This is a genomic window from Streptomyces sp. NPDC047453, from assembly GCF_040643155.1.
Taxonomy (GTDB): domain Bacteria; phylum Actinomycetota; class Actinomycetes; order Streptomycetales; family Streptomycetaceae; genus Streptomyces.
Window position 1 is genome coordinate 8,807 of the sequence record NZ_JBEYTS010000003.1, and the last position, 55,853, is coordinate 64,659.

The 55,853-nt window shown below is 72.5% G+C and carries 52 protein-coding genes and 4 pseudogenes; 36 read left to right on the top strand and 20 right to left on the bottom strand.

The features are described 5' to 3' along the window. From ABZ818_RS04240 to ABZ818_RS04250, 3 genes are all read left to right on the top strand, one after another. A partial coding sequence (locus ABZ818_RS04240; RefSeq protein ID WP_361410555.1) for a HAMP domain-containing protein occupies window positions 1-3,591 on the top strand: 3,591 nt, incomplete at its 5' end. 97 nt (window positions 3,592-3,688) lie between these two features. Further along, complete coding sequence (locus ABZ818_RS04245; RefSeq protein WP_361410558.1) at window positions 3,689-6,130, top strand: SpoIIE family protein phosphatase; 2,442 nt, start codon at window positions 3,689-3,691, stop codon at window positions 6,128-6,130. Window positions 6,131-6,323: 193 nt separating this feature from the next. Then, on the top strand, window positions 6,324-6,710 hold the full coding sequence (locus ABZ818_RS04250; RefSeq protein ID WP_361410561.1) for an STAS domain-containing protein: 387 nt from the start codon (window positions 6,324-6,326) through the stop codon (window positions 6,708-6,710). Between the two features lie 6 nt (window positions 6,711-6,716). Here the strand turns inward: ABZ818_RS04250 and ABZ818_RS04255 are convergent. Further along, a pseudogene (locus ABZ818_RS04255) lies at window positions 6,717-6,886 on the bottom strand (MarR family transcriptional regulator); the annotation flags it as partial. Between the two features lie 174 nt (window positions 6,887-7,060). On the opposite strand from ABZ818_RS04255, the gene ABZ818_RS04260 reads away from it, so the two are divergent. The 7 genes from ABZ818_RS04260 to ABZ818_RS04290 all read left to right on the top strand — a co-directional run bounded on the left by ABZ818_RS04260 (window position 7,061) and on the right by ABZ818_RS04290 (window position 15,731). Then, window positions 7,061-7,960: an STAS domain-containing protein gene (locus ABZ818_RS04260; RefSeq protein WP_361410564.1), complete on the top strand. Its 900-nt coding sequence runs from the start codon at window positions 7,061-7,063 to the stop codon at window positions 7,958-7,960. Then, window positions 7,957-8,385, top strand: a complete 429-nt coding sequence (locus tag ABZ818_RS04265; RefSeq protein WP_361410566.1) for an STAS domain-containing protein — start codon at window positions 7,957-7,959, stop codon at window positions 8,383-8,385. The genes ABZ818_RS04260 and ABZ818_RS04265 overlap by 4 nt, the downstream gene beginning before the upstream one ends. Then, window positions 8,385-8,825: an anti-sigma regulatory factor gene (locus ABZ818_RS04270; protein WP_361410569.1), complete on the top strand. Its 441-nt coding sequence runs from the start codon at window positions 8,385-8,387 to the stop codon at window positions 8,823-8,825. The genes ABZ818_RS04265 and ABZ818_RS04270 overlap by 1 nt, the downstream gene beginning before the upstream one ends. Next, window positions 8,825-9,892, top strand: a complete 1,068-nt coding sequence (locus ABZ818_RS04275; protein ID WP_361410572.1) for an ATP-binding SpoIIE family protein phosphatase — start codon at window positions 8,825-8,827, stop codon at window positions 9,890-9,892. Before ABZ818_RS04270 ends, ABZ818_RS04275 begins: the two co-directional genes overlap by 1 nt. Further along, window positions 9,889-11,694: a SpoIIE family protein phosphatase gene (locus ABZ818_RS04280; RefSeq protein ID WP_361410575.1), complete on the top strand. Its 1,806-nt coding sequence runs from the start codon at window positions 9,889-9,891 to the stop codon at window positions 11,692-11,694. Before ABZ818_RS04275 ends, ABZ818_RS04280 begins: the two co-directional genes overlap by 4 nt. A gap of 307 nt (window positions 11,695-12,001) precedes the next feature. Next, window positions 12,002-13,366 (top strand): NAD(P)/FAD-dependent oxidoreductase, encoded by a 1,365-nt coding sequence (locus ABZ818_RS04285; RefSeq protein ID WP_361410578.1) that lies wholly within the window; start codon window positions 12,002-12,004, stop codon window positions 13,364-13,366. 112 nt (window positions 13,367-13,478) lie between these two features. Next, window positions 13,479-15,731 carry an FUSC family protein gene (locus tag ABZ818_RS04290; protein WP_361410581.1) on the top strand — a complete coding sequence of 751 codons (2,253 nt, stop codon included), beginning with the start codon at window positions 13,479-13,481 and terminating at the stop codon, window positions 15,729-15,731. Between the two features lie 36 nt (window positions 15,732-15,767). On the opposite strand, the gene ABZ818_RS04295 is transcribed toward ABZ818_RS04290, so the two are convergent. The 3 genes and pseudogenes from ABZ818_RS04295 to ABZ818_RS04305 all read right to left on the bottom strand — a co-directional run. Further along, a complete protein-coding gene (locus ABZ818_RS04295; RefSeq protein ID WP_361410584.1) occupies window positions 15,768-16,199 on the bottom strand; it encodes a hypothetical protein in 432 nt (143 codons plus the stop codon). 89 nt (window positions 16,200-16,288) lie between these two features. After that, window positions 16,289-17,161, bottom strand: coding sequence for a SigB/SigF/SigG family RNA polymerase sigma factor (locus ABZ818_RS04300; RefSeq protein ID WP_361410587.1), 873 nt, complete (start codon window positions 17,159-17,161; stop codon window positions 16,289-16,291). Window positions 17,162-17,365: 204 nt separating this feature from the next. After that, a pseudogene (locus ABZ818_RS04305) lies at window positions 17,366-18,125 on the bottom strand (RNA-guided endonuclease TnpB family protein); the annotation flags it as partial. A 127-nt stretch (window positions 18,126-18,252) separates the two neighbouring features. Between ABZ818_RS04305 and ABZ818_RS04310 the strand changes: the two are divergent. The 4 genes from ABZ818_RS04310 (at window position 18,253) to ABZ818_RS04325 (ending at window position 21,779) form a co-directional block, all read left to right on the top strand. Next, on the top strand, window positions 18,253-18,474 hold the full coding sequence (locus ABZ818_RS04310; protein ID WP_361410590.1) for a hypothetical protein: 222 nt from the start codon (window positions 18,253-18,255) through the stop codon (window positions 18,472-18,474). Between the two features lie 235 nt (window positions 18,475-18,709). Then, a complete protein-coding gene (locus ABZ818_RS04315; protein ID WP_361410593.1) occupies window positions 18,710-20,116 on the top strand; it encodes a cytochrome ubiquinol oxidase subunit I in 1,407 nt (468 codons plus the stop codon). Window positions 20,117-20,156: 40 nt separating this feature from the next. Further along, window positions 20,157-21,167 (top strand): cytochrome d ubiquinol oxidase subunit II, encoded by a 1,011-nt coding sequence (locus ABZ818_RS04320; RefSeq protein WP_361411168.1) that lies wholly within the window; start codon window positions 20,157-20,159, stop codon window positions 21,165-21,167. A gap of 159 nt (window positions 21,168-21,326) precedes the next feature. Next, window positions 21,327-21,779, top strand: a complete 453-nt coding sequence (locus ABZ818_RS04325; protein WP_141364455.1) for a cyclic nucleotide-binding domain-containing protein — start codon at window positions 21,327-21,329, stop codon at window positions 21,777-21,779. Window positions 21,780-21,797: 18 nt separating this feature from the next. Here the strand turns inward: ABZ818_RS04325 and ABZ818_RS04330 are convergent, their stop codons facing one another. Further along, a complete protein-coding gene (locus tag ABZ818_RS04330) occupies window positions 21,798-23,105 on the bottom strand; it encodes an MFS transporter (RefSeq protein ID WP_361410596.1) in 1,308 nt (435 codons plus the stop codon). A 39-nt stretch (window positions 23,106-23,144) separates the two neighbouring features. After that, window positions 23,145-23,900 carry a TetR/AcrR family transcriptional regulator gene (locus ABZ818_RS04335; protein ID WP_361410599.1) on the bottom strand — a complete coding sequence of 252 codons (756 nt, stop codon included), beginning with the start codon at window positions 23,898-23,900 and terminating at the stop codon, window positions 23,145-23,147. A 102-nt stretch (window positions 23,901-24,002) separates the two neighbouring features. Between ABZ818_RS04335 and ABZ818_RS04340 the strand changes: the two genes are divergently transcribed. Both ABZ818_RS04340 and ABZ818_RS04345 read left to right on the top strand, forming a co-directional pair. Continuing rightward, window positions 24,003-25,220 (top strand): saccharopine dehydrogenase C-terminal domain-containing protein, encoded by a 1,218-nt coding sequence (locus tag ABZ818_RS04340; RefSeq protein ID WP_361410602.1) that lies wholly within the window; start codon window positions 24,003-24,005, stop codon window positions 25,218-25,220. Between the two features lie 333 nt (window positions 25,221-25,553). Then, window positions 25,554-26,231: pseudogene (locus ABZ818_RS04345) on the top strand (hypothetical protein); the annotation flags it as partial. A gap of 203 nt (window positions 26,232-26,434) precedes the next feature. Here the strand turns inward: ABZ818_RS04345 and ABZ818_RS04350 are convergent. After that, window positions 26,435-26,605, bottom strand: coding sequence for a hypothetical protein (locus tag ABZ818_RS04350; RefSeq protein ID WP_361410604.1), 171 nt, complete (start codon window positions 26,603-26,605; stop codon window positions 26,435-26,437). Next, entirely contained in the window at window positions 26,602-27,129 is a 528-nt protein-coding gene (locus ABZ818_RS04355) for an SgcJ/EcaC family oxidoreductase (protein ID WP_361410607.1), read from the bottom strand. Before ABZ818_RS04355 ends, ABZ818_RS04350 begins: the two co-directional genes overlap by 4 nt. Between ABZ818_RS04355 and ABZ818_RS04360 the strand changes: the two genes are divergently transcribed. Continuing rightward, on the top strand, window positions 27,119-27,436 hold the full coding sequence (locus ABZ818_RS04360) for a hypothetical protein (protein WP_361410610.1): 318 nt from the start codon (window positions 27,119-27,121) through the stop codon (window positions 27,434-27,436). The genes ABZ818_RS04355 and ABZ818_RS04360 overlap by 11 nt on opposite strands. Before the next feature lie 330 nt (window positions 27,437-27,766). On the opposite strand, the gene ABZ818_RS04365 is transcribed toward ABZ818_RS04360, so the two are convergent. The 3 genes from ABZ818_RS04365 to ABZ818_RS04375 all read right to left on the bottom strand — a co-directional run bounded on the left by ABZ818_RS04365 (window position 27,767) and on the right by ABZ818_RS04375 (window position 30,675). After that, window positions 27,767-28,147: a hypothetical protein gene (locus ABZ818_RS04365; RefSeq protein WP_361410613.1), complete on the bottom strand. Its 381-nt coding sequence runs from the start codon at window positions 28,145-28,147 to the stop codon at window positions 27,767-27,769. Between the two features lie 174 nt (window positions 28,148-28,321). Next, entirely contained in the window at window positions 28,322-29,995 is a 1,674-nt protein-coding gene (locus tag ABZ818_RS04370) for an FAD-binding dehydrogenase (protein WP_361410616.1), read from the bottom strand. A 44-nt stretch (window positions 29,996-30,039) separates the two neighbouring features. Continuing rightward, window positions 30,040-30,675, bottom strand: a complete 636-nt coding sequence (locus ABZ818_RS04375; RefSeq protein ID WP_361410619.1) for a helix-turn-helix domain-containing protein — start codon at window positions 30,673-30,675, stop codon at window positions 30,040-30,042. A 201-nt stretch (window positions 30,676-30,876) separates the two neighbouring features. On the opposite strand from ABZ818_RS04375, the gene ABZ818_RS04380 reads away from it, so the two are divergent. From ABZ818_RS04380 to ABZ818_RS04430, 11 genes and pseudogenes are all read left to right on the top strand, one after another. After that, window positions 30,877-32,718, top strand: a complete 1,842-nt coding sequence (locus tag ABZ818_RS04380; RefSeq protein ID WP_361410622.1) for a glycoside hydrolase family 15 protein — start codon at window positions 30,877-30,879, stop codon at window positions 32,716-32,718. Then, window positions 32,708-33,772 (top strand): SDR family oxidoreductase, encoded by a 1,065-nt coding sequence (locus ABZ818_RS04385; protein ID WP_361410624.1) that lies wholly within the window; start codon window positions 32,708-32,710, stop codon window positions 33,770-33,772. The genes ABZ818_RS04380 and ABZ818_RS04385 overlap by 11 nt, the downstream gene beginning before the upstream one ends. A gap of 2 nt (window positions 33,773-33,774) precedes the next feature. Continuing rightward, entirely contained in the window at window positions 33,775-34,098 is a 324-nt protein-coding gene (locus ABZ818_RS04390) for a plasmid stabilization protein (RefSeq protein ID WP_361410627.1), read from the top strand. Window positions 34,099-34,392: 294 nt separating this feature from the next. After that, entirely contained in the window at window positions 34,393-34,848 is a 456-nt protein-coding gene (locus tag ABZ818_RS04395) for a hypothetical protein (protein WP_361410630.1), read from the top strand. Next, window positions 34,845-35,138 (top strand): monovalent cation/H+ antiporter complex subunit F, encoded by a 294-nt coding sequence (locus tag ABZ818_RS04400; RefSeq protein WP_361410632.1) that lies wholly within the window; start codon window positions 34,845-34,847, stop codon window positions 35,136-35,138. The genes ABZ818_RS04395 and ABZ818_RS04400 overlap by 4 nt, the downstream gene beginning before the upstream one ends. A gap of 54 nt (window positions 35,139-35,192) precedes the next feature. After that, entirely contained in the window at window positions 35,193-35,489 is a 297-nt protein-coding gene (locus ABZ818_RS04405) for a monovalent cation/H(+) antiporter subunit G (protein ID WP_361410635.1), read from the top strand. Beyond that, window positions 35,486-35,773 (top strand): DUF4040 domain-containing protein, encoded by a 288-nt coding sequence (locus tag ABZ818_RS04410; protein ID WP_361410638.1) that lies wholly within the window; start codon window positions 35,486-35,488, stop codon window positions 35,771-35,773. Before ABZ818_RS04405 ends, ABZ818_RS04410 begins: the two co-directional genes overlap by 4 nt. Further along, window positions 35,770-36,552 (top strand): MnhB domain-containing protein, encoded by a 783-nt coding sequence (locus ABZ818_RS04415; protein WP_361410640.1) that lies wholly within the window; start codon window positions 35,770-35,772, stop codon window positions 36,550-36,552. The genes ABZ818_RS04410 and ABZ818_RS04415 overlap by 4 nt, the downstream gene beginning before the upstream one ends. Beyond that, window positions 36,552-36,899 (top strand): sodium:proton antiporter, encoded by a 348-nt coding sequence (locus tag ABZ818_RS04420; RefSeq protein ID WP_361410643.1) that lies wholly within the window; start codon window positions 36,552-36,554, stop codon window positions 36,897-36,899. Before ABZ818_RS04415 ends, ABZ818_RS04420 begins: the two co-directional genes overlap by 1 nt. A 428-nt stretch (window positions 36,900-37,327) precedes the next feature. Then, window positions 37,328-37,639 (top strand): annotated as a pseudogene (locus ABZ818_RS04425) (proton-conducting transporter membrane subunit); the annotation flags it as partial. 31 nt (window positions 37,640-37,670) lie between these two features. After that, a complete protein-coding gene (locus ABZ818_RS04430; protein ID WP_361410646.1) occupies window positions 37,671-38,717 on the top strand; it encodes a proton-conducting transporter membrane subunit in 1,047 nt (348 codons plus the stop codon). A 22-nt stretch (window positions 38,718-38,739) separates the two neighbouring features. Here ABZ818_RS04430 and ABZ818_RS04435 read toward each other — a convergent pair whose 3' ends face one another. The 4 genes from ABZ818_RS04435 to ABZ818_RS04450 form a co-directional block, all read right to left on the bottom strand. Next, window positions 38,740-39,264 carry an isochorismatase family cysteine hydrolase gene (locus ABZ818_RS04435; protein WP_361411170.1) on the bottom strand — a complete coding sequence of 175 codons (525 nt, stop codon included), beginning with the start codon at window positions 39,262-39,264 and terminating at the stop codon, window positions 38,740-38,742. A 77-nt stretch (window positions 39,265-39,341) separates the two neighbouring features. Next, window positions 39,342-40,298: an LLM class F420-dependent oxidoreductase gene (locus ABZ818_RS04440; protein ID WP_361410649.1), complete on the bottom strand. Its 957-nt coding sequence runs from the start codon at window positions 40,296-40,298 to the stop codon at window positions 39,342-39,344. A gap of 130 nt (window positions 40,299-40,428) precedes the next feature. After that, window positions 40,429-40,983, bottom strand: coding sequence for a YciI family protein (locus ABZ818_RS04445; protein ID WP_361410652.1), 555 nt, complete (start codon window positions 40,981-40,983; stop codon window positions 40,429-40,431). Window positions 40,984-41,064: 81 nt separating this feature from the next. Further along, window positions 41,065-41,715 (bottom strand): class I SAM-dependent methyltransferase, encoded by a 651-nt coding sequence (locus tag ABZ818_RS04450; protein WP_361410654.1) that lies wholly within the window; start codon window positions 41,713-41,715, stop codon window positions 41,065-41,067. Window positions 41,716-42,030: 315 nt separating this feature from the next. Between ABZ818_RS04450 and ABZ818_RS04455 the strand changes: the two genes are divergently transcribed. Next, a complete protein-coding gene (locus tag ABZ818_RS04455; RefSeq protein WP_361410657.1) occupies window positions 42,031-42,483 on the top strand; it encodes a hypothetical protein in 453 nt (150 codons plus the stop codon). A gap of 70 nt (window positions 42,484-42,553) precedes the next feature. Here ABZ818_RS04455 and ABZ818_RS04460 read toward each other — a convergent pair whose 3' ends face one another. The 3 genes from ABZ818_RS04460 to ABZ818_RS04470 all read right to left on the bottom strand — a co-directional run bounded on the left by ABZ818_RS04460 (window position 42,554) and on the right by ABZ818_RS04470 (window position 44,882). Then, on the bottom strand, window positions 42,554-42,820 hold the full coding sequence (locus ABZ818_RS04460) for a hypothetical protein (protein ID WP_361410660.1): 267 nt from the start codon (window positions 42,818-42,820) through the stop codon (window positions 42,554-42,556). 113 nt (window positions 42,821-42,933) lie between these two features. Then, window positions 42,934-44,298: a hypothetical protein gene (locus ABZ818_RS04465; RefSeq protein WP_361410663.1), complete on the bottom strand. Its 1,365-nt coding sequence runs from the start codon at window positions 44,296-44,298 to the stop codon at window positions 42,934-42,936. 56 nt (window positions 44,299-44,354) lie between these two features. Further along, window positions 44,355-44,882 carry a LytR C-terminal domain-containing protein gene (locus tag ABZ818_RS04470; RefSeq protein WP_361410666.1) on the bottom strand — a complete coding sequence of 176 codons (528 nt, stop codon included), beginning with the start codon at window positions 44,880-44,882 and terminating at the stop codon, window positions 44,355-44,357. Between the two features lie 137 nt (window positions 44,883-45,019). Here ABZ818_RS04470 and ABZ818_RS04475 point away from each other — a divergent pair, with 137 nt between their 5' ends. Further along, window positions 45,020-45,766 carry an MBL fold metallo-hydrolase gene (locus ABZ818_RS04475; protein WP_361410669.1) on the top strand — a complete coding sequence of 249 codons (747 nt, stop codon included), beginning with the start codon at window positions 45,020-45,022 and terminating at the stop codon, window positions 45,764-45,766. 10 nt (window positions 45,767-45,776) lie between these two features. Further along, window positions 45,777-47,036: a DUF4032 domain-containing protein gene (locus ABZ818_RS04480; RefSeq protein WP_361410671.1), complete on the top strand. Its 1,260-nt coding sequence runs from the start codon at window positions 45,777-45,779 to the stop codon at window positions 47,034-47,036. Between the two features lies 1 nt (window position 47,037). Here the strand turns inward: ABZ818_RS04480 and ABZ818_RS04485 are convergent, their stop codons facing one another. Then, window positions 47,038-47,910 carry a universal stress protein gene (locus ABZ818_RS04485; protein ID WP_361410674.1) on the bottom strand — a complete coding sequence of 291 codons (873 nt, stop codon included), beginning with the start codon at window positions 47,908-47,910 and terminating at the stop codon, window positions 47,038-47,040. 201 nt (window positions 47,911-48,111) lie between these two features. Between ABZ818_RS04485 and ABZ818_RS04490 the strand changes: the two genes are divergently transcribed. The 3 genes from ABZ818_RS04490 to ABZ818_RS04500 are packed head-to-tail and all read left to right on the top strand — an operon-like array spanning window position 48,112 to window position 51,631. Further along, a complete protein-coding gene (locus tag ABZ818_RS04490) occupies window positions 48,112-49,788 on the top strand; it encodes an FAD-dependent oxidoreductase (protein ID WP_361410677.1) in 1,677 nt (558 codons plus the stop codon). Continuing rightward, window positions 49,785-51,284: an ATP-binding protein gene (locus tag ABZ818_RS04495; RefSeq protein WP_361410680.1), complete on the top strand. Its 1,500-nt coding sequence runs from the start codon at window positions 49,785-49,787 to the stop codon at window positions 51,282-51,284. The genes ABZ818_RS04490 and ABZ818_RS04495 overlap by 4 nt, the downstream gene beginning before the upstream one ends. Then, the gene (locus tag ABZ818_RS04500; protein WP_361410683.1) at window positions 51,281-51,631 is read left to right on the top strand and encodes a UBP-type zinc finger domain-containing protein; all 351 of its coding nucleotides are present in this window, start codon (window positions 51,281-51,283) and stop codon (window positions 51,629-51,631) included. Before ABZ818_RS04495 ends, ABZ818_RS04500 begins: the two co-directional genes overlap by 4 nt. A 73-nt stretch (window positions 51,632-51,704) precedes the next feature. Here the strand turns inward: ABZ818_RS04500 and ABZ818_RS04505 are convergent, their stop codons facing one another. Then, complete coding sequence (locus ABZ818_RS04505) at window positions 51,705-53,501, bottom strand: M4 family metallopeptidase (RefSeq protein ID WP_361410686.1); 1,797 nt, start codon at window positions 53,499-53,501, stop codon at window positions 51,705-51,707. 311 nt (window positions 53,502-53,812) lie between these two features. Between ABZ818_RS04505 and ABZ818_RS04510 the strand changes: the two genes are divergently transcribed. Together ABZ818_RS04510 and ABZ818_RS04515 are read left to right on the top strand one after the other, a co-directional pair. Continuing rightward, entirely contained in the window at window positions 53,813-55,045 is a 1,233-nt protein-coding gene (locus tag ABZ818_RS04510; protein WP_361410688.1) for a serine hydrolase domain-containing protein, read from the top strand. Between the two features lie 38 nt (window positions 55,046-55,083). Continuing rightward, entirely contained in the window at window positions 55,084-55,761 is a 678-nt protein-coding gene (locus ABZ818_RS04515) for an AIM24 family protein (protein WP_361410691.1), read from the top strand. Window positions 55,762-55,853 lie beyond the last annotated feature (92 nt).

Here is a 55,853-nt window from a genome sequence, read left to right on the forward strand (position 1 = left end):
ATCCTCGAACTCAAGAACACCATCAACACGATGGTCGACCAGCTCTCCGCCTTCGCCGACGAGGTCACCCGCGTCGCCCGCGAGGTCGGCACCGAAGGACGCCTCGGCGGACAGGCCGACGTCCAGGGCGTCAAGGGCACCTGGCGGGACCTGACCGACTCCGTCAACTTCATGGCGGGCAACCTCACCGCCCAGGTCCGCAATGTCGCCCAGGTGGCGACGGCGGTCGCCGAGGGCGACCTCTCCCAGAAGATCACCGTCGACGCCCGCGGCGAAATCCTCGAACTCAAGAACACCATCAACACGATGGTCGACCAGCTCTCCGCCTTCGCCGACGAGGTCACCCGCGTCGCCCGCGAGGTCGGCACCGAGGGGCGCCTCGGCGGACAGGCCGACGTCCAGGGCGTCTCCGGGACGTGGAAGGACCTCACCGACAACGTCAACGTGATGGCGTCCAACCTGACCGGGCAGGTCCGCTCGATCGCCCAGGTGGCCACCGCCGTGGCCCGCGGCGATCTGTCCCGCAAGATCACGGTCGAGGCCGAGGGCGAGGTCGCCGCCCTGGCCGACGTGATCAACACGATGGTCGACACCCTGTCCGCGTTCGCCGACGAGGTCACCCGCGTCGCCCGCGAGGTCGGAACGGAAGGACGCCTCGGCGGACAGGCCCACGTGCCCAACGTCGCGGGCACCTGGAAGGACCTGACCGACAACGTCAACTCGATGGCGAACAACCTCACCGGTCAGGTGCGCAACATCGCTCTGGTGACGACCGCGGTGGCCAGGGGCGACCTGTCGAAGAAGATCGACGTCGACGCGCGCGGCGAGATCCTGGAGCTGAAGACGACCATCAACACGATGGTCGACACCCTCTCCGCCTTCGCCGACGAGGTCACCCGCGTCGCCCGCGAGGTCGGCACCGAGGGGCGCCTCGGCGGACAGGCCGAGGTGGAGGGCGTCTCGGGCACCTGGAAGCGGCTCACGGAGAACGTCAACGAGCTGGCCGGCAACCTGACCCGGCAGGTGCGGGCGATCGGCGCGGTGGCCAGTGCCGTGGCGGAGGGCGACCTGACCCGCTCGATCACCGTGGAGGCCTCCGGCGAGGTCGCCGAACTCAAGGACAACATCAACTCCATGGTGGAGTCCCTGCGCGAGACCACCCGGGCCAACCAGGAGCAGGACTGGCTCAAGTCCAACCTGGCGCGGATCACCAGCCTGATGCAGGGGCACCGCGACCTGCCGGTCGTGGCCGAACTGATCATGGATGAGCTGACCCCGCTGGTGTCGGCCCAGTACGGCACCTTCTACCTGGCCGAGGACGGCGAGCGCGGCCCCGAACTGCGGCTCGTCGGCTCCTACGGCAGGCCGGACGACGACCGGCCCACCCGCTTCTCCTTCGGCCGCTCACTGGTCGGCCAGGCCGCGCGCAGCCGCCGTACCATCACGGTCGGCGAACTGCCGGCGGGGTACGTCACCATCTCCTCCGGTCTCGGCCAGGCGGTGCCGACCGCGCTGATCCTGCTGCCGATCCTGTTCGAGGACCAGGTCCTCGGCGTCATCGAACTGGCGTCGGTCACCGCGTTCACGCCGGTCCACCGGGACTTCCTGGAGCAGTTGCGCGAAGCCCTCGGGGTCAACGTCAACACCATCGTGGCCAACGCCCGCACCGACGAGCTGCTCGACGAGTCCCAGCGGCTGACGGCCGAACTCCAGGCCCGCTCGGCCGAGTTGCAGTCACAGCAGGACGAGCTCCAGCGCTCCAACGCCGAACTGGAGGACAAGGCCTCGCTGCTGGCGGAGCAGAACCGCGACATCGAGGCGAAGAACCTCCAGATCGAGCAGGCCCGGCAGGAACTGGAGGCCCGTGCCCAGCAGTTGTCGCTGGCCTCGAAGTACAAGTCGGAGTTCCTGGCGAACATGAGCCACGAGCTGCGCACCCCGCTCAACAGCCTGCTGATCCTCGCCCAGTTGCTCGCCCAGAACCCCTCGCGCAACCTCACGCCGAAACAGGTCGAGTACGCGGGGATCATCCACTCCGCGGGCAGTGACCTGCTCCAGCTGATCAACGACATCCTGGATCTGTCGAAGGTCGAGGCGGGCAAGATGGACGTCTCCCCGGAGCGGGTGTCGCTGCGCCAGCTCATCGACTACGTCGAGGCCACCTTCCAGCCGATGACGACGCAGAAGGGCCTCCAGTTCGCGGTCACCACCGCGGCGGGCGCGCCCGCGGACCTGCTCACCGACGACTCCCGGCTGCGCCAGATCCTGCGCAACCTGCTGTCCAACGCGGTGAAGTTCACCGAGCAGGGCGGCGTCGAGCTGTGCATCGAGCCGGCCGCGGACGACGAGGTGCCCGAGGGCGTCGTGCGGGGCGGCGCGGTCGTGGCCTTCCGGGTCAAGGACACCGGCATCGGCATCCCGGAACAGCATTTGGAGACGATCTTCGGCGCCTTCCAGCAGGCGGACGGCACCACCAGCCGCAAGTACGGCGGGACCGGCCTCGGGCTGTCCATCACGCGGGAGATCGCGCATCTGCTCGGCGGCGCCGTCGCCGTGGACAGCGTGCCCGGCCGGGGCAGCACGTTCACGCTCTTCCTGCCGGTGGCCCGCCCCGACTTCGAGCAGGTGCTCGGCGGCGGCCGGACCCCGCAGAAGGCGCCGGCCGAGCTGGTGCCGGCCGCCGCGGCGGACCGGGAGGGCGCGCGGGCGCACTCGGGCGGCGACGGGCCGCGCAGGCGGCGGCTGCTGGTCGTCGAGGAGCGTTCCCGCGGGCTGCTGACCCTGGTCGCCGAGAGCGTGGTCGCGGACGTGGTCCGGCACAGCGCCGACGACGCGGGCGCGCTGCCCACCGTGGACGTCATCACCGCCATGGGGGCACAGGAGGCGGCGGGAGCGCTGGCCGCCGAGCCGTGCCACTGCGTCGTCCTCGACCTGGACATGCCCGAGCGGGAGGCGTCCCGGTTCCTGCGGGCGCTTCAGGGCGACTCGGCGCTGGCGGGCGTACCAGTGCTCGTGCACAGCGGTCGGCGTCCGGACGTGGCCCGGGCGGAGGCGCTGCGCTCGCGCGGGGACGACGGATCGCTGGAGTTCCTCTCCAGCCTCGACGAGTTGCGCGAGCGCATCGCCCTGCACCTGTCGGCCGAGGAGCCGGGGGACGTGCTGTCCCTGGTGCGGGCCGAGGAGCCGCAGGACCTCGCGCCGCCCGTCGACGGCGCCTTCGCGGGCCGTACCGTCCTCGTCGTCGACGACGACGCGCGCAACCTGTTCGCGCTCAGCGGGATCCTGGAGCTGCACGGCTTCCGGGTGCTGCACGCGGAGAACGGGCGCAAGGGCATCGAGACACTGGTCGGCAACCCCGACATCGCGCTCGTCCTGATGGACGTGATGATGCCGGAGATGGACGGCTACACCGCGACGTCCGAGATCCGCAGGCTGCCGCAGTACGTCGAGCTGCCGATCATCGCCGTCACCGCGAAGGCGATGCCCGGGGACCGGGAGAAGTCGCTGGCGTCCGGGGCGAGCGACTACGTCACCAAGCCTGTCGACACGGACGACCTCATCGCCCGCGTCCGGCACTGGCTGTCGGCGTGAGCGCGTCGGCGCCCGCCCCGCACAGCGGCGGGGCGGGCCCGGTCCCCCGCGGCACCGCCCGCACCCCAGCGCCGTTCAGCCGAGGAGCCCGTCCATCGTGAGCACGTCCGAGCAGCAGCGCGATCCGGCCGGCGCCGGACCGGTTCCGGAGCCGTCCGAGTCCGGGGCGCGGCCGCCCGCCGGCGGCCCGGCACCGGCCGATCCCGCGGGCGCCTCCCCCACGTCCCCCGTGGGGCGGCTGGCCGCCACCGTGGAGCGGCTGCGCCGCGAAGTGCGCGCCGCGCAGGCGGAGGCCGAGGGCCGGGCCCTGATCGAACTCGCCAAGGGCATCCTGGTGGAGCGGCTGGGCTGCGGTCCGGCGCAGGCCGCCCGGCAGCTCGCCGAGCTGGCCGAGCAGGCCCGGGTGACGCCGCTGGAGTTCGCGGTGGAGGTCATCAACCAGGCGGCCCGCGACCGCGTCTCCGAGGTCACCGACGCCTTCCTGGCCACCGCCGGGGGAGCGCGGGAGCGCGACTCGGCCGTGCGGCTGCGGGCCGCGGAGAGCGGGGCACTGGCGGCGGACGACACCCAGGCCGTCGCCGACTCGCTGCTGGAGCACGCGCTGCGCCCGCTGGGCGCGGTGGCCGTGGCGGTCTGGGCGGCGGGTGCCGACGGCTCGCTGACCCTGTCGGGCAGCGCCGGTTTCTCCCCGGCGGAGGCCACCCGGTGGCGTTATGTGCCGCCGGAGGTGTCCACCGTGGCCCGCCGGGGTCTCACCGAGCGCACCGGCCAGTGGTTCACCTCGCTCGCCGCGACCGGGCTGCCCACCATCGGGCGGCACCTGCACCCGGACGGGGGCCGGGTGGCGGTGCCCGCCGGCACCGGCGGCCGTATCCACGGGGTGCTGGAGATCGCCTGGCCCGGACCGCTGGAGCCGCAGCCGCCCCAGGTCGTACGCCAGGTGGAGGCCCTCGCCGAACTGTGCGCGCACACCCTGAAGACGTCCGCGCCGGGCCAGGCCGCGGGACCGGAACCGCGGGTGCTGCCGGACGCCGCCGAGCTGATGGACCTGGCCGACGGGCTGCACGACCCGGCCCTGGTGCTGGTCCCGCACGTCGACGGCGACGGGCAGTTGGTGGACTTCCGCATCCAGCACGTCAACAGCCGCTTCCTGGATCCGGCCGGCCGGCCGCGCGCCGTGGTCAACGGCGCGCTGCTCCTGGAGGCCTTTCCCATGGCCGCCGGGAAGAGCGAGCTGTTCCAGCGGGTGGAGCGGGTGTACGCCACGGGCGAGGTGTACCGGGCGCACCGGATGCATCTGACGGCGCTGGTCGACCAGGTGCCGCTGTCGGCGGTGGCGGACATCAGCATCAGCCGGCACGGCGGCAGCGTGCTGCTGATATGGCGCATCGAGGACGAGACGGCACGGCTGGCGAGCCTGCTCCAGCACGCGCAGCGCCTCGGCCGCATCGGCGGCTTCGAGGAGAACCTGCTGACGGGCGAGATCACCTGGAACGACCAGCTGTTCGGCCTCTACGGCCGCGCCCCGTCGAACACCCCGTTGCCGCTGGAGGAGCTGCCTTCGCACGCCCACCCGGACGACGCCGTGGCCATCGGGCGGTTCCTGCGCACACTGCTGCACCACCGCCGCCCGGCCTCCGCGGCCTTCCGGCTCCAGCGGCCCGACGGGGTGACCCGGCACATCCGGGTGGTGGCCGAGCCGGTCCTGGACACCGACGGGCGGCTGTTCGTGGTGCGCGGCGCCTACCAGGACATCTCCGCGCAGCACTGGACGGAGGTAGCGCTCGCCGCCACGCGCGACCAGCTCGCGCACACCGAGCAGCAGGCGACCGAGCGCAACCGGCTGACGCTTCAGTTGCAGCACGCCATCATGCCGCCCACGCAGGCGCCGCTGCGGGTGAGCGGGCTGGACGTCGCGGTGCGCTACCGGCCGGCGGAGACCGAGCAGTTGGTGGGCGGCGACTGGTACGACGCCGTGGTGCTGCCCTCCGGGCTCGTGCTGCTGTGCGTCGGCGACGTGGCCGGCCACGGCATCGAGGCGGCCACCAGCATGGTGGTGCTGCGCAACGCGCTGCGGGGCCTGGCCGTGACCGGGGCCGGGCCGGGCCAGCTGCTGTCGTGGCTGAACATCGTGGCGCACCATCTGACCGGTGCCGTCACCGCCACCGCGGTCTGCGCCCTGTACGACCCCCGGCGGCGCACCCTGCGCTGGGCCCGGGCCGGGCATCTGCCGCCCGTGCTGGTCCGCGGCGCGGAGGCGGCGGCGCTGCCCCTGGTCCGGGGCATGCTGCTGGGCGCGGTGGCGGAGGCCACGTACGAGGAGGCCGAGCTTCGGTTCGCGCCTCAGGACACGCTGCTGATGTACACCGACGGTCTGATCGAGCGCCGGGACCGCTCCGTGGAGGAGTCGCTCAGCCATCTGCTGACCACGGCCCGTTCGGCGCCCAGGACCCTGGACCAGCAGCTGGACCGGCTGCTGACCTACAGCAGGTCGGACACGGACGACGACACGTGCATCGTGGGCATCCGGGTCGCCTGACGGCGAGCGGTCGCCGCGCCTTCCGACGCATGGCGACCACGTTCCGGGGTACGCGCGGGTGCGCAGTGCGGGGTGCCGCCCGTCGCCGTTGATGCGAAATGGATCACGTCACCGGTGCAGGACCGGTGTACGTCGAAGGCGTCGACGGGGGTAGCCGCCACTGTCCGGCCGTCAGCACTCGTTGGAGGTATCCGTGCCCCTTGCCCACAATCCGCTGTCCGTGGAGGTCACCCTGCCCCGGGAGGATGTCGCCCTGCTCACGGTCGAGGGTTACCTGGACGTCGACACCGCGACCGAGTTGCAGGCCCATCTGGCCAACCAGCTCCACCACGGCCGACGGCACTTCCTGCTGGAGCTGTCCGCCGTCCCCTTCATGGACTCCTCGGGGATGAACATCATCCTGCGGGTGTACCAGGAGGCCCGGGAGCGGGCGGGCAGTGTGCACATCATCGCCCCCGCCCCGGCGGTGCTGCGGATCCTCGATCTCACGGGGGTCAGCATCACGGTGCCGGTCTCGCAGAGCGCCGAGGAGGCGCTGGCCCTGGTGGACCGGAAGCCGGAGGAGCCGGAGGCGAAGTGAGCGCGTCGGCATCCGCTCCAGCACGGACCGCAGCTCCGTCTCCCGGCGCGCACGCACATCGGGCAGGAACGCCCGGCCGCGGCGGCTGAGGCGCAGTTCCACCTCCCGGCGGCTGGTGGCGGCCGCTGCCGCCGTACGCAGCCCACCGCCTCCAGGCGGTCGCAGAGCCTGCTCGTCAGCTCGCCCCGGTGGCCCCCTCCCGACCGGGTTCGGGGAGCGGGCCGCGGCCTTCGGACGCGGTGTCGTGCGAGGTCGGCGTGTGGTTACAGTTGTCGCCCGGCAACGGTCGCACCGCCGTGCCGCCCGGGGGCGGATTCGCAACGGTGCAACGTGGATGAGGAGTTGAGCAGGTGCCGGAGCAGGCAGCGGCAGCACAGCACGGATCGCCGGCGCGCGAGGTCGCGGACTTCCTGCGCCGCCGCAGGGAGCAGATCGCCCAGCGGTGGGCCGAGGAGCCGCTCTTCCGGACCGTGTTCACCGTGTCCCGGGACGAGGCGGTGGAGGCGGGCCGCGCCGTGGTCGACGCGCTGGCCGAGGTGGCCGCCTCCGAGCGGGTGTCCGACCCGGACGCCCACGGTTTCCTGCTGGTGCGCGAGCAGCTGGCGCGGATGGGCGCCGCGCGCGGCAGGACCGGTCTGACCGCCTCGGAGATCTCGCGGGACGTGGACGCCCTGCGGCCGCCCGCGGTGGAGCTGCTGACCGCCGAGCTCGCCGACGCCCCGGCGGAGCACCTGTGGGAGTGCGCCGGCGTCCTGACGGTCCTGACGGGCACCCTGCGCCTGGTGGTGATGCAGACGGCGCTCAGCGAGGGACAGGCCCTCATCGACCGCCAGCGGCTCCAGCTGCTGGAGGTGGCCACCCCGGTCATCAAGCTGTGGGACGGCATCGTCGCGGTCCCCCTGATCGGAACGCTCGACAGCGCCCGCAGCCAGGTGGTCATGGAGACGCTGCTGGAGGCAGTCGTCGACCAGCAGGCGCGCTACGCGATCCTCGACATCACCGGGGTGCCCACCGTCGACTCGCTGGTCGCCCAGCATCTGATGAAGACCGTGGCGGCCGCCCGGCTGATGGGCGCCGAGTGCGTGGTCTCCGGCATCCGCCCCGCCATCGCGCAGACCATCGTCCATCTCGGCCTGGACCTGGGCACGGTCGTCACCCGCGCGACCCTCGCCGACGCGCTCGCCCACGCCCTGCACCAGCTGGGCGCCGACATCGTGAACCGTGCACCGCATGGTGTGGGTGAACGGTGACCGACCGCTTCCCGACGCCCGGCACGGGACACGTGCCGGTGCTCCGACTCGACGACGTGCTCCTGGTCACGCTCCAGGGAGATCTGCACGACAGCACCGCCGAACACCTCCAGCAGGACATCGGCGAGGCCATCGCGAACAACGCGGCCACGGGGGTGGTCATCGACATCTCCGGTGTGGAGATCGTCGACTCCTTCCTCGGCCGCGTGCTGGCCGAGATCGCGGCCAACGCCAAGCTGCTGGCCGCGCAGACCGTGGTGGCGGGGATGCGTCCCGCGGTGGCGATCACCATGGTCGAGCTGGGTCTGACGCTGCCCGGACTGCGCATCGCGCTCACCACCGAGGACGCCCTGCGGCTCGTCACCGCGCACACCGAGCACACCGCTCTCCCGCGCCCCGGCGGCGCCCGGGCGGGGAGCCGGTGATGGAGACAGCAGCGGGCGTCCGGGCCTGCCTGCCGATCCGGTCGGACATGGATCTGGTGTGGGTGCGGCAGCATGTGCGCCAGGCGACCGCCCGGCTCGGCTTCGGCCTGGTCGACCAGACGAAGCTGGTCACCGCGGCCAGTGAGCTGGCACGCAACACGCTGGTGCACGGCGGGGGCGGGCAGATGGAGGCGGCCCTCGTCGTCGACGGGCACGGGCACGGGCTCCGGCTGGCGTTCAGCGACGAGGGGCCGGGCATCACCGACCTGGACCGCGCGCTCAGCGACGGCTACACCTCGGGCGACGGTCTGGGCATGGGCCTGGGCGGCGCCCGGCGCCTGGTGCACGAGTTCGCGATCGACAGCACCCCGGGCACCGGCACCACCGTCACCGTCACCTCCTGGCAGACCCGGGCGCCGCGGCCGTGCGAGGGACCCTGATGCCGCGCGTCTGGGAGGTCCCGGTGCCCGACTCGACCCGGGTGCGCGACGCGCGGGTCGCCGCCGAGGACGCGGCCGCGCTGGCCGGCCTCGGCGAGTCCCGCACCGCCACCGCGGCGCTGGTGGCGACCGAACTGGCCACCAACCTGCTCAAGTACGCCGAGGGCGGGCGGCTCCTGATCGAGGTCGTGCCCCCGCCGAGTGCTCCGGGCGGGTACGGCGATCCGGCGCCGGTGGTGCAGATAGCGGCCGTCGACCACGGTCCCGGCATGGCCGACGTCGCCGCCGCCGGGCGCGACGGGTTCTCCACCGGCGGGTCGCTCGGAGCCGGACTCGGCACCTGCCGTCGCGTGGCCGACGAGTTCCATCTGCACAGCGCTCCCGGCCGGGGCACGGTGGCGCTCGCCCGGGTGGGCGCCACCGTCCCGCGTGCCGCGGCCGAGACGCGGCACGCCGCGGTACGGGCGGGCGGTGTCACCATCCCGTTCGCGGGGGCGGAGTACTCGGGTGACGCCTGGTCCTGGGCCGGCGCCGAGGACCGGGTGACCCTCATGCTGGCGGACGGTCTCGGCCACGGCCGGGAAGCGGCCCGCGCCTCGTCGGCGGCGGTCGAGACCCTGCACCGCTCGGCCCGCCTGACACCGGCCGAGCTGCTCCGGCGGCTCGACACGGCGCTGCGCGGCACCCGGGGGGCGGCCGTCGCCGTGGCCCAACTGGACCTGCGGGCCGGGCGGCTGCGCTTCGCCGGTATCGGCAACGTCGGGGCCCGGCTGCGCGAGGACGGCACCTGGCGTCACCTGCTGTCCCGGCCGGGCATCGTCGGCGTGCACCGGCCCACGACGCTGCCCGAGACCGAGGTGCCCTGGGGGGCCGACCGCCTGCTCGTTCTGCACAGCGACGGCCTGCCCAGCCGGTGGGCGCCGCCCGGCGCGGCCGGTCCGCTCACGGCGACCGACCCCGCGGTGACGGCCGCCGTGACGGTACGTGACGCCAGCAGCTCCGCCCGCCCGGTCCGGGACGACACCGCCGTGGCCGTTCTGACTCCCACCCCGCCGGACCGCCCATGACGCACACCTTGCGGATCATCACCGTCACCGACGCCGCCCGGGCCCGTGTCGCCACGGCCCGCGCGGCGGCCGCGTACGGGGTGCCGCCGCTCGAACGCGCCCGCCTGGCCACCGCCCTCAGTGCCCACCTGCGCCAGTGCCTGGCCGAGGGCGGTGCCTGGACGGTCGTCCTCGGGACCCGGGCCCCGGCCCCCGAAGGGGACGCGGGCACACTGGACGTCACCGTGGCTCCGGCCCGTGACACGCAGGACGACGGGGAACCTCCGTGGCGGATGTCCGTGACCTGCACGGAGGCCGGCGCGCCGCCGGACCCGGAGGTGCCCGACGACACGGAGGTGCCCGACGACACCGAGGTGCCCGACGACACGGACCTCCTGGCCGAGGCGCTGCTGGGCGCCGACGAGGACACGGCAGCGGCTCTGGGGAATCTCGCCGAGCAGGAAGAACTGGTCGCCTTCCACCGGGAGGAGCTGCACCAGACCAACCAGGGAGTCCTGGCCCTGCACGCCGATCTGGACACCGCCTGGCGGGCTCAGCGGGAGGCGTTCGCCGCCGAGCGCTCGGCGCGCACCGAGGCGGAGGAGGCCCGCCGCAGGCTGAGGTTCCTGGCCGACGCCAGCGCGCTGCTGACGACCTCCCTCAACCACGAGGAGATCCTGCGGCGGCTGCCGGACCTGCTGGTGCCCCGGTACGCCGACGGGGTCGACGTATGGCTGTTCGACCACGAGGACGAGCGGCTCCGGTCCGCCCCGCATCCGGCGGCCGCGGTGCTCGCGGCCCGTACCGGCCGGCCGCAGTACGCGGCCGACCACCCCGGTGACCTGCCGGGCGTCGACGACCAGCCGCCGTCCGCGCTGAACCCCGACCGGCCCCTGCTGTGCGTCCCGCTGCTCGCCCGGCGGGCACCGCTCGGTGTGCTGACCCTGTCGCCGCCCGGCGCCCGCTGGGACCCCGACGACGCGGTCATGCTGATCGAGCTGGCCCGGCGGGCCAGCGTCGCCCTCGACAACGCGCGCCGCTTCGAGCACAACCGCGACATCGCCGAGACGTTGCAGCGCGCGCTGCTCACCGATCTGCCCACCACACCGGGCCTGCGCCTGGCCGCGCGCTATCTGCCGGCCACGCACGGGCTGAACGTCGGCGGGGACTGGTACGACGCCTTCCGGCAGCCCGACGGGAGCCTGATCACCGTCATCGGCGACGTCACCGGCCACGGGCTGCACGCGGCCGTGATGATGAGCCAGTTGCGCACCGCGCTGCGCGCCTACGCCGTCGACGGCGGCAGCCCCGGCCGGCTGCTGACCCGGCTGCACGTGTTCCTGCACCATCTCCAGCCCGACCTGTTCGCGACCGCGGTCATCGCCCGGTTCAGCCCGGACGATCCCACCGTCACCTGGGCCGCCGCGGGCCATCCGCCGCCCGTGCTGCGGATGCCGGACGGCCGGGTGCACGTCCTCGACGCCAAGCCGGGCGCCATGCTCGGCATCCCGCTGAGGCAGGAGATCGAGGACCACACCGTGCTCCTCTCCCCCGGTGCGACCCTGGCGCTGTACACGGACGGTCTCGTGGAGCGCCGGGCACGGGGCATCGACCCCGGCATCGACCGCCTCGCCGCCGCCCTCGAGGCGTTCGACCCGGCCGATCTGGACACCGACCTGGACGGCTCGGCGGACCGCATCCTGGGCCCGCTGCTGAGCGACTCCGAACGCGACGACGACGTCTGCCTCCTGCTGTGCCACATCGACCGCGCGGCCGGCGGGGAGCCGGACCGGGTCCCGGCGGGCGCGGACCACCTGCGGTAGCTCCGCGCGGCGTCACCCCGCACGCGGCCGCGGGACGAACGGGCCCTCCCACCGCCCGTGGGCTCTTCCGGAACGGACCCGGTACGGCACCGGATCCCGGGAACCCGCCGAGGCGGCCCCTGCCGTCCGGCCGTGTTCCGGACGGCGGGGACGACGAATCCGGTGCACGCGCGACCCGGTGGGGGCATCGTTGTGCTCGTGGACTCGACGGATCCGATGGACCGGTGAGGTGCGAAGCAGCGGTCCACGGGCAGACGCAAGGACGTCGTTGCAGCCGCCCGGAGCCCCGCAGAAGGGATGAAACATCGTGACACGACCCAGGATCCTGGTGGTCGGCGCAGGCTTCGCCGGTGTGGCGTGCGTCCGCCGTCTGGAGCGCAGGCTCTCCCCCGGCGAGGCGGACATCACCCTGGTGACGCCGCAGTCCTACCAGCTGTATCTGCCGCTGCTGCCCCAGGTCGCCTCCGGGGTGCTGACACCGCAGTCGGTCGCCATCTCCCTGCGCCGCAGCAAGAAGTACCGCACCCGGATCATCCCGGGCGGCGCCGTCGGCGTGGACCTGAAGGCCAAGGTGTGCGTCGTCCGCACGCTCACCGACCACATCGTCGACGAGCCGTACGACTACCTGGTACTGGCCCCCGGCAGCGTCACCAGGACGTTCGACATCCCGGGGCTCCTGGACCACGCCTTCGGCATGAAGACGCTGGCCGAGGCCGCCTACATCCGCGACCACGTCATCACCCAACTGGACCTCGCCGACGCCAGCGAGGACCCGGCCGAGCGCGCCTCGCGGCTCCAGTTCGTGGTGGTCGGGGGCGGGTACGCCGGCACCGAGACCGCGGCGTGCCTGCAACGGCTGACGCACGCCGCCGTCAAGCGCTACCCGCGGCTGAACCCGGCGCTGATCAAGTGGCACCTGATCGACATCGCGCCGAAGCTGATGCCGGAGCTGGGCGACAAGCTGGGCCGCAGCGCCCAGGAGGTACTGGGCCGCCGGGGCATCGAGATCTCGCTCGGGGTGTCCATCGCCAAGGCCGGGCCGGAAGAGGTCACCTTCACCGACGGCAGGGTGGTGCCGACCCGCACCCTGATCTGGACCGCGGGCGTGGTGGCCAGCCCGCTCATCGCGACCCTCGGCGCGGAGACGGTCAAGGGCCGGCTCGCGGTGACCGCCGAGATGTGCCTGCCCGGCCACGACGGGGTGTTCGCGCTCGGGGACTCCGCCGCCGTACCCGACCTGGCCAAGGGCGACGGCGCGGTGTGCCCGCCGACCGCGCAGCACGCCACGCGGCAGGGCCGGCGGGTCGCGGAGAACGTCATCGCGACGCTGCGCGGACAGCCCCTGCGGCCGTACGAGCACAGGGACCTGGGTCTCGTCGTCGACCTCGGCGGCGCGGACGCGGTCTCCAAGCCGCTCGGCCTGGAACTGCGCGGCGTCCCGGCCCAGGCCGTGGCCCGCGGCTACCACCTCGGGGCGCTGCGCACCAACGTCGCCAAGACCAGGGTCGCCACCAACTGGCTGCTCAACGCGGTCGCCGGGGACGATTTCGTCCGCACCGGATTCCAGGCCCGCAAGCCCGCCAAGCTGAAGGACTTCGAGTACACCGACGCGTACATGACGCCCGAGCAGGTGCGGGAGCACGTCGAGCGGGCCCGCCCCCGGCAGGTGTGACACCGGGGCAGGGCCTCTCCCACCGGTCCGGCCGGGCCGCGAAAAGCGGTCCGGCCGTGACATGCCATGCTGGTCGGGCGGATCATGAGGGTGAACGGGAGGGGGCGGCGGCGTGGGAGCAGCACAGAGGCCGGTCCGGTCGCGGCTGCGTGATCGCTTCACGGCGTCCGATCCCGGCCTGCTGCGGCTGGCCGCCGGATCGCGGACGGCGGGCTCGATCGCGCTGACGCTGGCCGTACTCGGCGTGCTGCGCGTGCCCGTGACGCTTCTGGTGGCCGGGGCGATCGCCTCGATGGCGGCCACCTTCGCCATCCGGGAGAAGCAGCGCTCGCAGCAGGCGGTCACGCTCGCCCTCGGTCTTCCGGTGGCGCTGGTGTCCGTCTCGCTCGGCGCGCTCCTCAACCGGCTCGTGGTGGCCGGGGACGTCTTCTTCGTCGTCCTGATCTTCTGCGCGGTCTACAGCCGCCGGTTCGGCGACCGGGGCAACGCGCTCGGCCTGATCGGCTTCCAGCTCTACTTCATGTCCCTGTTCGTCGGCGCCACCGCGTCGGCGCTGCCCGCGCTCTACGGTGTCATCGCGGTCGCGTTCGCCTCCAGCGCCCTCGTCCGGTTCGTGATCGTGTACGAGACGCCGGCGGGCGTCCTGCAACGCCTGCGCGAGGCGTTCCGGGTACGTCTGGCGCAGCTGGTGACCGCCCAGCTGGAGCTGCTGGACGCCGGTCCGGACGAGGTGGAGAAGGTCCTGGAGGCGGTGCGGGAGGGCACGGCCCGGCTGCACGAGACGGCGATGATGATCCAGTCCCGGTTGGCGGAGGGCACCTCCGACGAGGCCGTGGCGCGGCTGGTGCAGCGGCGGATCGCGGACGCCGAGATCGCCGCCGAGCGGCTGGGGCTGCTCCTGCTGAACGCCCGCAGCGCCGAGCGGACCAACACGCTCACCCTCCACCTGCCCGGCGCGTCCGTCCCCTCCAGCGGCCGGCTGCCGGTGCGGGACGAGGCGACCGAGACGCTGCGCCGCGACCTGCGGGCGCTGGCGATGCTCGTGCTGCGGCCCGTCGGGGAGGGCGGCGGGACCGCGCTGGCGCACGTACGCAACCGGCTCCTCGGCTACCGCGACGAGGAGAACCTGCCGCCCGCCTCGCCCGCCGTGCAGGACGTCTTCCGGGGTATCGGCGAGACCGCGCGGGCCGTGATGGGGCTGCGGATCGCGCTGGACGGCCCGCAGGACGAGTCCGACGACGCGCCCGCGACGGTCCGCTCCCGGGAGGAGCTGGACGCGGAGAACGCCGCCATCGAGGGCGCCGAGGAGGCCGAGCGGGAGGAGCAGGTCCCGACCGGGTGGCGGCGGCCGACCACGCGGGCGGCCGTGCAGGTCGCGGTGGGATCGTCGCTGGCCATCGTCGGCGGCGAGTTCCTCTCCAGCCAGCGCTGGTACTGGGCGGTGCTGACCTGCTGGATCGTCTTCATCAACACCTCGTCCACGGGCGAGATCCTGGTCAAGGGCTACCGCCGTCTGGTGGGCACGGTGCTCGGCGTCGTGGCCGGCATCGTGCTGGCGGGGCTGGTCGGGCCGCACACGTGGACGGCGCTGGCCCTGGTGCTGCTGTTCGTCTTCGCGATGTTCTACACGGCCCCTCTGTCGTACACGCTGATGTCCTTCTTCGTCACCGCGGCGCTGGGACTGCTGTACACGCTGCTGCACAGGTACAGCGCGGCAGTGCTCGTGCTGCGTGTGGAGGAGACGGCGCTCGGGGCGGCCTGCGGGATCATCGCGGCCGCGCTGGTGCTGCCGGTGCACACCAGCGGCCGTACGAACGAGCTGCTCGGCAAGGCGCTGGAGCGGCTGACGGACGTCACGACCGGCGCCGTCGAGCAGCTCAGCGGCGGCCCGGCGGTCGATCTGCTCGACCGGGCGCGCGACCTGGACCAGGCGCTGGGCGATCTGCGGGCGGCCACGCAGCCGCTGACGCATCCGATCACGCCCCTGCGGGCTCGGCGGAACACCGCCCAGTACGTCGTGGCGCTGCTGGAGACCTGCGCCTACCACGCGCGGTCGCTGGCGGCGACCGCCGAGCTGCTGCCCACCCATCCGTCGATAGCCGCGGATCCCCGGCTGCGCCAGGCCTGTGCCCGGACCACCCGCAACATCGAGACGATCCGCGCGCACGTGGCCGACGAGCCCACCACCGCCGAGGTCGAGCGGGGTCCGAGCATCGCCTCGCTGCTGGAGGCGGGCGGGGCACCCGGCGTCCCGCGGTACGGCCGCATCACCGACCGGGTGCTGCGGCACCTCCAGCGCCTGGACGAGGCGGTGGTCGGCCTGGCCCGCCCGCTGGACGTCCCGGTGTCGAAACCGGCGCAGTGACGGGCCGGGGCCCACGGCCCCGGCCCGTCACGCCGGTCAGAAGTCCGTGGGCATGTCGCTGGCCTCGGCGATGCCCCGCAGCTCCTCGGTCTCCCGGTGCCGGTCGCGGATGTAGTCGGCGATCTCGGTCAGGCGCGCCGGGTCGGCGGCGGTCGCCGCGTCGGTGACGACCCGGACCGGACCGGTCTCCTCGATGTCGAGGACGACCAGTTCGTTGTCCAGCCTTCCGGTCACCGCGGTGGCGATGACCAGGGCGGCCTCGTCCCGTATCTCCTGGGGGACGCCCTGCGCCTGGGCGCCCTCCAGCGGGAAGTCGGCGGAGGGCACGCCGCGTTCGTCGATCGCCCGCAGGACCGGGTCGACGACGTCGAGCAGCAGTTCGTACTCCTCCTCGGGCATCCGGACGCGGAGCAGATCGAGATACACCTCCACGGCCCGGCCGTCGGGCGGAAGCTCGTCTTCGTTCATTGGCTCCGTGTTCCCCGCGTACGCCCGCTCAGACGCGGAACGCGCGATCGGCAGCGAGGACCGACGGCACGCGCCGGGGGGGCTGCCTCTCATGTCGTGGGTTCCGTCGCCGGTCCCGGTCCGTCGCTGGAGCGGTTCGCCCGTTCCGACAGCACCTCGTCGCGCACGCGCGCACAGCTGCGGCTGATGAGCCGGGAGACGTGCATCTGGGAGATGCCGAGGCGGTCCGCGATACGGCTCTGTGTCATGTCCTCGAAAAAGCGCATGTAGAGGATGGCCCGTTCGCGTTCGGGCAGCCGGCGCAGCCCTTCCTTGGCCGACTCCCGGTCGACGACGGTGTCGTAGGAGGAGTCCGACGCGCCGAGGCTGTCCGCGAGGCTGTAGCCGTCGCCGCCGGCCGACAGTTCGGCGTCCAGGGACAGGGTGCTGAAGCTGTCGATCGCCTCCATCCCCGAGTTGACCTCCTCCTCCGTCAGCCCGGCGTGCGCGGCGATCGCCGCGACCGAGGGTTCGGGGCTGCCGGGGTTCTGGATGAGTTCGCGGCGCGCCACCCGTACCTTGTTGCGCAGTTCCTGGACGCGGCGGGGCACCCGAAGCGCCCACATCCGGTCCCGGAAGTGCCGCTTGACCTCGCCGGTGATGGTCGGCACGGCGTAACTCTCGAAGGCGCCGCGATCCGGGTCGAACCGGTCGATCGCCTTGACCAGCCCGAGTGCCGCCACCTGCCGCAGGTCCTCGATGGACTCGCCGCGGTCGCGGAAGCGGCCGGCGATGCGGTGGGCCATGGGCAGCCACGCGCTGACGAGTTCGTCACGGACGGCCTCCCGTTCCGGGCCGTCCTGCGCGGCGGCGAGGCGTTGGAAGAGGGCGGCGGTGTCGGGGGCGTCGTCGTGCGGCCGGCGGGCGGGAGCCGCCTGGTCCGCGGGAGCGTCGGGGCGGCTTGTCGATATGTCGATGAGCATGCGGAATGGCTCCTGAACGGTGTTTCAGGGACTGACCGCGGAAGGAGTGGTGCCGTCCGGTCCGCCTGGAGACCTCCCGGAGCAGCAGGAACAGCTTCCGCTGACGCGCCTCCGGTCCGAAGCACGAGATTCCGTCTGCCCGTCGGTGGGAGCGACAAACTCCGGTTCGCGTAGTTCTTCTCCCTTGACGTGCTCCCTGGCCTGAAGTCCAGGGATTCCGGCCTGGGTCGTCCGACCCTTCCGGGGGCTTCCTGCTTCAACGCGCTGTGCCGGGACTCTCGTCCTGGTCTTACCGGCGCTCCACGAGGCGTTTAGCGTCTCCGCCCGTCCGGCGGCGACGATGCGGCGTCCTTCGAAGAGGACGTTGCGGGCTGCGTTGTGGTCGCGGTCGTGCACCGTGCCGCACTCGGCGCACGTCCACTGCCGCACGTGCAGGGGCTTGGGGCCGTCCCGGAATCCGCAGGCCGAGCAGACCTGAGAGGACGGGAAGGCCCGGTCCACCTTGGCGAAGGTGCGGCCGTGCTTGACTGCCTTGTACTCCAGCATACGGACGAACGCGGACCATCCCGCGTCGTGCACGGATTTGGCGAGCCGGGTACGGCCGAGACCGGACACCGCGAGGTCTTCCACATACACCGCTTGGTTGTCGCGAATGATCTGCGGTCTTTGGTGACGGTCAGGGACGTGGGCGCGACCGGAAGCCGGCGGGACCACTTGACCTTGAGATGGCCGACCTTGGCCAGGTACACCGTGCCGTCGCCCCGGAGACAGAAGGCGTTGGTGTTGACACGGATCGACGGCCGGGTGTCCTTCTTCGACTTGTAGCGGGGCGGCCCCACCGTCCGGCCCTGCCGCTTGCCCTTGATCGAGTCGAAGAAGTTCTTGTAGGCGGTGTCCAGGTCCCGCAGAGACTGTTGCAGGTATCGTCCGCCAGTACATCGAGCAGCAAAAACGCCCGCTCCAAGGTGCACGTCGGAGCAGCCTTGAGATGCGTTCAGCCCCGGCGTGAACGCCGGGGCTTTCTGCAAGAGTCCCGGTAACGGCCGATTCGAGCCGCCATCACGGCGCGCGGGAGCGGGTAGGTGGAGGACATGACCGATGTGGTGCACTCGGACGAACTGCTGCGGCGCATCCAGCGCGCGAGGGCGTGCGCGGCACAGGAGGAGCGCGGGTGGCGGGACCGCCGCGACACCCTCGGGGCGACCGATCCGGACGCCGCGCGCGAGGCAGCCGTACGAGCCCTGAGCTATGAGGCCGTCCTGCGGGTGCTGGACGAGATCCTGGCCCCGGGTCGGCACGCCGAGCGGGGCTGACGGGCGGAGTGAGTCCGCTCACGTGACCCGGTTCCGGCTGCGCGGAACCGCCCAAGATGATTTACGGTTCATCCATACGCGGCGACGGGGTCGACCCGAGGCGTCCCCCGTACACCGCCATATACGGCCCTGGCTGGCCTCCCCCGTCCAGCCAGGGCTTTTTCATGTCTTCGTCCGGAGATGGGCGAAGAATCCCGGTTCGGTCCGTCCCAGCCGGGTACTGGCAGTTCTCGTGATGCGCGCTCTGCTCTCCGGGCCGGGGGTGCTCGTCGTGTACGCGGTCCGCCGGGTGACGGAGGGAGACCTGGCGGCGGCGCGGGCGCAGATGGGGTTCTCCCTCGCCTGGCACATCATCGTGGCCTGCCTCGGGGTCGGGCTGCCGGTACTGACCCTGCTCGCGGAGTGGTACGGCATCCGCACCGGCGATCCGGCGCACCAGTTGCTGGCCCGCCGGTGGGCACGCGCCATGGGCGTGCTGTTCGCGGTGGGCGCGGTCTCCGGCACCATCCTCAGCTTCGAGATGGGGCTGCTGTGGCCCGGATTGATGGGCAGGTTCGGCCAGGTGATCGGGCTGCCGTTCGCCCTGGAGGGCATCGCGTTCTTCCTGGAGGCGATCTTCCTCGGGATCTACCTGTACGCCTGGGACCGGCTGCCGCCCCGCCGCCATCTGCTGACCGGCATCCCCATCGTCGTCGCGGGCACCGCGTCGGCGTTCTTCGTGGTGTGTGCCAACGCGTGGATGAACCAGCCGCGCGGCTTCACCCTGCGCGACGGCAAGGTCGTGCACGTCGACCCGTGGGCGGCGATGCTCAACCCGGCCAGTCCCCCGCAGACCGTGCACATGATCCTCGCGGCCTTCATGGTGGCCTCGTTCCTGGCCGCCGCCGTGTACGCGGTGGCCCTGCTGCGCGGGCGCCGGGACGCCTACCACCGGGCCGGGTTCCTCATCCCGTTCACGCTGGGCGCGATCGTGGCCCCGTTCCAGATCGTCGTGGGCGACTGGGCGGCGCGCTTCCTGTCCGGCTACCAGCCGGCCAAGCTCGCCGCGATCGAGGGCGTGTACCGCACCGGCCCCCACGTCCCGCTGACCCTCGGCGGTGTCGCGGTCGGCAACGGCCTGAAGTACGGCCTGGAGATCCCCGACGGGCTGTCCCTGCTGGTCGGCTATCGCCCCGGCACCGTCGTGCGGGGCCTGGACCGCGTGCCGGTCGCTCTGCGTCCGCCGGTCACCGGTGTGCACTGGGCCTTCGACCTGATGGTCGCCAGCGGCTTCTTCCTGCTGCTCATGGGCGTATGGCTGCTGTGGCAGTGGTGGCACCGCCGTCGTACCGGCGGGGAGCTGCGCACGCCCCGCCCGTTCCTGGCGCTCGCCGCCGTCGCCGGCCCTGCCGCGGTGGTGGCGCTGGAGTGCGGCTGGACCGTGACCGAACTGGGCCGGCAGCCGTGGATCGTGTGGGGCGTGATGAGCGTGCGGGAGGCCGTCAACCCCGCCCCGGGCCTGATGACCGGCCTGTGGCTGGTGCTGGTGGTGTACGCCGCCATGACCGCCGCCACCGTGTACGTCCTGCGCCGCCTGGCCCGGGGCACCCCGGTGCCTCAGGCTCCGCAGGAGGCGGACGTCACGCGGTATCCCGTCGTGTGAGGCCCGCCGAGCCCCGCCGTACGACCCCTTGGAGGTGACCGTGCTCGCGGACGCGGCGCTCGCCGTGATGTGGCTGGGCCTGACCTGCTACGCCCTGTTCGGCGGGGCCGACTTCGGCGCCGGGGTGTGGGACCTGCTGGCCGGCGGAGCCGAGCGCGGGCGGCCCCGGCGCGAGCTGATCGAGCACAGCATCGGGCCGGTGTGGGAGGCCAACCACGTGTGGCTGATCTTCGTGGTGGTGATGCTGTGGTCGGCGTTCTCCCCGGTGTTCGCGGCCGTGATGTCCACGCTGTACATCCCGCTGACGCTGGCCGCGCTGGGCATCATCGCGCGGGGCGCCGCCTTCGCCTTCCGCAAGGCCAGTACCGAGCTGTGGCAGCAACGGCTGTTCGGGGCATGCTTCGCGCTGTCCTCGCTGCTCACACCGTTCTTCCTCGGCACGGTCGCCGGCGGTGTGGCCTCCGGGCGCGTGCCGCCGGGCCTCGCCGCGGGCGATGTGATCACCGGCTGGCTCAATCCGACGTCGCTGCTGGGCGGGGTGCTGGCCGTGGTGACCTGTGCGCACCTGGCGGCGGTGTACCTGTGCGCCGACGCGGACCGCGAGGGCCGGCCCGAGCTGGCGGCGGCCTTCGCCCGCGACGCCGTGCTCAGCGGGCTGGCGGACGGAATCGTGGCCCTCGCGGGGATCGCGGTGCTGCACGCGGACGCACCGGCGCTGTTCCACGGGCTGACCCACCGGGCGCTGCCGCTGGTGATCGTCAGCGCGGTGGCCGGGCTCGCCGGTCTCGGCCTGCTGGCCCGGCGGCGTTTCGTGGCCGCCCGCGGGGCCGCCGCCCTGGCGGTCGCGGCGATCCTGTGGACGTGGGGCGCGGCCCAGTACCCGGCCATGCTGGTCGGAGGCACCACCGTCGCGCAGGCCGCGTCGAACGCCTCCGTGCTGGCCGCGGTCCTGGTGTCGCTGGGCATCGGCGCGGTGCTCCTGGTCCCCTCGCTGTGGCTGCTGTACGCCACCTTCCAGCGCGGGTCGGCCGGACAGCCCTCGCCGCGGTGAGCAGAAGCGGTGAGCAGAAACAGAAGCGGTGAGCAGAAACAGAAGCGGCGAGCAGAAGTTGAGAAGTCGCCTCCGCCGAGGTGCCCTGGGGACCCGCAGCGGCTGAAATGGGGAGGAGGCACATGCGCGGAACCCATCGCCGGCGAGGAGCTTCGGGTCATGACCAAAGCGATAAAACTGCTGACCGCCCTCCCCCAGAAACAACGCGAGCGCCTGATGGAGGTCGCGCGGGAGGTCTCCTTCCCCGAGGACACGAGGATCTTCGAGGCGGGGGGCACGGCCGACCGCTTCTGGGTCATCCGCTCCGGCGCCGTGCACCTGGACCAGCAGGTGACGCCCACCCGCAAGGTGACGGTGGCGTCCCTCGGCGCGGGCGATCTGCTCGGCTGGTCCTGGCTGTTCCCGCCGTACCAGTGGGACTTCGGGGCGGAGGCCTACAGCCAGGTCCGCGCCTACGAGTTCGACGCCTCGGCGGTGCTGGCGCTGTCCGTGGAGGATCCGTTGCTGGGACTGTCGCTGGTGCGCACCGTCGCCGAGATCCTCGCCCACCGGCTGGAGCTGACCCGGGGCAAGCTCCTGGAGCAGTACACCATCCCCCGGCGCTCTCACTGAGCCGCCCGGTCCGGTGGGTCAGATCCGGTAGCGGCGCAGCGCCGGGACGGCCGCCGCCAGGCCCAGCGTCAGGGCGACCACCAGCAGGCCGCCGCCCGCCACCGCCGCGCGCGGGCCGAACGCCGAGCCGGCCGTACCGTGCAGGACGTCCGCCAGGCGCGGACCGCCCGCGACGACGACGGTGAAGACGCCCTGCATACGGCCGCGCATCTCGTCGGTGGCGGCGGACAGCAGGATGGCGCCGCGGAACACCATGGAGACCATGTCGGCGACCCCGGCGGCCGCCAGGAACACCACCGCGAACCACAGGCTGCGGCTCAGTCCGAACCCGGTGACGGCCGCTCCCCAGGCGGTGACCGCGCCGATCACCATCCAGCCGTGCCGGCGCGCCCGGGAGAAGGTGCCGGAGAACAGCCCGCCGACCACCGCGCCGACCGGGATGGCCGCGAACAGCAGGCCGAGCGCGAGTCCTTCGTCGTAGGAGGCGTACGTCTCGGCGGCGAGCTGCGGGAACAGGGCGCGGGGCATCCCGAAGACCATGGCGATGATGTCGGCGAGGAACGACAGCAGCAGCACCTTGTGCCCGGAGATGTAGCGGAACCCGTCGGCTATCTCCCGCACCCCCGCGCGGCGCGCGGCGGATCCGGCCAGGGGCGGCAGTGCGGGCAGGCGCAGCACCGCCCACACGGTGACGCACAGGGCCACGGCGTCGATGAGGTACAGCTCGGGCAGCCCGATGACGGGGATGAGCGCGCCGGCCAGCAGCGGTCCGGCCACCAGACCGGTCTGCATGACGGTCGATCCCAGGGCGTTGGCGGCGGGCAGTTCCTCGGCCGGGACGAGTCGGGCGATGGAGGCGTTGCGGGCCGGGGAGTTCAGCCCGAAGAAGGCCTGCTGCACGGCGAGCAGCACCATCAGCACCACGACCGAGTCGAACCGGGCCGCGGCCTGCAACCAGAACAGCACCGAGGTGACCGCGATACCGCTGTTGGTGATCAGCAGCAGTTTGCGGCGGTCCATCGTGTCGGCGACCGCGCCGCCCCACAGGGCGAACACCACCATCGGGACCAGGCCGGCGAGGCTGGCGTAGCCGACCCAGGCCGAGGAGCCGGTGATGTCGTAGATCTGCTTGGGCACGGCGACGGCGGTGAGCTGGCTGCCGACCGCGGTGACGATGGTCGAGGACCACAGCCGGCGGAAGGCGGGGCGGCGCAGCGGCCGGGTGTCCATGGCCCAGCGGCGCCAGCCGCGCCGGCCGGCTCTGGACGGGTCGCGGGCGTCGCCGTGCGGTGCGGTGCTGCTGTCGGCGCTCTCGCTGGTGTCCACGGGCTTCCTGGTTGCTCGTTACATCTATCGGTGCGGTGTTCAGTGTCGCAGCACCGGCCGGGCCTGGGGACCGCCCCGATCCGGAAAGCTGCCGCGTACGCGCTCCAGTTGGGCCGCCGCGCTGTCGAGCAGCATGTCCAGGGCGGTCGGGTAGGCGCTGGTGACCATGCGGGTGGCGAGCAGGGGCGCCGCCTCGGCGATGCGCGGATGCGTGGTGGCGGGCAGCCGGGCGTAGGTCGAGTGCCACATCTCCTCGTCGGCGCGCAGGGCGGCGCTCGGCAGGGCCAGGGAGGCGGCGTCGAGCGCGGCGAAGGCGAGGGTCTGGTCGACGAAGGCGTGGTAGATCCGCACCGTGTGGGGCAGTGGGAAGCCGGCCCGGCGCAGCACGCCCAGGACGGCCTCGTCTGCGGCCAGTTCGTTGGCGCGGCCGGAGACGCGGTTGGCGGTCACCACGGCGGCCTGCGGATGCGCGACGTACGCGGAGTGGATGCGCAGGCCCATCTCGCGCAGGTCGGCCCGCCACCGCCCGCTCGGCTCCCAGCCGGCCAGCGCCCGGCCGATCAGCGCGTCGCCGATCGCCAGGGTGAGGTCGTCCATGCCGCGGAAGTAGCGGTAGAGGGTGCTCGGGTCGCAGTCGAGCGCCAGGCCGAGGCGGCGGGCGGTCAGTCCCGCGCTGCCGTGCTCCCGCAGCAGGCGCAGGGCGGTGTCGACGATCAGTGTCTCGGACAGTACGGTGCCGCTCCGGGTGGGGCGGCGCCGCCGTCGCTTGTCCTCGGTCACCACCGGTTTGGGCATCCCGGCCTCCTCGGTTGCACGCTTATGCCAACACCATTGACCTTACGTGGTGCGCGGCGTTGTATCGACGGTCAGGACAGAGACCGAGAGGGAGTTCTGGTCATGCGTGTACTGCTCGTGGGAGCCGGTGGTGTGGGTACCGCCATCACCCGGATCGCGGCCCGTCGTTCGTTCCTCGAGTCGATGGTCGTCGCGGACTACGACCGCGGGCGGGCCGAGTCCGCCGTGGCGGCCGTCGGCGACGACGGCCGGTTCGTCGCCGAGCGCGTCGACGCGAGCGACGAGGCGGCGGTGGCGGACCTGCTCGCCCGGCACCACTGCGACGTGCTGCTGAACGCGACCGACCCGCGCTTCGTGATGCCGCTGTTCCGCGCGGCCCGCACGGCCGGCGCCGGCTACCTCGACATGGCGATGTCCCTGTCCCGGCCGCACCCGGAGCGGCCGTACGAGGAGTGCGGGGTCAGGCTGGGCGACGAGCAGTTCGCGCTGGCGGAGGACTGGGAGAAGGCCGGCGCGCTCGCGCTGGTCGGCATGGGGGTGGAGCCGGGCCTGTCCGACGTGTTCGCGCGGTACGCCGCAGACGAACTCTTCGACGAGATCGAGGAGATCGGCGTCCGCGACGGCGCGAACCTGACCGTCGACGGCTACGACTTCGCGCCGTCCTTCAGCATCTGGACCACCATCGAGGAGTGCCTGAACCCGCCGGTGGTGTACGAGGCCGGGCGCGGCTGGTTCACCACCGAGCCGTTCAGCGAGCCGGAGGTGTTCGACTTCCCCGAGGGCATCGGCGAGGTCGAGTGCGTGAACGTGGAGCACGAGGAGGTGCTGCTGGTCCCGCGCTGGGTGGACGCGCGGCGGGTGACCTTCAAGTACGGTCTGGGCCGCGAGTTCATCGACACCCTCAAGACGCTGCACCTGCTGGGTCTGGACCGCACCGACCCGGTCACCGTGCCGGGCCCGGACGGGCCGGTCGCCGTCTCGCCCCGGGACGTCGTCGCCGCCTGCCTGCCCGACCCGGCGACCCTGGGCGAGCGGATGCGCGGCAAGACCTGCGCGGGCACCTGGGTGCGCGGCACCCGGGACGGCGCGCCGCGCGAGGTGTACCTGTACCACGTGGTCGACAACGAGTGGTCCATGGCCGAGTACGGGTGCCAGGCCGTGGTGTGGCAGACGGCGGTCAATCCCGTGGTCGCCCTGGAACTGCTGGCCGGCGGCGCCTGGTCCGGAGCGGGTGTCCTGGGCCCCGAGGCGTTCCCGGCCCGCCCCTTCCTGGACCTGCTGACGGAGTACGGCTCCCCGTGGGGCATGCGCGAGCAGTGACCGGGTCCGGCCCGTTCAGGTCATGCCGGGTCCCGCCGCATCGAATCTGGTTCGCGGGACCGGCTCCGTCCTGGAGCGGCCAGATCAAGTGAGACGCAGGGCCGGCAGAAATCTCAGGTGATCCGTTCCGGGGAGAGCGGACGCCTGGGGTCGTCTCAGTTGATCGGGTTCGCCGAAGGGCTCGCCGCAGCGATGGCTTCCGGAGCCGTGTTGGTTGCCGAGGCCGTCGAGCACTGTGCTGCAGCGTGAGTTGAGGGTCTTCGTTCGTAAGGTCGGCAGGCATGAGCACCGGAGTTGCCATCCCTCCTCCTTCGCGCAGGGCAGGATGGGGTCATGGCGCCCACCGACTTGTCTCGCCTGCGGTTGCCGCGCGCGTGCCGTGAGGCTCTTGCCAAGCAGCGGTCGGAGCGGATCGACGGACACACCATCCCCATAGCCACCGCCTGGTGGAACACCGAGATAGCTGCCGCTCACCTGCCTGGTGCGCCCGTGGCCGGACCAGATGTCACGCAGTTCAGTCGCGGCGACTTGTTCACGGATGCTGCCAACCTTGATGCGGGCTCCGACGAGGAGCTGCTTCGATTTCTGTGGCGTGTCCTCGCTTGGGGCAGCGGCATAAAACTCCGCCTCAATCGCTAGCGCATGCGAGCTGTGGCGGATGACCCGTCCTCAGCCATGGCGGCTCTGTGCCAGGCTCTAAAGGCCGCCCGAGAGGATCCGGCGCAGGCGTACGAAGCTCTGCGCCCAAGAGACTGCAACGCCATCGCGTATCTGGGTCCGGCGTTCTCAACCAAGGTCCTGTATTTCGCCGGCAGCGGCGCTCTCGATCATCCATGCGCGATCCTCGACTCCCAGGTGGCCGCCACACTCAGGGATACCTGCAGGTGGGACTCGCTCGGTGAGAACGAATGGCCCACCAGCACCTACGTCCGGTACTGCGCACTCCTGGACCGCTGGGCCCACGAGGAGAGCATGCGGCTCGGCCGCCGCATAGGCATCGACGAGATCGAACGCTGGCTGTTCAGGCCTTGCTCCGCGAACCGAGCTGTCGCCTGTGGTCTTTCCCGCAGGGGATGCCGCGCCAGATGCAAGGGTCCGCCACGGTCAACACGGGCCGCTGGCAGGTACATCCGTACCTGCCAGCTCGGCCAACAAAGCCGCAGGTCACCTCTGCTACGCCCCAGCCTCTCCCCTAAAGTGGTTGTCCAGCCCGCTCACCGAGTCCACACCCGCCGGAACTCCTCGGCCGGGATGGTCTCCAGCAGGTCCTCTTCAGGGTCGATCACTTGGTCTGTCAGGAAGCCGTGCTCGTCCTCCAGGTGCTCCCAGCTGTACCGGTGGAGTCGGCCGGCCGGAGTCAGCTCGGCTTGCTTGATGGCGATCAACTCGCCGCGCAATCGGTGTGAGCGGCCGGCCGGGTGGCAGGCTGGAAGCGGAACGAGAGCGCCTCCAGAAGGCGCTTGCGCTGGGTCTTCTGGACGGCGGCGATGCGCCAGCGGTCGTCCGCTTCGCGGGCCACCATGTAGGTGGCCGGCTTGCCCAGGCGCTTCGGTCGGCCCTTGTGTACCTCACCGCGGGCGACGACGACGGCGGTGTCCTGCCCGTGGAAGCGCAGGTCGATGACCTCGATGGTCAGCTCGGTGCCCTTCAGGAAGCTGTCGAACAGGGCCTGGTGGGCGCGGCCGATCTCGGGGCCGCCGTGGTAGACGGTGCCGGCATAGGTGACGTCGGTGGCATCCGCGCTGAACTGCTCGCCGTAGGCGGTGCCGTCGCCGCGGATTCGGTGTGAGAGCCTCGCGCCCGTGGCTACTGAAACCGAGGTGGGAGAGCTGTTGCACCAGCGCGGCTGGCGGACGGCATCCGCGGTCGCTGAAAGGGTGAACGCGTGGGCCGCTCTGGTGAGCGTCATCGAGCGCGGCTACGGCGACGACATCTACGAGTACACCAACGACCTCTACTGCCGAAACTGGCTGCACGAGGCGTGGCTCCTGCTGGACGAACACATCGTCCAGCTCTGGACCCCGCAGATCAAAGCTCTGGACGACCGGTACAAGGCCGCGACCATCGACGACGACGGCCAAGCACTGGACCGGTTCCACCGGTTGCCTGGCCCCGACCTGTGGTGGTGGCGGCGACACCCCCGCATCCTCACCGGGGACCTCGGGCGTTCACTTCGCTCGGCCGATGCCATCGGCACCGACGCTGACGCAGCATGACCCTCAGCCTCGTGAGTTAGGGGACAACTCTGCCGCTGGCCGCGCCCTCCTGAGGCGCGGCCAGATACCGGATCAGGCAGCCGAGTAGCCACTGAGGCTTTGCCAACCGGGTTGCTGAGCCTGCCTCGTACCGCTCGGATCGGGTTGCAGGGCGTCGGCATCAACCACGGGACCACGGACCAGGGGCCCACCAACCGGCCCTTACAGTGCAGTCCGACAGCGCCTGACCAGCGGCAACACGAAGCCATCGGCCTCGACCGGTCGAGTGCGCCTGACTGGTGAGTGGTGTGTGGCCGAACATTGGCCACAGACCAACCGATCCTGCTCACCTCACGGGCGGTAGTAGTACCTGTAGGCGAGAACCTTCCCGTTGGCGTCGGTCAGGTTGATCCGGACATGGTCGGCTCCGCCGGGGACGTCCGCGCGAAGGGAGATGTCCTGATCCGTGTAGTTGTTGCACTGGGTGCTGGTGCTCCGTTCGTCCAGCGGGGTGGTGCCTGCCCACGCGATACCGTACGCACGCTTACACCCGTAGGTATTGAGCCGTCCGTTGAGGCTGACCGACCGGTTGTACCAGGTGATTCGGCCGGCGTACCAGCTGTCGACTGATTGGACGCTGAACAGGGTGGTGGGGTAGGTGGTCGTGGCGGCGGTGGCGGCTGGCGCCCCCGCGAGAACCGGCACGGCTGCCGCCGCGACTGCGGCCACCATCGCGCTGACTTTCCTTAGCAAGGCTGCTCCCCCGGTTACTTGAGTGGTGGTGTATCGGCCCGCGACACGGTAGTCGTCCGTCGGCGCAGCGGCGAGGCCACCGCGTTTCGGTTGGCGGCCGATCGTGCGCGGTCGGCCGTTGGACCACTCGACGAGATGGCGGGCGGGTCCCGCTCAGGCGGTCTGCCGTGCGGCGGCCCGTCCGGCCGCGCGCCCGGAGAACAGACATCCGCCGAGGAAGGTGCCCTCCAGGGCGTTGTAGCCGTGGACGCCGCCGCCGCCGAAGCCGGCGACCTCGCCGGCCGCGTAGAGGCCGTCGATCACCTGCCCGTCGGTGCCGAGGGCGCGCGAGTCCAGGTCGGTCTGGATGCCGCCGAGCGTCTTGCGGGTGAGGATGTGCAGCTTGACCGCGATCAGCGGGCCGGCCGCCGGGTCCAGAACGCGGTGCGGGGCTGCCACCCGGCCGAGGCGGTCGCCGATGTAGCGGCGGGCGTTGTGGATGCCCTGGATCTGGGTGTCCTTGCTGTAGGGGTTGGCGATCTGGAGGTCGCGGGCCTCGATCAGACGGCGCACCTCGGCGGCGTCGAGGAGGGGCTTGTCGGTCGACTGGTTCATCTTCTCGACCAGTTGCTCCAGCGTGTCGGCGATCAGGAAGTCCTCGCCGTGCCGCAGGAAGTCCCGTACGGGTCCGGGTGCTCCCTTGCCGAGCAACCGGTCGCGCAGCACCGCCTTGCGGTCCTTGGCCGTGATGTCGGGGTTCTGCTCGGAGCCCGACAGGGCGAACTCCTTCTCGACGATCCTGCGGGTCAGCACGAACCAGGAGTGGTCGTACCCGGCGATGTCCTCGGTGGTGCGGAGGTGCTTGAGGGTGCCGAGCGTGTCGTAGCCGGGCAGGCAGGGGTCGGGCAGCCGGCGGCCGAGGGCGTCCAGCCACACCGAGGACGGGCCGGGCAGGATGCGGATGCCGTGGCCGGGCCAGATCGGGTTCCAGTTCCGCAGGCCCTCGGTGTAGTGCCACATGCGGTCGCGGTTGACGAGCCGTACGCCGGCTTCGGCGCTGATGTCCAGCATCCGGCCGTCGACGTACGCCGGGACGCCGGTGACCATCCGCGACGGCGGGGTGCCGAGGCGCTCGGGCCAGTAACGGCGGACGAGGTCGTGGCCGGCGCCGATGCCGCCGGTGGTGAGGACCACGGCCTGCGCGGTGAGTTCGAACGCGCCGGTCTCCTCGCGGTTGGAGGCGACACCGCGGGGCGAGTCGTCCTCGGCGAGGACAGTGCCCCGCACTCCGCGTGCCGCGCCGTCCTGGACGACGAGTTCATCGACCCGGTGACGGTGGTGGAAGGTGAGCAGGCCGTCGCGCGCGGCCTGGAGGGCGTACGCGGCGAAGGGTTCCACGACGCCCGTGCCGGTGCCCCAGGCGATGTGGAAGCGGGGTACGGAGTTGCCGTGGCCGTCGGCGCGCAGATCGCCGCGCTCTGCCCAGCCGACCGTGGGCAGCAGCGTGATGCCGTGTCCTTCCAGCCAGGACTGCTTCTCCCACGCCGCGAACTCGACGTAGGCGCGCGCCCAGCGCACCGCCCAGGAGTCCTCGTCGTCCAGCCGGTCGAAGCGCGCGCTGCCCTGCCAGTCGTTCCAGGCCAGCTCGAAGGAGTCCTTGACGCCGAGCCTGCGCTGCTGCGGGGTGTCGACGAGGAACAGTCCGCCGAAGGACCAGTACGCCTGCCCGCCGAGGTCGGCGGCGTTCTCCTGGTCGACGAGGGCGACCCTGCGGCCCCGGCTGGTCAGTTCGTGCGCCGCGACCAGGCCCGCGAGGCCCGCCCCGACCACGATGACGTCGGCGTCCATGGCGACCGTCCCCTTCCTCGGTTCCTCGGTTTCCTTGGTTTTGCTCAGTCTTCTTGTGATGCGCGTGCGGTGCCGCCACCATCCGTCAGCAGCGCGGTGAGCAGCTGTCCGAGCCAGGCGCGGGCGCCCTCGACGTCCTTGTCCAGCAGCAGCCGGGTGGTGACTCCGTCGTACGCGGCGACGACCGCGTGGGCGGCGCCGACGGCGTCCCCCAGGACGGCGGGCAGCGGGGTGCGGGCGCGGGCGAGTCGGTCGGCGACGGCCCGGCGCAGCCGCGCGCGGTGCTCCAGCAACGTCCGCGCCACGGCCGCGTCGCGGGCGGCGTGCACCAGGAAGTCCGTCTTGACCAGGAGCCAGTCCAGGTCCAGCAGCAGCACGTCGGTGACCCGGTCGACGGCGGCGGGCACGTCGAGGTCCGGGCCGTCGAGGGCGAGCGCCCCGGTCACCTGGTCGGCGATCAGCTCGGCCCGTTCCCGGTACAGGGCGAAGAACAGCTCGTCGAGGGTGTCGAAGTTGGAGTAGAAGGCGCCCCTGCTGTAGCCGGCGGCCTCACAGACCTCCTCGATCGACACCCGGCCGAAGCCCTTGGCGGCGAACACCGTGAAGGCGGCGTCGAGCAGGTTGGCCCGCGTCCGCTGCCGGCGCCTGGTGACGCGCCTTTCCGTGCCCTCGACCGCCATGCCGGACCTCCGTTCGATACGCGAATGTATCCGATACACCGATGTATCGAAAGGGGGCGCGGAGGCACCGGCCGCCACCTGCGCCGGGAGGGTGCGGGGTTTCACCTCAGCGCCCGCGGTCAGTCGGGCCCATGAGCCGTGTTCACGTCACGGCGGCCGACCGGGTACCGCGGGCGCGCCGGGACCGGGAAGGAGTGGACCGTGAACTCGTCCGGCGAGGCCCCCGCCCCGCACACGCTGCGCGACTACGCCCTGCTCGCGGACGGCGAGCGCGGCGCCCTGGTGGGGCCGCGCGGCGACATCGTGTGGATGTGCGCACCCGCCTGGGACAGCGAGGCCGTCTTCGCCGCCCTGATCGGCGGCCCCGGCTGGTACACCGTCACCCCCACCGAGCCGTTCGTGCACGGCGGCTACTACGAGCGGGAAGGCCTGGTCTGGCGCAGTCGCTGGATCACGACCGGCGGCATCGTCGAGTGCCGCGAGGCCCTCGCCCTCCCCGGCGATCCGCACCGGGTCACGGTGCTGCGCCGGGTCATGGCCGTCGACGGCGGCGCCCGGGTCGACGTACGGCTGTACCCGGCGGCGGGGTTCGGCCGGCGTCCGCTGCGCGAGGTGCGCCGGGACGAGGACGGCCGGTGGACGGGCCGGGCCGGCGAGTTGTACGTCCGGTTCGGCGGCGCGCCCGGCGCCGAACCGGCGGGAACGGACCACCCGGGGCTGGACGCGGTGCTGCGCCTGGCCGCCGGCACCCACCACGACCTGGTCCTGGAGGTCTCGGACCGGCCGCTTCCCGGACCGGAGCCGGTGGACCGGCTGTGGCGGGCCACCGAGGCCGGATGGGCCGCACGCGTGCCCGGCCTGCGTGGCGCGCTGGGCCCGCGTGACGCCCGGCACGCGTACGCGGTGCTGCGCGGTATGACGGGCTCGCACGGCGGTACCGTGGCCGCCGCGACGACCAGCCTGCCCGAGCGGGCCGAGCAGGGCCGCAACTACGACTACCGGTACGTGTGGATCCGCGACCAGGCCTACATCGGCCAGGCCCTCGCGGCGACCGGCCCGTACGCACTGCTGGACGACTCGGTGCGGTTCGTCACCGAGCGCCTGATCGAACACGGCCCCTGCCTCGCGCCCGCCTACACCGCGACCGGTGGGCCGGTGCCCGACCAGCGCACCCTCGATCTGCCCGGCTATCCGGGCGGCTACGACGTCGTCGGCAATCACGTCAACCGCCAGTTCCAGCTGGACGCGCTCGGCGAGAGCCTGCTGCTGATCGCGGCCGGCGCGCGCCAGGACCGTATCGGCGCCGAGGCCTGGCACGCCGCCCTCGTCGCCGCCGAGGCCATCGAGGCCCGCCACCGGGACGGGGATGCCGGGATCTGGGAACTGCACACGGACCGCTGGGCGCACAGCCGGCTGATCTGCGCGGCCGGGCTGCGTGCCGTCGCGGCGGCGGCTCCCGCCGGCAGCGCCGGGGCGGCAGCGCGGTGGGCGGCGCTCGCGGACCGGATCGTCGCCGACACCGCCGCCGACAGCCTGCACCCGTCCGGCCGCTGGCAACGCGCGCCGACGGACCCCCGCGTCGACACGGCGCTCCTGCTGCCCGCCATCCGCGGCGCCCTGCCCGCCGGCGCCCCCCGCACGACCGCCACCCTGCGCGCGGTCCGCGCCGACCTCGTCCAGGACCACTACGCCTACCGTTTCCGTCACGACCAGCGACCGCTCCAGGACGCCGAAGGGGCCTTCCTGCTCTGCGGGTTCGTCATGGCCCTCGCCGAGCACCAGCAGGGCGACACGGTGGAGGCCGTGCGCTGGTTCGAACGCAACCGTGCCGCCTGCGGCCCCGCCGGCCTGTACGCGGAGGAGTTCGACGTCGCCCAGCGCCAGCTGCGCGGCAATCTGCCCCAGGCATTCGTCCACGCCCTGCTCCTGGAGGCCGCCACCACGCTGGCCGGCGCGGGCTTAACCGTCCGCCACCGCAGCCGCCTCCCCGCGCCCTCGTTTGCCCCCGCGCATCGGGGAGAACCGAAGCCGTATGACACCTGACGAACCCCGGTGCCGCACCGTGGTGGTGACCGGAGCGAGCGGCGGGATCGGCCGCGCGGTCTCGGTCGCGTTCGCCGCCCGTGGAGACCGGCTGGCGCTGATCGCCCGCGGCCGGGCAGGCCTCGACGGCGCGGTGCGCGAGGCCGAGCGGGCGGGCGCCGCGAAGGTGGTCGCCATCGAGGCGGACACGGCCGATCCGCAGGCGGTGGAGACCGCGGCCCAGCGGGCCGAGGAGCAGCTCGGTCCGATCGACGTATGGGTCAACGACGCGTTCGCCTCGGTCTTCGCGCCCTTCACCCAGATCGCCCCCGAGGAGTTCCGGCGCGTCACCGAGGTCACCTACCTCGGCTACGTCTACGCCACCGGCGCCGCGCTGCGCCGGATGCTGCCCCGGGACCGGGGTGTCGTCGTGCAGGTCGGCTCGGCGATCGCCTACCGCGGCATCCCGCTGCAAAGCGCCTACAGCGGCGCCAAGCACGCCCTCCAGGGCTGGCACGAGGCACTGCGCTGCGAACTGCTCGCCTCCGGCACCCGAGTGCGCGCGACCATGGTGCAGATGCCGGCGGTGAACACCCCGCAGTTCGACTGGGTCCGCTCATGTCTGCCCGAACGGGCGCAGCCGGTGCCGCCGATCTACCAGCCCGAGGTCGCCGCGCGCGCCGTGCTGTACGCCGCCGACCACCCGGGCAGGCGCGAGTACTGGGTCGGCGGCAGCACCGTCGCCACCCTGGTGGCGAACGCGGTCGTACCGGGGTTGCTGGACCGCTACCTGGCCCGCACCGGCTTCGCCTCCCAGCAGGACGGTCACCCGAGGCAGGCCGGGGAGCCGGACAACCTGTTCGAACCTGCGGACGCGCAACGGGACTTCGGAGCGCACGGCAGGTTCGACGGACAGGCCCGGGCCCGCAGCGTCCAGCAGCGGGCCGCGCACGCCGTCGGCGCCGTCGCGGACGGTGCGCGCCGCGCGACATCGGCCGTGCCCCGCGTCGGCGCCGGGTTCGCGGCCCGGATGCGGGGCACCCGAGCCCCCCGAGCACAGGACAGGAGTGTGTGACCATGCCCCGCGGATCGAGCCCCAAGCGGGAACGGCAGTACGAACACATCAAGGAAAGCGCACGGGAACGCGGTGAGAAGGAGGAGCGCGCCGAGGAGATCGCCGCGCGGACCGTGAACAAGGAACGCGCCCGGCACGGGGAGTCGAAGACCGCCAGCCGCACCTCGGTCGAGGACATGTCCTCCTCCCGCCGCGGCGGGCAGCGCTCCCACAGCGGCGCCCAGGGCCCCACCTACGACCAGCTGTACAACGAGGCCAGGCAGCGCGGCATCCAGGGCCGCTCGAAGATGAACAAGGCGCAGCTCGAAGACGCCCTCGGACGCTAGGAGCCCGCGATCATGGTCTCCGTGGCCGATCCGCCCGTTCCCCATGACCCGCCGGCGCCGCCCGGCACACCGGTTCCGCCGCCCGAGCCGCCCGCACCGCCCCGTCCGGCGGAGCCCGGCACGGAGCCCGCACCGCCCGAGCCCGGTCGGCCGCGCCCGCCCGAGCCGCCCGACTGACTCCGGGCCGCGCGGCGACGCTGAGCCGTACGGGTGACGCCCGGGACACGCCACCGGTGGCTGCGGCGTCTCCGGGCCGCTTGCGGTCGAACAATGGCCTGGGCGCGAGGAGGTCCGATGTGGGCTGCGACGGTTGAGATCACGGTGTGGTGCGGGGTGCTGACCGGCTTGACGGTGGTGTCGATCAGTTCCGTGTCGCCCGTCGAACTGACGGTGGCCGGCCTGGCCGCACTGGGCGGGGCGTTCGCGGCGCGGCGGATGCGGCGGGCCGCCGGTGTGCACGTCACGTGGGCCCGCCACGCGGCCCGCGCCGCCGTCTCACTGCCGTACGCGGTCGCACGCGGCCTGGCCGTCCTGGTGTCCTCCGTGGCCACGCGTCCCAGGGACGCGACCGTGCGGCGCGTGACGCTGCGGCCGGGGGCCCATGCCGCGTGGGCCGGCACGCTGATCGCCGCGTCACCGGACACCTGCGTGATCGGCATCCCGCGCGACGACGTGGTGCTGGTGCACGCCCTGCGTCCGGACGCGGGACCGGTCGAGGCGGCGGTGGCCCGGACGGGCGGGAAGCGGTGAACGCCTGGACGGCGGCAGCGCTGGTCCTGCTGGCCGTCCCGATGCCCGCGTACCTGTGGGTGGTGGCCCGCGGCACCGCGGTGCGCCGTCTCGCCGGGGCCGCGTCGCTGCCGGCCGCGGTCGGCGCGGTGTTCCTCCTCCTGCCCCAGGGTTACGGCCGGCCCGCCTACCAGGACCTCGCGCTGATGCTCGCCGTCCTGGCCCCCGCCGGCACCCTCGTCTTCACCCGCTTCGTGGCGGGCCGCCGCCACGAGACACACCCGACACACCATTCCAGCACCGAGACGTGACGACACCGCGCCCAGCCGGCCGGCACACGGACGGAGGCGCGCCAGGGAGTGCCGATGACGCCGCGCCATCTGACCGTGCTCGTACTGCTGTGGGCCGGGGTGGGATGCATGCTGCTCTCCGCCGTCGCGGTGCTGCGGCTGCGCGGAACGCTGATGCGCCTGCACGCCCTGGCCCCGCCCTCCTGCGCAGGGATCCCGCTGATCGCCCTGGCCGTGGCCGTCGACCAGGGGGTGGGCCGGGCCGCGGTCAAGACGCTGTTCATCGGTCTGGTCTTCGCCGTCGGAGGGACGGTCACCACCATCGCCGTCGGCCGCGCCTCCCAGCAGGCCGAGGAGGGGGAGGGCACGTGAACGAGTGGCTGATCGGCGCCGCCCTCGCGTTCGTCGTCCTCGCCGCGACCGCGGCGGTCCTCACCCGGGACCCGGCCCGCCAGGCCGTCGTCCTGTCCGCGCTGGGCCTGGGCCTGGCGGTGCTGTTCGCGGTGCTTCAGGCACCCGACGTGGCCCTGTCCCAGCTGGCCGTCGGCACCGCGCTGACCCCGCTGCTGATCCTCCTCACCGTCCGCAAGGTCACCCGCCGGCCCAGCGCCGCCGGCGACCGCGCCAACGACGGCGACGGCGAGGACCAGGAATGACGGCGCGCGCCCGGCTGGTCATGTTCCTGGTCGCCGCCGCGGTGATCGCCGCCCTCTTCGCCGCCGCCTGCACCCGGCTCCCGCCGTTCGGGTCGGCCCACCACCCCTACGGCGACAGGGCGGTGGCGGCGTCGCTCGCCCGCCACACGGCCAACGTCGTCTCGTCCGTGAACTTCGACATCCGCGCCTTCGACACCCTCGGTGAGGAGTCCATCCTCTTCGGCACCGTCCTCGGGGCCACACTGCTGCTGCGCCGAGCCCGCGACGAACGCCACCGGCGCGCCGGCTCCGAGTACGTCATGCCCAGCACCCGTCTGTTCGGCACCCTGCTGCTGCCGGTCTCCCTGGTCGTGGGCGTCTACATCGTCGCGCACGGCCAACTCAGCCCCGGCGGCGGCTTCCAGGGCGGCGTCGTACTGGCCACCGCCCTGCACCTGGCCTACGTCGCCGCCGACTACCGCGCTCTGAAGCGGCTGCGGCCGCTGGCCGTCCTGGACGTGACGGACTCGCTGGCCGCCGCGTCCTTCAGCCTCGTCGGCCTGGCCGGCCTGGTCGCGGGCGGCGCGTTCCTGAAGAACGTGCTGCCGCTGGGCACGTTCAACCGGATCACCTCCGGCGGCACCGTCCCGGTGCTCAACGCCGCGGTCGGCGTCGAGGTCGCCTCCGGGCTGATCGCCCTGCTCGCCCACTTCCTCGACCAGGCCGTCGAACTCACCGACCCCGATCAGGACACCGGCGGCGCGCACGCCGGGAACACCGACGACAAGGGAGACCGCTAGTGGGGATCTGGCCCTACCTCGCCGCCGGATGGGTTCTGCTCATCGCCCTGTACGGGCTGGTCACCAGCCGCGACCTCATCCACGCCATCGGCTGCCTGGCCGTCGCCCAGTCCTCCACCTATCTGCTGCTCCTGGCCGTCGGCTACCGCCGCGGCGCGACCGCCCCCGTCTACTCCGACATCGCTCCCGGCTCGCGCCCCGTCGTCGACCCGGTCGTCCAGGCGCTGGCGCTGACGGACGTCGTCGTCGGCGCGACCGTCACCGCGCTGCTGCTCGCGCTGACCATCCAGTTGCGCAAGCGCCACCACTCCGTCGACCCGCAGGCCCTCACCGGCCTCAAAGGGTGACCATGACCGCAGCCGACCTCCTGCCCCTGGCCGTGGCCGTCCCCCTGCTCGGCTCCACCCTCCTCGCCGTCGCCGGCCGCGCCCTGCCCCGCCTCGGCTGCGACGTCCTGGCGACCGCGGCCGCGGCCGCCGAGGTGGTCTGCCTCGCCCTGCTGTGGGAGCGCGGCGGCGGGCTCGCCACCTCGGACCTGGGCGGCTGGTCGGCCCGGCTCGGCATCGTCCTCGCCGCCGACCGGATCGGCGTCGGGCTGGCCCTGCTGGTCGCCGTGCTCGTACTGGCCGTCCTCGTCTACTCGTGGCGGTACTTCGACGAGCCGAAGGGCCATCACGCGGGGATCTTCCCCGCCCTGATCCTGCTGTTCGAGGCCGGCATGGCCGGCTTCGCGCTCACCGGCGACCTGTTCAACGCCTTCGTCTTCTTCGAGCTCATGGGAGCGGCCGCGTACGCGCTGACCGGCTACCACATCGAGGATCCCCGCCCCCTCCAGGGCGCCCTCACCTTCGGCATCGTCACGTCGTTCGCCGCCTACTGCTCCCTGCTCGGCATCGGCCTCCTCTACGCCCGCACCGGCGAGCTGAACCTCGCCCGCCTCGGCGAGCGGCTGGCCGGCCACCCCACCGACACGCTGACCGTCGTCGCCTTCGTCCTCGTCGCCACCGCCCTGCTGGTGAAGGCCGCGGCGGTGCCGTTCCACTTCTGGCTGCCGGACGCCCACGCGGTCGCCCCCACCCCGGTGTGCATGCTGATGTCCGGCGTCATGGTCGAACTCGGTGTCTACGGCATCGCCCGCGTGTACTGGACCGTCTTCGCCGGCCCCGGCGGCCTCCCACCAGGCGTTCCGGTCGGTCTTCGTGGCCCTGGGCGTGCTCACCGCGCTGGTCGGCGCCGTGATGTGCTGGCAGCAGCGGCACCTCAAGCGCCTTCTGGCATTCTCCACCGTCAGCCACGTCGGTCTGTTCACCATCGGCGTTGCCCTGCTCACCCCGGACGGGGTGGCCGGAACCGCGCTGTACGTCGCCGCCCACGGCTGCGTCAAGGCGGCGCTGTTCGGGCTGACGGGGGTCCTGCTGGACCGCTACGGCTCGGTCGACGAGCACGGTCTGCACGGCAAGGCCCGTGCCCTGCGCCCGGCGGGTGTGCTGTTCGCGGCCGGGGCCCTCGCCGTGGCCGGGCTGCCGCCGTTCGGCACCGGCCTGGGCAAAGCGCTCACCGAGGACGCCGCAGGACACTGGCAGCCGTGGCTGCCCGCCGTGTTCGTCGCCGCCTCCGCGGTCACCGGCGCCGCCGTGCTCCGCGCGGGCCTGCGGGTCTTCTGGGGCACGGGGTCCGTACCGCGCAGCCGGCCCGGTGAACAGGAGACCACCGGCGAGGGCGAGGAACCCGAGATCCGGGCCCCGCGGCGCACCCTGCCGCCGGCCATGACCCTCGTCCCCGCCGCCCTCCTCGCGCTCGCCGCGACGCTGGGCTGCGTACCCATGATCGGCTCCGCCCTCGCGCCCGGAGCCGCCGTCTTCACTGACCGCGCCCGCTATGCCGCCGCCGTCCTCACCCACCAGGGCGCGGCGCCCGTCGGCCGCGCACCGGCCGCCGCCTGGACCGCCACCGGCGTGGCACTCGGGCTGCTGTCCACGGGCATCGCCGTCGCGCTCGCCGTCGCCGCCGTCCACCAGCGCGCGCCGCGGCTGTCCGAGCGGCACCCCGCCGCCCGGGCCGTCCGGGCGCTGCGCCGCCTGCATTCGGGACGCCTCGGCGACTATCTGGCCTGGCTCGCCCTCGGCATCGCGGTGCTGTGCGCCGCGCTCGCCGCCCAGTCCTGAACGCGTGTCGGACGCGGCGGCGTCATGGTGCCCTGAAGTCCACTTCGCCGGCCGTGACGATCCTGGCGCCCATGTTGCGCTCCATCATCTCCAGGGCGGCCGCCTCGAGATGGGGATGGATGGACGCGACGGCGTCCCTCGGCACCGTGACCGACAGATGGCGGATGTGCGCGTCCAGGGCGGAGTAGAGGACGCACTGCTCGGTGACCTGACCGCACAACACCACGTTCCCGACCTCCAGTTGCCACAGCAGATAGGACATGGGCGTCTCGTGGAAGACGGAGTGGCGGGCCTTGACCACGAACAGCGAGTCGTCGTCGGGCCGTATCGGCTCGACCAGTTCGGCGTGCGCCCGGGCCAGCGCGGTCTCCACCAGCTCTCCGTGGTGGGAGCGCCACAGCCCGAAGTTGTCATTGGCGTAGATCACCGGCACGTCCGCGGCGCGGGCCCGCCCGATCAGGTGCGCCACGACGGGAACCACCCGGCGGGCGGAGGGGACGAGCAGCTCGGCGTCCTCGTGGTCGTACGTGTTGATCATGTCGATCACGATGAGCGCGCATCCGCCCTGCCGCCTCCCCTGGTCTCCGGGCCCGGGCACCGCGTCCGCCACCTCGTGTCCGCCGGTCAGTCACGCAGCCGCGGAAGGACCTTGGTGCGGTAGAAGTCGAAGAAGCCCTGCTGGTCCTTGCCGATCTGGCTGACGTGCACCGCGTCGAATCCGGCATCGACGTACGCGTTCAGCGCCTCGATGTGGACGTCCGGATCGTCGCCGCACGGTACGGCGGCCGCCACCTGGTCCTCGGTGACCAGCTGGGACGCCTGCTCGAAGTGGCGCGGGGTGGGCAGGATCTGCGCGAGCTCCCCAGGGAGCTGTTCGGTGGCCCAGAGACGGTGCGCGGTGCGGACCGCCTCCCGCTGGTCCGTGCCCCAGCACACCTTGAGCCCGCCGTACACCGGGTGGCTGCCGCCGCCACCGCGCCGGAAGCGCTCGACGAGGGCGGCGTCGGGCACCATCGTGATCAGCCCGTCCCCGATCCGCGCGGCGGCCTCGGCCGCCTGCGGGCCGAAGGCGGAGACGTCGATGGGCACCGGCTGCTCGGGCAGGGTGTACAGGCGGGCGTTCTCCACGGTGTAGTGCCTGCCGCGATGGCTGGTCTGCTCGCCGGTGAACAGTTTCCGGATGATCTGGAGCGCCTCCTCCAGCATTTCCAGACGTACCGACGCCTCGGGCCACGGGCCGCCCAGGATGTGCTCGTTGAGCGCCTCGCCGGTGCCGACCCCCAGCCGGAACCGGCCGCCGAGCTGTACGGCGCTGGTGGCGGCCGCCTGCGCGATCACGACGGGATGGGTGCGCACCAGCGGGCAGGTCACCGCCGTCTCTACCGGCAGGGAGACGGCCTGCGAGAGGGCGCCCACCACCGACCACACGAACGGGCTCTGTCCCTGGCGGTCGTTCCACGGGTGGTAGTGGTCCGAAATCCACAAGGAAGTGAAACCGGCCTGCTCGGCCATCCTGGCCTGCTCGACGAGCTCTGCGGGGTTGTGCTCCTCGGACGACAGAAAGTACCCGAAGTCAGCCATCACTGCTCCTGACAGATCGTGCCTGCGGCTCTGCGACAGCTTTCCCGAGTACCCGTAACGGGGCGGGCCGCACGTCGTGGCCGCAGGGACAATCAGCGCAGTCGAGCCGTCGGCTCGGTTCCTCTCCGGGTCAGGACCGCCGGCCGCCGAACCGCCAGGTGTGGACCTCGACGTCTCCGTACCGGGCCGGGGCCAGGACGGCTCGTGCCGCGTCCGGGCCCGGCGCCCGGACCAGGGCCGCCGTGCCCAGCCAGGCGGCTCCGTCGTCGGACAGCAGCGGTCCGTACGCGATCAGCTCGTCCCGGTCCGGTGGTGCGGTCGGGGCGTCGGCGGCCTGATCCGTGCCGAGGCCGAGCACGAGGTAGCGGTTGCCGCCGTCCCGCCCGCCGGGGAAGTCCCACATCGTGCGGCCGAGCGCGTTGCGCCACCGGAGCAGCAGTACGTCCCGGTAGACGCCGGCCTGGTGGTTGGGCTCGTCGAAGGCGAACGCGCGGGCGGCGGCGGGATCCGGAAGGTCGAGGATGTGCACGCTGCCGGTGGGTGTCTCACCGTCGTCGGCGAACGTCGGGCCGCGGGCGATCATCTCCTTCGCGTACCGGTCCATGTAGCACCAGTGCTCTTCCAGTTTCTCGTGGCGCAACGCCAGGGAGCCGGGCCGGTCACGGTGGTAGCAGAAGAAGTCCATGACCACGGACCCTTCCGCAAGGCGGGGCGGCATCTCAACCGGCTTTGGCGGGCCACCGGGCCCGCCCAAGCCCGCCGCCGGTCATCCGAGGTGCTCGGCCGTGCTCATCAGCAGGTGGCCCCGGCGGAACCGCTCCCCTTCGCGGGGCTCGCGCAGCATCCGGCCGACCTCGGCGAATCCGGCGTCGCCGGCCAGGTCCGCGAGGTCGTCGATCGGCCACCGGTAGGCCGTGGTCACCTTGTGGTCGAACGGCGTGACCGGCCCGCCCTCCGACTCGAAGAAGCCGAGCAGGAGGTGGCCGCCGGGCGTGAGCACCCGCCGGAACTCGGCGAAGTACGAGGGGATGTCCCGCGGCGGGGTGTGGATGACCGAATACCAGGCCACGATGCCTCGCAGCGTGCCGTCGGCCAGGTCGAGGGCGTCCATGGAACCGACCTCGAACCGCAGGTCCGGGTAGGCCTCGCGGGCGAGGTCGATCATCACCGGCGACAGGTCGACGCCGAAGACCTCCAGCCCCAGGTTCCGCAGGTGCGCGGTCACCCGTCCAGGGCCGCATCCCAGCTCGGCGACGGGCCCGGGTCCGGTGGTCCGGGCGAGTTCGGCGAACGCGGCGAGCACCGCGCGGTCCAGCGGAAGGGCGTCGAGCTCGTCACGGGCGAGGTCGGCATAACGGACGGCGATGGCGTCATAGGCCTCGGCCGTCGTGCCGAGGTGCGAGGGGGATTGAGTCACAAGCGAGAACCCTAGAGCCCTCTACTTGCACGATCACGCAAGTATGCGGCTATGCTGCTGGACGGCAGCAGGAGGCGCGTCGTCGTCCCGTCCCCCGCGCTCCAGCGCGCCGCAGAGCGCACTGCCGCGCGCCTGCATCACCTTCCCCTCATCGGTGCGCGCTCTGCACCGGCAGCGACCCACGGGGATTTCGGGCGGGACCGGCCCTGCCGTCGGCATGCTCTCAAGCGCCGCCCGCCCACGGATCAGGGGCCGGAACAACGAGCAGCCCTCGGCGCGACGATGGAACACGGAAAGAGGCAAGGACAGTTGGTGATGAAGACCCTGCCGCACCCGCGCAACGGCGCCGGCACCGCCGTCCTCGGCGTGCTCACACTCACCGCGCTGGAGATGACCGTCCTGGCCACCGCCCCGGCGGCGTACCGTCCGGTCGTCAGCGGTGCCCTGCTGGGAGCAGCCGTCACGGCGTTCGTCCTGCTCGCCGCGGTGCTGCGCGCGGATCGCAAGGCCACTCGGCGAGCGCGGCGCCGCGTTCTGGAGGTGATGGACGAGTCGTCGTTCACCTCCCGCACCTTGGAGGGCTTCCCCATGGAAGCGGTCCGCCCCCGTCTCTTGGGGCCGAGTGCGCCTTCCCTCAACCACCTTTACACCGCGTGGGCGTTCGCCGCCCGCGGCTATGACGCCACCTGGCTCGTACGCCACCTCGGCCTGCCCGCAGACCTGGCCCGGTTGCTGACCGAAGCTGCTGCCGTCCGCCTGCGGGACTGACCACGGCCACCCACCGGTGTCAACCGGCAAAATCGATGCCGGAACCCGCTGCCTGTCAGGGACGAAGGTGTCACGTGCCGCCCTGGACCAGCAGGGCGATCCGGTCGGAGTCGAAGACCACCCAGCGTGAAGAGGCGCACCCCGACAGCCTCAGCCGGCACAGGGTGTCCCCCTCAGGGCTGATCCACCATCCGGTGACGGCGCCCGGCCAGGTCCAGCCGGTCCCATCACACACCTCGACCGGCCGGTAGGTGACCCGGACCTGCTCTTCCGACGGCAGTGGACATCCTCTGGCCAGTTCTTCCAGCAGACCCTCGGCCGTGGTCGTGTCCGGCACGGCTCTGCCCCTCCCAGCTCTCTCATCCTTGTTGCCCTGTCGGGCAATTGATTGCCTGCCCCCGAGGGCACCTCGGCGCACGGAGCGAGTGGTCCAGCCACCACCCGGCGTAATCACCCCCAGTCGCCGCCGAAGTCGCCCCCGCCGTCCGACCCGACACCCCCGTCGAATCCGCCCGCGAAGTCGGAGGCTCGGAAGTCCGCACCGGAGAACTCGCCGCCGTCCGGCAGATCGGGGCCGGACGAGACGCCATCGCCGGAGCCTGCGAAGGCGGACGGCGCGCTGAGCAGGCTGCCCAGCAGCGTGCCGGCGAGCAGGCCGCCGACCACCGCGCCCGCGCCGCCGAAGTAGCCGCCCGCCCACGGCGCGTACGCCGGGCCGGCGTTCCAGTACGGCTGGGCGCCCTGGCCGGTGTCGACCATCCGCGTCATCGGCTGCCCACCCTGAATGACCCGTGCGGCGTCCTCCGCGCAGGCGGGGACCATCCGCGGCACGCCGCCGGGCGGGCTCCAGTTCACATCTTCGACCGAGGGGCCGTGACGGGGGTCGAAGAAGCAGGGCACACGGCGCTCGGGCAGCGGCGTTCCATTGCGGCGGGCGGCCAGGGTGGCCAGGGCGAAGCGCCCGTCGGCCAGCGTAGCGGTCACCGGCTGCACGTCCTGAGGCTTGGCCGCAGCGGCCATCTGCTGTTTGGCCAGTTCATAGGCGTCGAGGGCGTGGGAGTAGTCGTTGCGCATCTCGTCGGTGGCCCCTGACTCGGACGGGGAGAAGGCCAGTCGGTCCAGTTCCTCGCCGAAGGCGGTGATGTCCTCGTCCACCACCACCCGCAGCGCCTCCAACTCCCTTTGCTCGGCCTCCCGCCGCTTCTTCGCCCGCCGGTACAGCGCATATCCGCCCCCGGCCGCCCCGGCCGCGAGCAGGCCGCCGACCATCAGCCCGCCGCCGGAGCCGCCCTCACCACTGTCCTGCCAGGACGCAGGGGCGTGCCCCTTCGTCTGCTTGACGGCCTGGTCGACGAACGCGTTCAACTGCGCCTCCGCGTCCGAGGCGTAGGAGCGCTGCACCGCTCCGCGCAGGTTGTCGACGGCGCTCTGCGACATCACCTGATGGTCCGCCTTGGCGTTGAACAACTCGCCCAGGCGCACGGCGTACACCCCGCTGATGCCGGTGAGTGAGCGCAGGTCCGCCATCAGGGACGCCTGCGGGTAGTCGGAGGACCGGGGCAGTACCGCCACGAAGACCGGTTTGTCCGCGGCCTCGATCTTCGCCGCGAGCTTGTCGGCCACGGACTTCGGCAACTGCCCCGCGGCTCGCGGGTCGACGTACACCGGACCCTTCTTGAAGGCTTCCGCCACGACCCCCGTGCCGGCGTCCGCGGCCGCCGGCGCGGCGAAAGCCGGCGGGGCGAGTCCCACAAGAGCTGTCACGCCCACGACGGCGAGGGCCCGGGCGAAGCGAGACCGTGGCGAAACAGGCATGACTGAGACCTCCTTGCGAGGGAGTGACCGCCCCGCCTCCGGAACAACGTCGACCCTCACGCTCTTTCACTTGCGCAATAAGGAAAGTATGCCAGACGGTGCTGCACCCAGGCCGAGTTCGACGGGAGTGTCAGCGACTCAGTTGACGCACAGCACCCCGCCGCCTTCGCAGCGGGGCCCGAGTCGGCGGGCGACGACGAGTTCGACTCCGTGGCGGCAGGTGACGACGCCTGCCGGCTGGGCAGCGCGTAGTTCTCGCCCAGGGTGACCACGACATGGCCGGCGGGCACGGCCGAACTGGCAGCCGGGGCAGCGGCGTTGAACCGACCGGCGATCCGCTGCGCCGCCTGCTGAGCACTGGGGCCGTAGACGACGGTGGTGGCGGGCTGCGCGGCCGCGTTGCCGGTTGCACCGGCCGTGTAGCCGAGCTCGACCAGGTAGGACAGCGCGGCGGAGGCCTCGCCCGGGGCGCCGCTTCCGTTGCGTATGTCGACGATGGCGGGCGCAGCCGGGGCCGTACCCGCCGCGGTAGCAGCCGACGACGGGGCCCCTCTTCCACCCGCGAGACGAAGAAGCGCGGCCAAGAGTTGCAGAGTCGCACAAGTGAGCGAATGTCAAGTACACGGCACCGACAAACTGTGCGCGTCCGCTCTTCGATCTACCCTGGGACGCATCTGGTGGGCTGCCCCGTCGGACAGCCGCCCGGGAGGCGAGGAGAGCGATGCGCGCGGACGTGCAGCAGGTCGCCGACGGCACCTATCTGGTGCACGGCGGCAACACGAACTGGGTGATCCTGACCGAGGGCGACGCCGTCACACTGATCGACACCGGCTACCCCGGCGACCGGCAGCAGCTGCTCGACTCGCTGACGGCGGTGGGGAGTTCGCCCCAGGCGGTGGCGGCCGTACTGATCACCCACGCGCACAACGACCACCTGGGCAACGCCGAGTACCTGCGCCGCGCCTACGGCACCCCGGTGCATCTGCACGAGACCGAACTGCCGCACGCACGGCGGGAGTTCCTGCACCAGGTGACCGTCGGGCAGGTGCTGCGCAACGGCTGGCGGCCCGGTGTGCTGCCCTGGGCGGTGCACGCGCTGCGCCTCGGCGGCACCGCGCACGTCCCGGTCGCCGCGCCCGAGCCGTTCCCTGCCGCCGGCCCGCTGGACCTGCCGGGGCGCCCCGTGCCCGTGCACACGCCGGGCCACACCCGGGGCCACACCGTGTTCCACCTCCCCGACACCGGCGTGCTGGTCTCCGGCGACGCCCTGGTGAGCGGCCACCCCACCTCACGCCTGACCGGCCCGCAGCTGCTGCCCGACATGTTCCACCACCAACGCGCCCAGGCTCTGGCCTCGTTGGGCAGGCTCGAACGCCTCGATGGAGACCTGCTGCTGCCCGGCCACGGCCCCGTGCTCCGCGGTCCGGTGCGGCAGGCGGCGCTGCAAGCGCGGGAACGCGCCCTTTAGGGTTCGTGCCATGGGTCTGCAGATCAGCGCCACCAACCCGGAGCACCCCGCGCTCCTGCTCGAACTGCCGTGGCGGACACCACTGGAGGAGTGGCCCGAGGAGTACCTGGTGCCGCTGCCGCGCGGCATCTCCCGGCACGTGGTGCGCTACGCCCGCGCCGGCGACGAGGTGGTCGCCGTCAAGGAACTCGCCGAACGCCCGGCGCTGCGCGAGTACGAGCTGCTGCGCGACCTGGACCGGCTCGGCATCCCCGCGGTGGACGCGCTGGCCGTGGTCACCGGCCGCACCGACCACGCGGGCGAGCCGCTGGAGCCGGTGCTGATCACCCGGCACCTGGGCGGGTCGATGCCGTACCGCTCGATGTTCGAGACCACCCTGCGCCCGGCCACCATGCACCGCCTGATGGACGCCCTGGCCGTCCTGCTGGTGCGGCTGCACCTGGCCGGGTTCGCCTGGGGCGACTGCTCGCTGTCCAACACGCTGTTCCGGCGCGACGCCGGCGCGTACGCCGCCTACCTGGTGGACGCCGAGACCGGCGAGCTGCACCGGCGGCTGAGCCCCGGACAGCGGGAGTACGACCTCGACCTGGCCCGCGTCAACATCAGCGGCGAGCTGCTGGACCTGGAGGCCTCCGGGGCGCTGCACCCCTCGGTGGACCCGGTCGAGTTCGGCACCGAGATCTGCGCCCGCTACCGCGGCCTGTGGCAGGAGCTGACCCGCACCTCGGTCTACCCGGCGGGCAAGTACCACTACATCGAGCGCCGGATCAGACGGCTCAACGACCTCGGCTTCGACGTGGCCGAGATGCAGATCGAGAGCTCCACCACCGGCGACACGGTCACCTTCGTGCCCAAGGTCGTCGACGCAGGCCACCACCAGCGGCAGTTGCTGCGCCTGACCGGCCTGGACACCGAGGAGAACCAGGCGCGACGGTTGCTGACCGACCTGGAGAGCTGGATGGCCACCCAGGACGACTACGCGCCGGGCGGCACCCAACCGGGGCCGGGCGGCGGGCATTCGCTCGCCGCCCGTCCGGAGGTGCTGGCGCACCGCTGGGTGCGGGAGGTGTTCCGTCCCACCGTGCGGGCGGTGCCGGGCGAGCTGCGCGGCACCATGGACCCGGCCGAGCTGTACCACGAGCTGCTGGAGCACCGCTGGTACCTGTCCGAGCGGGCGCAGCACGACATCGGCCTCGACACCGCGGTGCAGGACTACGTCAGGAACGTCCTGCCCCGGGCACGCCGGACGCCGGACACGACGCCCGGGTGACTCACGGGTGCGGGACGACGGCCACCGGGCAGCCGGCATGGTGCAGCATCCCGCTCGCGACGGAGCCGATCCGCGCGCCCACCGCGGTGCGGCGCGCCCGGCGCCCCACGACCAGCAGCTGGGCGTGCTCGGCCGCGGCCAGCAGCACCTGGCCCGCGCTGCCCATCTCCACGTGCTCGACGACGGGGACGTCCGGGAAGCGCTCCCGCCACGGCTGGAGCGCCGCGGCCAGCGCCTTCCGCTCGTACGGTTCCAGGCCGCCGGCCTCGTCGAGCAGCTTGAGCGAGCCGGGGCTGTAGGCGAACACCGGCGGCAGCGTCCAGGCGCGTACCGCCCGCACCCCGGCGCCGCGCGCGGCGGCGGTCTCGAACGCGAACGCCAGGGCCGCGGCGCTGTCCTCAGGGGCGCCCTGCTGGCCCACGACGACCTCCCGGCCCGCGGCCTCGGCGGCCGGCCGGTCCCCTGTGCGCACCAGGACGACGGGCCGTTCGGTCCCGGCGATCACCTGCTGGCCGACGGAACCGACCAGGAACCCGACGAGGGCGCCCCGTCCGCGCGAGCCGAGCACCAGCGCCTCCGACTCCGCCGCGGCGCCGAGCAGGGCCGGCACGGCGTCGTCCTCCACGGCGTCGGCGGTCACGGTCAGGCCCGGGTGGCGCTCGGTGACGGTCCGGGCGGCCCCGGCGACCGACTCGCGCACCCACTGGCGCTGGGTGTCCCGGTCGCCCGCGTCGAAGGCGTCGTGCACCTCGTGGTGCCAGGCCCGCACCAGGCGCAGCGGCAGCCCGCGGCGCTCGGCCTCCCGGGCGGCCCACGCCAGTGCGGCGAGGCTCTCCTCCGATCCGTCCACCCCTGCCGTGATCGGGCGCGTCATGCCGTGTGCCTCCCTGTGTGGTGAGCCGTTCTCGGTGCCAGTCTCCCCTACCGGCCGATCACCGGAGCGGGCGGCCGGGCGATCGCCTGCCGAGTACCCGGGCGAAGCGGGACGGCCGCACATACGATGGGCAGGAGCCGGCGTGGTGACGACGGGGGCGCGCAGCGGGCAGCCGATCCGAGCACACGGGGTGACAGCCGGATGACACAGGCCGTGGAGCAGGCCCGGACCGTCATCATGACCGTGGACGACGATCCGGGGGTCTCCCGCGCCGTCGCCCGGGACCTCAGGCGGCGCTACGGCGGGTCGTACCGGATCGTGCGCGCCGAGTCCGGCGAGTCCGCACTGGACGCGCTGCGCGAGCTGAAGCTGCGCGGCGACCCCGTCGCGGTCATCCTGGCCGACTTCCGCATGCCGCGGATGAACGGCATCGAGTTCCTCGAGCGCGCCCTGGACATCCACCCGGGCGCCCGGCGGGTTCTGCTGACCGCGTACGCGGACACCGACGCGGCGATCGACGCGATCAACGTCGTCGACCTCGACCACTACCTGCTCAAGCCCTGGGACCCGCCCGAGGAGAAGCTGTACCCGGTCCTGGACGACCTGCTCCAGGTCTGGCGGGCCGGCGACTACCGACCGGTGCCGAGCACGAAGGTGGTCGGGCACCGCTGGTCGGCTCGGTCCTCCCAGGTGCGGGAGTTCCTGGCCCGCAATCAGGTGCCGTATCGCTGGTACTCCTCGGACGAACCGGAGGGCAGGCGGCTGCTGGCCGCGGCCGGGCAGGACGGTCAGCGGCTGCCGCTGGTGGTCACCCCGGACGGCACCCCGCTGCTCGAACCGGAGCCGGCCGAGCTCGCGGCCCACGTGGGGCTCGCGACGACACCGGCGGCCGACTTCTACGACCTGGTGGTGGTCGGCGGCGGCCCGGCCGGGCTCGGCGCGGCCGTCTACGGGGCCTCCGAGGGGCTGCGGACGGTGCTCGTGGAGCGCTCGGCGACCGGCGGGCAGGCGGGGCAGAGCTCCCGGATCGAGAACTACCTCGGGTTCCCGAACGGCGTCTCCGGCGCCCAGCTCACCGACCGGGCCCGCCGGCAGGCGACGAGGTTCGGCGCGGAGATCCTGACCGCGCGCGAGGTGACCGGCCTGGAGATCTGCGGGGCGGCGCGGATCGTGCGGTTCTCCGACGGTTCGGCGGTCGCCGCGCACAGCGTGATCCTGGCGACGGGCGTGTCCTACCGGCAGCTTCCGGCGCCCGGCGTGGAGGAGCTGACCGGCTGCGGGGTGTTCTACGGCTCGGCGCTGACCGAGGCGCCCTCCTGCCAGGGGCAGGACATCTACATCGTCGGCGGCGCCAACTCCGCGGGGCAGGCCGCGATGTACCTGTCCCGGGGCGCGAAGTCGGTGACCCTGCTGGTGCGCGGGGCGTCGCTGGCGGCGTCGATGTCGTACTACCTGATCCAGCAGATCGAAGAGGCCCCCAACATCACGGTGCGCACGGGCACCGTCGTGGACGCCGCGCACGGCTCGGGCCACCTGGAGAAGCTGGCCCTGCGCGACACGGCCACCGGGGAGACCGAACTCGTCGACACGCAGTGGATGTTCGTGTTCATCGGCGCGGCGCCGCGGACCGACTGGCTGGGCGGCACGGTGCTGCGCGACGGGCGCGGGTTCATCCTGTCCGGGCCCGACCTCACCGCCGATGGCCGGCCGCCCCCGGGGTGGGAGCTGGACCGGCCGCCGTACCACCTGGAGACCAACGTGCCCGGCGTGTTCGTCGCCGGTGACGCGCGGGCGGAGTCCGCCAAGCGGGTCGCGTCCGCCGTCGGAGAGGGAGCCATGGCCGTGTTGCTCGTCCACCGTTACCTGGAGCAGTCGTGAGCGGCCGGCGGATGCCGTGCAGCCCCGGTGAGATCGGCTCGCTGTTCCTGTTCGAGAAGCTCCGGCCCGAGCAGATGGGCCGGCTGTGCGCCGAGGGGCGGGTGGAGATGTTCGACGCCGGCCCGGTGTACACCGAGGGCGAGCCGGCCACCTGCTTCTACGTGATGATCGAGGGCACGGTGGTGCTCTCCCGCCGGGTCGGCGGAGACGACGTGGAGGTCATCCGGACCTCGCAGCGCGGGGTGTACTCGGGCGCCATGCAGGCCTACCTCGGGGACCGGCTGCGGCAGGTCTACATCAACTCGATGCGGGTCACGGAGCCGACGCGGTTCTTCGTGCTGCCCGCCGACGTGTTCGCGGACATCATGCGGGAATGGTTCCCGATGGCGGTGCACCTGCTCGAGGGGCTGTTCTTCGGGTCCAAGAGCATCCAGGCGGCCGTCGGGCAGCGTGAGCGGCTGCTGGCACTCGGCTCGCTGTCCGCCGGACTGACCCATGAGCTCAACAACCCCGCGGCGGCGGCCGTCCGGGCCACCGCGACGCTGCGGGAGCGGGTGGCCAAGATGCGGCGCAAGCTCGCCTTGATCGCCGAAGGTCCGTTCTCCCGGGACCAGTTGACCAGCCTCATGGAGATCCAGGAGCGTACGGCCGAGCGGGTCGCCAAGGCCCCGGACCTCAGCCCGCTCCAGGCGGCCGACCGCGAGGACGCCCTCACCGACTGGCTGGAGGACCACGGTATCGAGCTGGGCACGCAGTTGGCGCCCACCTTCGTGCAGGCGGGGCTGGACGTCGACTGGCTGGAGCAGGTCGCGGCGGCCGTCGACGAGGAGATCCTGCCGGGTGCCGTGGGGTGGCTCAACTACACAGTGGAGACGGAGCTGCTGATGGACGAGATCGCGGACTCCACCACCCGGATCTCCCGTCTCGTGGACGCCGCCAAGCAGTACTCCCAGCTGGACCGTGCCCCCTACCAGGTCGCCGATGTGCACGAACTCCTCGACAGCACCCTGCTGATGCTGTCGGGCAAGATCGGTCCGCGTATCGAGGTCGTCAAGGAGTACGACCGTACGCTGCCGCGGGTCCCCGCCTACCCGGCCGAACTCAACCAGGTGTGGACCAATCTGATCGACAACGCGGTGTCCGCCATGGACGGCGCGGGCGGCGAGGGCACGCTGACCGTGCGGACCGCGCTCCACGACGACCGGCTGCTGGTCGAGTTCCGGGACACCGGGCCGGGGGTGCCGCCGGAGATCCGGGACCGCATCTTCGACCCGTTCTTCACCACCAAGCCGGTCGGCCAGGGCACCGGCCTCGGGCTGGACATCTCCTGGCGGATCGTCGTCAACAAGCACCACGGCGCCCTCCGTGTGGACTCGGTGCCCGGCGACACCCGGTTCCAGGTGCTGCTGCCGCTGAGCGCCGGGGAAGACGACGAAATGGCGGCCGGATCGCCGCTCACCGCCGAGGACCACCCGACATCCGAGGAGCCGACATGACCCGTGACACCGGAATCGACCCCAGCGTGCCGCCCAGCGGCACCGGCTGCGCCGAGTGCGACACAGCCGGCGGCTGGTGGTTCCATCTGCGGCGCTGCGCCCGCTGCGGCCACATCGGCTGCTGCGACGACTCCCCCGGCAAGCACGCCACCGCCCACCACCGGGCCACCGGTCACCCGGTGATCCGCAGCTACGAGCCCGGCGAGGGCTGGTTCTGGAACTACGACACGAACGAGTTCTACGAGTCCGGACCCGAACTCGCGCCGCCCGAGAGCCACCCGGCGAACCAGCCCGCCCCGGGCCCGGAGGGACGCGTCCCGGCGAACTGGGCGGACACCCTGCGCTGAGCCGCGCCCCCTGCCGTACGTGCGGATGCCCCGCCGGGGCGGGGCATCCGGGTCACCGTGTCCGGACGGTCTGTCAGCGGCCGGCGGCCGGGGTGTTGGCGGCGGTGACGTTGACCGCGGCCCAGGCCCGGTCCACTGCCTTGTACTCGGTGCCGGTCGCGCCGTAGAGGTCCTTGGCCGCCTTCAGCGTCGCGACGCGCGCGTCGTGGAAGTCGGTCGTGGAGACCATGTAGCGGGTGAGCGCCCGGTAGAACACGGCCGTGGCCTTGGTGCGGCCGATGCCCTTGACCGGCAGTCCGTCGTAGGTGGGCGAGTTGTAGGTGACGGCGCCGATCTGCTTGCTGCCGCTGCCCTCGGCGAGCAGGTAGTACGCGTGCGAGGAGACGCCGGAACCGGCGTGCACCTCAGTGAAGTACACCTCGGGCGACCAGTAGTCGATCGCACCCTCGAGCCTGTCCAGGGACGGCCGGTCGAGCCGGCGCAGGAACTTCTGCGCCAGGCCCAGCTTCTCGCCGATCAGGTAGTTCGGCGGGTTCTTCGGGTTGTTGGCGTGGAACTCGACGCCGGAGCCGAAGATGTCGGCCAGTGACTCGTTCAGCGACCCGGGCTCGCCGTACTGGTTGCCGGCGTAGTCCACGAAGGTGGGTTCCAGTCCGGCGGTGGCGTCGACGACCCCGTGGGTGAGTTCGTGGCCGGTGACGTCGAGGGCGACGAGCGGCTTCTTGAACATCAGGCCGTCGCCGTCGCCGTACAGCATGCAGGTGCACGCCGGGTCCCAGAACGCGTTGCCGACCTTGTTGCCGAAGTGGACCATGGCCTGGGCACCCTTGCTGTTGTTCTTGATGCCCTTGCGCCCGAAGGACTTCTTGTAGAAGTCCAGGGTCCTGGTGATGCCGTACTGCGCGTCCACGGCGGCGCTGGCGCGGCTGGAGACGGCGCCGTTGCCCCACTTGTTGGTGGTGCTGGTGAGCTTCGTACCCCGCGCGAAGTTCTCCAGCGGCTTGTTCTTGGCGTCCCGGGTCTCCGTGCCGTACCGGCTGGGGTCCTTCAGCAGGAAGCTCTTGCTCGCCGTCTGGGTGGTGGTCAGGGAGACCTCGCCCACGAACAGGGAGGAACCGGTGCCCGTCGCGGTCCGCGGGTAGCCGGTGGCCACGGCCGACGGCGTCGCGGCGAGGGCGGCGGCCGGCGGGACGCTGCCGGTGGCCGGGTCGAGCGTCTCGCCGCGCCTGCGCAGGGTCTCGACCAGCCTGGGCGAGAGGAACTCGTCCCGGTCGGGCGTGTCGCTGCGCACCGCGCCGGTGACGGCGTCGACGACGACGGTCCGGGAGCCGCCGCTCTCGGTGGTCGCGGGGGAGGTGACCCGCACCTCGTAGGCGAGGGCGGAGGCTCCGCCGCGGGCGTCCACGACGAGCCGCGCGGTGCCCGCCTCGCCGTGGGCGGCCGAGGCGGCCCTGGCCGCCGCCTGTCGCGGGGTCAGCGCGGCCCGGGTGGCGGTGGGCCGGACGGTGTGGCCGGCGGCCCGGGTGACGCCGGTGTACCTCAGCTGCCGGTCGAGGTGGACGACGAGGTCGCCGCCGAGGACCGGCAGTCCCCGGTGGGTGCGTATGAACCGGACGTGGCGCGCGCCCTCGGGGTCGAACAGCACGTCCTGCGCCCGCAGTTCGTCCCCCCGGGTGACGCCGGTCGCCGACGCGTGGGCGAAGGCCGCGGCGTCGGCGGCGGCCACCACCGAGGCGGTGGAGGCGCCGGCGGACGACACGGTGTGGTCCCGCCCCCCGGCGGGGGCGGCCAGCGCCGGGCCGGCCAGGCCCGTGACGGCCGTCGCCACCGCGACGGCGAGCGCCACGGTGCGTATATGGGGTCTGTGCACTCTCGGGAGTTCCTTCGTTCGTGGCGGAGGCCCGGATCGCCGGCCGCCGGGGGATGGCACCCGTGCGCCATGGGAGCTGGTCGGGCCCCCGGGACGGAACTCTCACGGATGGATCATGTGCATGTAAAGCACGAATGATCCATTCCGTGCGGTACAGGACAATCCTTTGCCAATCCACCCCACTCAGTGATCGGCGAAGGACCAACTGTGTGTCGTCCGTGGAGATGTGACCGGATGGGAGAAGGTTGCGTTGCCCGAATGTGATCGATCTCGCACGGATCACCGCGCGGACGGAGACGGGAGAAGAGCGTATGGCCTCACGAACGGTGGGCAGCGGTGCGGTACTCGGATCGCTGGTGCTGGCCCTGCTGGCGGGACCGGCGCACGCGGCGGGCCACCGGCCCGGGACGGCGGCACCGGACGCGCTGCCCGCACCGGACACGGCGGCACTCGGCACCCTCCTGCGCACGGCGCTGAAGCAGGGCGCGCCGGGCGCCATGGCGCGGATCGACGACCACCGCTCGTCCTACGACGACCATCCCACGGTCTACAAGGCCATGGAGGGAGTCGCCGACCGCGGGACCGGGGACTGGATCAACACGGCCGACCGGTTCCGCATCGGCAGCGTCACCAAGAGCTTCTCCGCGGTCGTCCTGCTGCAACTGGCCGCCGAGGGCCGGGTGAGGCTCGACAACCCGGTCAACCGCTACCTGCCGGGACTGCTGCCCGACGACCGGATCACGGTGCGGGACGTGCTCAGCCACCGCAGCGGTCTGTACGACTACAGCAACGAGATGTTCGCCAGGAGCGTGTCCGGCTTCGAGGCCGTGCGCACCAAGGTGTTCACCTACCGCCAGTTGCTCGCCCTGTCCCTGAAACACCCGCGCGCCCAGGCGCCCGGCACCGTCTACTCCTACTCCAACACCAACTTCGTCGTCGTCGGCATGCTCATCGAGAAGCTGACCGGCCACTCGGTGCGCACCGCGTACGAGAACCGCATCATCAAGCCGCTGAACCTGAGCGACACCTTCTACGTCCACCCCGCCATGAAGATCCCCGGCCGGTACGCGCACGGCTATCTCACCCCCGACAAGGCCAAGTCGCCCCTGGTCGACGCCACCGAGCAGACGGTGTCCTGGGCGCAGAGCGCCGGCGCGCTCATCTCCAGCACCCGCGACCTCAACACGTTCTTCTCGGCGCTGCTGGGCGGACGGCTGCTGCCCCCCGCGCAACTGGACCAGATGGAGCGGTGGATCCCGGCGGGCACGGCCCAGGCGTACGGGCTCGGGCTGCGCCGCCGCGACCTGTCCTGCGGGGTGTCGGTGTACGGGCACACCGGCGCCGTGCAGGGCTACTACGCCTACGCGTTCACGAGCAAGGACGGCAGACGCAGCCTGGCCGCGCTCGCCAACACCTCCAACAACGGCGCGGTGCACCGGACGATGCTGCGCACACTGGAGTCGGCGTTCTGCGGCAAGCGGACGAAGGAGCGCGGCACCGCCCGACTGCCCGGTAAGACCCTGGAGTACGACCTCGCCCAGTGACCTTGGCGGAACGGGCGTCGCCGGGCCAGGATGCCCGCATGAAGGGTGACCTGTTTTCCAGTGAGTACGTGGTGGGCCCCGCGACCGCGCCGGGCATGTCCGTCGAGAACTCCAAGTGCGTCAAGTACACGGTGGACGGCGAGATGTTCGCCCGCCAGGGCTCGATGGTGGCCTACCGCGGCGATCTGCGGTTCGAGCGCAAGGGCCAGGGCGTCGGCGGCATGCTCAAGCGCGCGGTCACCGGGGAGGGGCTGCCGCTGATGGCGGTGCGCGGGCACGGCGAGGCCTGGTTCGCGCAGGAGGCCCAGAACTGCTTCGTCGTCGAGGTCGACCCGGGTGACGAGTTCACCGTCAACGGCCGCAACGTGCTGTGCTTCGACGCGACGCTGTCGTACCAGATCAAGACGGTCAAGGGCTCGGGCATAGCGGGCGGCGGGCTGTTCAACAGCGTGTTCACCGGGCAGGGGCTCCTGGGCCTGGTGTGCGAGGGCAGCCCGCTGGTCATACCGGTCACGCCGCAGCAGCCGGTGTACGTCGACACGAACGCGGTCGTCGGCTGGACCGCCCGCCTCCGGACGTCGCTGCACCGCTCGCAGTCGTTCGGCTCGATGCTGCGCGGCGGGTCGGGCGAGGCGGTGCAGCTGATGCTGGAGGGCGAGGGGGTCGTCGTCGTCCGGCCGAGCGAGGCGACGCCGCACCGGCCGCAGCAGCACTGAAGAAGCCGGCCCCCTCTCGCGGGCCGGGATCGGGCCGGACCTGTTGACCTGCGCGCCCCCGGCAGGTGAGGGTCGGGTCGGCGCGGATCACC

What these genes read in the sequence shown, in the direction of transcription:
- ABZ818_RS04315 (WP_361410593.1), top strand. Translation starts at nt 18,710, where the DNA reads ATGCGCGCTCTGCTCTCCGGGCCGGGGGTGCTCGTCGTGTACGCGGTC.
- ABZ818_RS04405 (WP_361410635.1), top strand. Translation starts at nt 35,193, where the DNA reads ATGACGCCGCGCCATCTGACCGTGCTCGTACTGCTGTGGGCCGGGGTG.
- ABZ818_RS04385 (WP_361410624.1), top strand. Translation starts at nt 32,708, where the DNA reads ATGACACCTGACGAACCCCGGTGCCGCACCGTGGTGGTGACCGGAGCG.
- ABZ818_RS04310 (WP_361410590.1), top strand. Translation starts at nt 18,253, where the DNA reads ATGACCGATGTGGTGCACTCGGACGAACTGCTGCGGCGCATCCAGCGC.
- ABZ818_RS04390 (WP_361410627.1), top strand. Translation starts at nt 33,775, where the DNA reads ATGCCCCGCGGATCGAGCCCCAAGCGGGAACGGCAGTACGAACACATC.
- ABZ818_RS04270 (WP_361410569.1), top strand. Translation starts at nt 8,385, where the DNA reads ATGGAGACAGCAGCGGGCGTCCGGGCCTGCCTGCCGATCCGGTCGGAC.
- ABZ818_RS04500 (WP_361410683.1), top strand. Translation starts at nt 51,281, where the DNA reads ATGACCCGTGACACCGGAATCGACCCCAGCGTGCCGCCCAGCGGCACC.
- ABZ818_RS04325 (WP_141364455.1), top strand. Translation starts at nt 21,327, where the DNA reads ATGACCAAAGCGATAAAACTGCTGACCGCCCTCCCCCAGAAACAACGC.
- ABZ818_RS04395 (WP_361410630.1), top strand. Translation starts at nt 34,393, where the DNA reads ATGTGGGCTGCGACGGTTGAGATCACGGTGTGGTGCGGGGTGCTGACC.
- ABZ818_RS04475 (WP_361410669.1), top strand. Translation starts at nt 45,020, where the DNA reads ATGCGCGCGGACGTGCAGCAGGTCGCCGACGGCACCTATCTGGTGCAC.
- ABZ818_RS04295 (WP_361410584.1), bottom strand. Translation starts at nt 16,199, where the DNA reads ATGAACGAAGACGAGCTTCCGCCCGACGGCCGGGCCGTGGAGGTGTAT.
- ABZ818_RS04445 (WP_361410652.1), bottom strand. Translation starts at nt 40,983, where the DNA reads ATGGACTTCTTCTGCTACCACCGTGACCGGCCCGGCTCCCTGGCGTTG.
- ABZ818_RS04515 (WP_361410691.1), top strand. Translation starts at nt 55,084, where the DNA reads ATGAAGGGTGACCTGTTTTCCAGTGAGTACGTGGTGGGCCCCGCGACC.
- ABZ818_RS04275 (WP_361410572.1), top strand. Translation starts at nt 8,825, where the DNA reads ATGCCGCGCGTCTGGGAGGTCCCGGTGCCCGACTCGACCCGGGTGCGC.
- ABZ818_RS04510 (WP_361410688.1), top strand. Translation starts at nt 53,813, where the DNA reads ATGGCCTCACGAACGGTGGGCAGCGGTGCGGTACTCGGATCGCTGGTG.
- ABZ818_RS04490 (WP_361410677.1), top strand. Translation starts at nt 48,112, where the DNA reads ATGACACAGGCCGTGGAGCAGGCCCGGACCGTCATCATGACCGTGGAC.
- ABZ818_RS04375 (WP_361410619.1), bottom strand. Translation starts at nt 30,675, where the DNA reads ATGGCGGTCGAGGGCACGGAAAGGCGCGTCACCAGGCGCCGGCAGCGG.
- ABZ818_RS04440 (WP_361410649.1), bottom strand. Translation starts at nt 40,298, where the DNA reads ATGGCTGACTTCGGGTACTTTCTGTCGTCCGAGGAGCACAACCCCGCA.
- ABZ818_RS04280 (WP_361410575.1), top strand. Translation starts at nt 9,889, where the DNA reads ATGACGCACACCTTGCGGATCATCACCGTCACCGACGCCGCCCGGGCC.
- ABZ818_RS04465 (WP_361410663.1), bottom strand. Translation starts at nt 44,298, where the DNA reads ATGCCTGTTTCGCCACGGTCTCGCTTCGCCCGGGCCCTCGCCGTCGTG.
- ABZ818_RS04480 (WP_361410671.1), top strand. Translation starts at nt 45,777, where the DNA reads ATGGGTCTGCAGATCAGCGCCACCAACCCGGAGCACCCCGCGCTCCTG.
- ABZ818_RS04355 (WP_361410607.1), bottom strand. Translation starts at nt 27,129, where the DNA reads ATGACGCTCACCAGAGCGGCCCACGCGTTCACCCTTTCAGCGACCGCG.
- ABZ818_RS04455 (WP_361410657.1), top strand. Translation starts at nt 42,031, where the DNA reads ATGAAGACCCTGCCGCACCCGCGCAACGGCGCCGGCACCGCCGTCCTC.
- ABZ818_RS04485 (WP_361410674.1), bottom strand. Translation starts at nt 47,910, where the DNA reads ATGACGCGCCCGATCACGGCAGGGGTGGACGGATCGGAGGAGAGCCTC.
- ABZ818_RS04365 (WP_361410613.1), bottom strand. Translation starts at nt 28,147, where the DNA reads ATGGTGGCCGCAGTCGCGGCGGCAGCCGTGCCGGTTCTCGCGGGGGCG.
- ABZ818_RS04300 (WP_361410587.1), bottom strand. Translation starts at nt 17,161, where the DNA reads ATGCTCATCGACATATCGACAAGCCGCCCCGACGCTCCCGCGGACCAG.
- ABZ818_RS04370 (WP_361410616.1), bottom strand. Translation starts at nt 29,995, where the DNA reads ATGGACGCCGACGTCATCGTGGTCGGGGCGGGCCTCGCGGGCCTGGTC.
- ABZ818_RS04335 (WP_361410599.1), bottom strand. Translation starts at nt 23,900, where the DNA reads ATGCCCAAACCGGTGGTGACCGAGGACAAGCGACGGCGGCGCCGCCCC.
- ABZ818_RS04340 (WP_361410602.1), top strand. Translation starts at nt 24,003, where the DNA reads ATGCGTGTACTGCTCGTGGGAGCCGGTGGTGTGGGTACCGCCATCACC.
- ABZ818_RS04415 (WP_361410640.1), top strand. Translation starts at nt 35,770, where the DNA reads ATGACGGCGCGCGCCCGGCTGGTCATGTTCCTGGTCGCCGCCGCGGTG.